Genomic DNA, 57,671 nt, shown 5'->3' on the forward strand with positions numbered 1-57,671 from the left:
TACGATGTGGTGCCCACCGACCCGCGAACTCCCTACGATGTCCGGTCGGTCATCGAGATCCTCTGCGACGGAGGCGAATACTCGGAATTCAAGGCGAACTACGGCACCAGCCTGGTGACCGCGTTCGCGCACCTGCATGGTCATCCGGTGGGGATCATCGCCAACAACGGTGTGCTGTTCAGTGAATCAGCCCTCAAGGGCGCTCATTTCATCGAACTGTGTGACCAGCGCCGAATCCCGTTGCTGTTCCTGCAGAACATCACCGGCTTCATGGTCGGCAGGGCCTACGAGCAGGGCGGCATCGCCAAGAACGGGGCCAAGATGGTCAACGCGGTGGCGTGCGCGCGGGTCCCCAAGTTCACCGTCATGGTCGGCGGGTCCTTCGGAGCGGGCAACTATTCGATGTGCGGGCGCGCATACTCGCCGAGGTTCCTGTGGATGTGGCCCAACGCCCGCATCTCGGTCATGGGCGGACCGCAGGCAGCGGACACGCTCGGAACGGTGCGGCGCAACCAGATCGAGCGGTCGGGTGACGAATGGACGGCCGACGACGAGGAAGCGTTCAAGGCCCCGATCCGCGAGCAGTTCGAACGACAGTCCGATGCCTATTACTCGACGGCGCGGCTGTGGGACGACGGCATCGTCGATCCCGCCCAGACCCGGACCCTGCTCGGCCTCGCGCTCGAGACCGCCCGGTACGCACCGCTCGCCGAACCGCGCTACGGCGTCTTCCGGATGTGACCCGACCGTGCCGAAGCCGCTCCCGCCTACCCCGAGGACCCCGACCGTGAGTACCAGAACCATTCGGCCCGCTCGCTCCGCTCCCGGCGCCAGACCCATTCGCAGTGTCCTGGTGGCCAACCGTGGTGAGATCGCCTACCGCGTGATCGACACCCTGCGCCACATGGGAATTCGCAGCATCGCCGTCTACTCCGACGCCGACGCGCAGGCCCGTCACGTGCGCGAGGCCGACGTCGCGGTCCGCATCGGTCCGGCCGCGGCTGCCCAGAGCTATCTGGACATCGGGGCCGTGGTCGCCGCGGCGCGCGCCACCGGCGCCGACGCCGTCCACCCGGGCTACGGATTCCTCTCGGAGAACCAGAAGTTCGCGGCCGCTCTCGCAGAGGCGGGCATCGTCTTCATCGGGCCGCCCGCCGAGGCGATCGCCACCATGGGCGACAAGATCACGGCCCGCGCCGCGGTCACCGCCCGCGAGGTACCGGTGGTACCGGGTCTGTCGCGGCCCGGGCTCACCGACGACGATCTCATCGCCGCGGCACCCGACATCGGTTTCCCGGTTCTCATCAAGCCCAGCGCGGGTGGCGGCGGCAAGGGTATGCACCGCGTCGGGGAAGCGTCCGAACTGCCTGCGGCACTGCAACGAGCACGACGCGAGGCCGCCGCTGCCTTCGGCGACGACGCGCTGTTCCTCGAGCACTTCGTCGACACCCCGCGCCACATCGAGGTCCAGGTCCTCGCCGATGAGCACGGGAACGTGATCCACCTCGGCGAACGCGAGTGCTCGCTGCAACGGCGGCATCAGAAGGTGATCGAGGAGGCGCCGTCGGCGCTGCTCGATGCCGAGACCCGGGCACGTATCGGGGAGGCGGCCTGCGATGCCGCGCGCAGTGTCGGCTACACCGGCGCGGGGACGGTCGAGTTCATCGTGTCGGCGCACCGGCCGGACGAGTTCTTCTTCATGGAGATGAACACCCGCCTACAGGTCGAGCACCCGGTGACCGAACTCGTCACCGGAGTCGACCTCGTGGAACAGCAGATCCGCGTCGCCCGCGGGGAGGTGCTGGGTCTCACGCAGGACGCGATCACCCTGCGCGGACACGCGATCGAGGCGCGCGTGTACGCCGAGGATCCCGCTCGCGGCTTCCTGCCCACCGGCGGCACGATCGAACATCTCGTCCATCCCGACACCTCGCCCGGCAGTGGGATCCGCGTCGACTCGGCCATGCTCGACGGACTGCGCGTCGGCAGCGACTACGACCCCATGCTGGCGAAGGTCATCGCCGTCGGCGCCGACCGCGAGGAGGCCCTCGAACGCCTCGATCAGGCCTTGGCCCACACCCGGGTCCTGGGCGTCGTCACCAACATCGACTTCTGCCGCTTCGTGTTGCGTCAGCAGTCCGTCGTCGACGCGGACCTCGACACCGAACTGCTCGACCGGCTCGTCGTCGACTACGCCGCGCCGGAGCCCACCCCCGAGGCCCAGGTGCTCGTCGGACTCGCGCGCATCGGGGCCCGCGATGCGGGCGATGTCTGGTCCTCGGCGGTCGGATGGCGTGTCGGACCGATCGCCCCGGTCATCACCCGGCTGGTCGCGGGCGGACGGCACTCGACGGTCTCCATCCAGGTCGACGCCGCCGACGCGCGATCGCTCTCGGGAACCGCCACCGTCGTCGCCGACGACGACACCGAGGCGTCCTGGACCGGACACGTGGTCTATCAACCGGCGCAGCCCGGCGACGGACGCGACTCGGACCGGCTGGTCGTCGACGGCGTGTCGCAGTCGTGGTCGAGTGTCCGTGTCGGCGAGAGTTGGTGGGTGGCAGGGCCGTCGGGCACATGGATCCTCGAACTCGCGAAGCCCCTGCTCGACGAGGCCGCCGACGAACACGCCGGTGAGATCACCAGCCCGATGCCGGGCACCGTGGTCGCCGTGGCCTCCCAGACCGGCGACGACGTGTCCGCGGGCCAGTCGATCGTCGTCGTCGAGGCGATGAAGATGGAACACGCACTGACCGCCCCGGTCGACGGCACCGTGGACATCTCGGTGGCGGTGGGGGACAAGGTCGATGCGGGACAGATCCTCGCTGTCGTCGCCACGCCCGCCGGTCCCCTCGATCCCTGAGGTGCGAGGAGCGTAAGCGACGACCCGCCAACTTGATCCCTGAGGTGCGAGGAGCGTAAGCGACGAGCCACGAAGGGCCCCGAACCACCCGTCGACAACCTTCCCAGGAGAACATTCACATGGAACTCACCCAGGAGTACACCGACCTCATCGCAACGGTCCGCGACTTCGCGCAGACCGTGGTGGCGCCGGTGGCCGCGAAACACGATGCCGAGCACAGTTTTCCGTACGAGGTCGTCGCCCAGATGGGCAAGATGGGCCTGTTCGGTCTCCCGTTCGAGGAAGAATACGGCGGCATGGGCGGCGACTACTTCGCCCTGTCGCTGGCGCTGGAGGAGCTCGGCAAGGTCGACCAGTCCGTCGCCATCACGCTCGAAGCCGGTGTGAGCCTGGGCGCCATGCCGATCTACCGCTTCGGTACCGAGGAGCAGAAGCAGCAGTATCTGCCCGAACTCACCGCCGGCACCGCCCTCGCGGGATTCGGTCTCACCGAACCGGGTGCCGGGTCCGACGCCGGCGCCACCGCGACCACGGCTCGCGACGACGGCGACTCGTGGATCATCAACGGCGGCAAACAGTTCATCACCAACTCCGGTACCGACATCACCTCGCTGGTGACCGTGACCGCGGTGACCGGTGTGCAGGACAACGGCAAGAAGGAGATCTCGACCATCATCGTGCCCTCCGGGACACCGGGTTTCACCGCCGAACCGGCGTACAACAAGGTCGGGTGGAACGCCTCGGACACGCATCCGCTGACCTTCACCGACGTACGCGTCCCCAAGGAGAACCTGCTGGGTGTGCGCGGACGGGGGTACGCCAACTTCCTGTCGATCCTCGACGAGGGGCGCATCGCGATCGCGGCCCTCGCGACCGGCGTCGCGCAGGGATGCGTCGACGAGAGCGTGAAGTACGCCAAGGAACGCCAATCCTTCGGCAAGGCGATCGGCGAATACCAGTCGGTGTCCTTCGCCATCGCCCGGATGGAGGCCCGGGCCCATGTCGCCCGGACCGCGTACTACGACGCGGCGGCGAAGATGCTGGCGGGCAAGCCGTTCAAGAAGGAGGCCTCGATCGCGAAGATGATCGCCAGTGAGGCGGCGATGGACAACGCCCGGATGGCGACCCAGATCCACGGCGGCTACGGCTTCATGAACGACTATCCCGTCGCCCGGCATTACCGCGATTCGAAGATCCTCGAGATCGGCGAGGGCACCACCGAGGTGCAACTCATGCTGATCGCCCGCGAGCTGGGGTTCGCATGAGCGCCACGGCGGCGTCCGGGCCGGACGCAAGCGGTGGCGCCGCGGGTCGTCGAATCGTGCAGCGGGGGCTGTGGTTCGAGGAGTTCGACGAGGGCACTATCTACGAGCACCGTCCCGGGCGCACCGTCACCGAGGCCGACAACGTGTTGTTCACGACACTGACCATGAACACGCAGGCGCTCCATCTCGACGCCGCCTGGTCGGCGGAGCAGCCGGGTTTCGGCGGGCAGCGCCTGATCAATTCGATGTTCACCCTGTCGACGATCGTCGGCTTGTCGGTCTCGCAGCTCACCCAGGGCACCCTCGTGGCGAACCTGGGGTTCAGCGAGGTCGCGTTCCCGGCACCGCTGTTCGCGGGCGACACGCTCTACGCGGAGACCGAGTGCACCGGTAAACGCGAATCGCGGTCGCGCCCGGGCGAGGGCGTGGTGAACTTGACCCACATCGGACGCAACCAGCACGGCGAGGTCGTCGCCCGCGCCGCACGAGCAACGCTGGTGCGCAGGCAACGGACGGAGTGACGACGATGTTCTTCGAGGATCCACCCGGCGGCCCGGTCGCAGGTTCCGGACTGGCGGGGCAACTCACCAACGCGTGGTTGCCGCCCGGGCCGGCCCTGCTGTTCTGCCCGGCCGACCGTCCGGAGCGATACCAGAAGGCCCTCGACCGCGCCGACGTGGTCATCATCGACCTCGAGGACGCGGTGTCGCCGGCCAACCGCGCGGCAGCCCGGGAGGCACTCGTCGCCCATCCCGTGGACCCGGATCGCACCATCGTGCGGATCAACCCGGCCGGCACCGGCGACTACCGGCGCGATCTCGCGGCCGTGGCGGAGACGAACTATCGGGTGGTGATGCAGGCCAAGGCCGAGGACGTCGCCTCGATCCTGGACACCGCGTTCCAGACGATCGCGTTGATCGAGACGCCGCTCGGCGCGACCCGGGCCCGGGACATCGCGGCGACCTCCAACTGCATCGGACTCATGTGGGGGGCAGAGGATCTCGTCGCCGGCCTGGGCGGAACGTCGAGCCGGTTCGGTCCCGGCGAATCCCGCCCCGGCGAGTACCGGGACGTCGCGAGTTGGGTGCGCTCGATGGTCCGCATCGCGGCCGCCGCGCACGGCAAGTTCGCCGTCGATTCGGTGCACCTCGACATCGAGGACGTCGACGGACTCGTGGCCGAGGTCCGCGATGCGGTGGCACTGGGTTACACCGCCACCGCGTGTATCCACCCGTCTCAGGTCGATCACATCCGGGACGGTTACCGACCGTCCGACGAGGCGGTCGAATGGGCGCGCCGGATTCTCGACGGCGCCGCTGACCACGCGGGCGGGGTGTTCAGCCTCGACGGCCAGATGATCGACGGACCGGTTCTCCGCCAGGCCGAGGTCGTCCTCTCCCGCGTCAGCGATACGCGTCCCGATCCCGCCGGCGAGAACTGACCGAACATCCCCACCCCACCAGGGCAACACGCCCGACGACAGACCGGAGCAGAACATGAGCACCGAGGCTCACCCGAAGCCTGCACACACGCGCGGTGAGGAGACACCGGCACTGCTCGCCGAGACCATCGGCGCCACTCTGGCCCGCACCGTCGAGACCTACGGCGACCGAACCGCCCTGATCGATGCCGCGGCGCGACGGGAATGGCGGTATTCCGAGTTCCACCGAGACGTGCGTGCCGTCGCGGCCGGTCTGCTGCGACTGGGTGTGTCGGTCGGCGACCGAGTCGGACTGTGGTCGCCCAACCGGTTCGAATGGGTTCTGACGCAGTACGCCGCCGCCGAGATCGGTGCGATCCTGGTCAATCTCAACCCCGCCTATCGCCAGAACGAGATCGAGTACGCGCTGCAGCAGTCCGGGACGGGCGTCGTGCTGGCCGCCGAGAGTTTCAAGGACTCGGCGTACGCATCGATGCTCGAGCAGGCGCGCTCGCGGTGTCCGGAACTGCGCGAGGTCGTGCTCTTCGACTCCCCGGGGTGGGACGCACTGTGCGCCGACGCGAGTGCCGACGAACTCGAACGTGTCGCCGAGATCGCCGCGTCGCTGTCGCCCGACGATCCGATCAACATCCAGTACACCTCGGGTACAACGGGATTCCCGAAGGGTGCGACACTGTCGCACCGAAACATCGGGAACAACGGGTATCTCGTCGGCGAACTGCTGAACTACACCGCCGACGACCGGATCTGTCTCCCCGTGCCCTTCTACCATTGCTTCGGCATGGTGATGGGCAATCTCGCGGCCACGAGTCACGGTGCGGCGATGGTCATCCCGGCGCCGGCGTTCGACCCGCGCGCCACCCTCGACGCGGTTGCGGAGTACCGCTGCACCAGTCTCTACGGCGTGCCCACCATGTTCATCGCCGAACTCGATCTGCTCGACGACGGGCTCGACATCGACCTGTCGAGCCTGCGTACCGGCATCATGGCGGGGTCGCCGTGCCCGGAGTACGTCATGCGGCAGGTGGTCGACCGCCTGCACATGCGCGAGGTGTCGATCTGTTACGGCATGACCGAGACGTCGCCGGTGTCGACGCAGACGCGGGTCGACGATCCGCTGGAGTTGCGCGTCACCACCGTCGGCCGGGTCGGCCCGCACCTGGAGATCAAGATCGTCGACCCCGGCACCGGTGAGACCTCCGGACGCGGCGTGACGGGCGAATTGTGCACGCGCGGTTACTCGGTGATGACCGGATACTGGAACGAACCCGAGAAGACCGCCGAGGCCATCGACGCCGACGGCTGGATGCACACCGGCGACCTCGCCGACATGGACGACAATGGATATGTCCGGATCACCGGGCGCATCAAGGACATGGTGATCCGCGGCGGGGAGAACATCTACCCGCGCGAGATCGAGGAGTTTCTCTACACCCATCCCGACATCCTCGACGCCCAGGTCATCGGCGTGCCCGACGAGAAGTACGGCGAAGAGCTGATGGCGTGGGTGCGCCTGCGCGACACCGCAACCGAATTCACCGCGGACGACCTGCGGGAGTTCGCCACCGGCAAGATCGCGCGGCACAAGATCCCGCGGTATGTCCATGTGGTCGAGGAGTTCCCGATGACCGTCACCGGAAAGGTCCGCAAGGTGGCGATGCGGGACGAGGCGGTTTCGATTCTCGAGCAGCTGCGATGATCATCACGAGTGAGGCGGTGCGGACCGCGGACACTCAGATGAATCGCTTCGGGCGTTTCGTGCAGGAGCGATTCGGGGTCGACACAAGCGAGTACGACACCCAATGGTCGTGGTCGGTGCGGCAACCGGCACAGTTCTGGCGTGCGGTCTGGGAATTCTTCGACCTCGACGCCCTCGCCGCGGAACCCCTCGATCCCGGGGACGAGGCGGTACTCGCCGACGACCGGATGCCCGGGGCCGTCTGGTTTCCGGACGTCCGCCTGAACTACGTCGATCAGATCCTGCGGCACGCCACTCTGCCCGGTGCCGCGATCGTCGGGATCGACGAGGCGGGGGAGCGTTCGGAGATCGCCTGGTCGGAGTTGCCGTCGCAGGTCGCCGGCCTGGCGTCGACACTCCGTGCGCACGGGGTGGGTCCCGGCGATGTGGTCGCCGCGTACCTGCCCGACATCCCCGAAGCCGTCATCGCCTTCCTCGCCACCGCGTCTCTCGGCGCGGTCTGGTCGGGATGCGGTCAGGACTATGCGCCGCAGGGCGCGGCCGGTCGCCTCGGTCAGCTCGCGCCGAAGGTGCTGTTCACCGCGGCCGGCTATCGCTACAACGGCAAGGTGGTCGACAAGCGCTCCGACAGTGCGGAGCTGGCGGGCCTCTTGCCGAACCTCTTCGCGCACATCACGATCGGAGCCACCGATCCGGGGTCGTCGACCGTCGACTACGCGCAGGCATGCAGCGGCGACCCCGGCGACTTCCGGCCGCTACAGGTGCCCTTCGACCATCCGTTGTGGGTGCTCTTCAGTTCCGGCACCACCGGACGGCCCAAGGGGATCGTCCACGGGCACGGCGGAGTTCTCCTCGAGCATCTGAAAGCCGGTGCCCTGCACGGTGATCTGTCTGCGGACGATGTGTTCTTCTGGCAGACGGCGCTCAGCTGGATGATGTGGAACTATCAGGTCGCCGGACTTCTCTGTGGTTCGCGGATCATCTGCTACAGCGGCTCGCCCCTGTACCCCGACGCCGACCGACTCTGGCAGATCGTCGACGACGAGCGGGTCACCTACTTCGGCACGAGTCCAGGTCAGTTGCAGGCGTCGCGAAAGGCGGGACTGGAGCCCGGGCGTCGGCACGATCTGAGCCGGCTGCGGACGCTCGGGAGCACCGGATCATCCCTCGCGGCAGATCTTTTCACCTGGGTCGACGACCACGTCCGGCCCGGCCTGCCCATCTCGTCGATCAGTGGCGGCACCGACATCGTCTCCGCGTTCGCCGGTGGCTCGACCGGCGAGCCGGTGGTGCCCGGTGAACTGTCGGTCCGTTACCTCGGTGTGGCGCTGGAGAGTTGGTCGCCCGCAGCCCGCCCGCTGGTGGGGGAGGTGGGCGAACTCGTCGTCACCGCCCCGATGCCGTCGATGCCGGTGAGCTTCTGGGACGATCCCGACGGTGCGCGATACCGCGCCGCGTACTTCGCCCACGAATGGGAGGGCGGGGCGTCGAAGCCGGTCTGGCGGCACGGCGACTGGGTGACCGTGACCGAACGCGGGTCGCTCGTGATCCACGGCCGTAGCGACGCGACGTTGAACCGTCACGGGATCCGGATGGGATCGGCCGACATCTACGAGGTCGTCGAAGCGCTCGACGAGATCGCGGAGGCGTTCGTGCTCGGTGTCGACGGACCGGGCGGCGCCTACTGGATGCCGCTGTTCGTCACCCTCGTCCCCGGCGCAACGCTCGACGATGACCTGATCGGCCGGATCGCGGCCTCGGTCCGCGACCGGCTCTCCAAACGCCATGTGCCCGACGAGGTCATCGAGGCCCCCGGAATCCCGCACACCCGGACGGGAAAGAAACTCGAGGTTCCGGTCACCGCGATTCTGGCCGGCCGATCCGAGGTCAACATCGACCCCAAGGCGGTCGACGACTATGCGCTGATCGACTGGTACGCCGAGCAGGGGCGCGCACACCGCTGGTGAGCACGGCCCATGGCCCGATGAGGGGGCCGCGTTGTGCAAGGGTCATGGGACCCGGCGGGCATGTGTACTAGCGTGGGGAACAGTTCTGCGCTCGTGGGGGGCGACGGCCGGACGCCGTCACCTCGACGTGACCCGCTGATCCAGACCGACCGACCCGACCCGACCAGGAGATCGCGATGACCTACCCACCCGGCGGCTACGGGCAACAGCAGCCCGAGTCCGGACAGTCTTACGGCCAGTACGGCAATCAGTCCGGCTACCCGCAATCCGGCGCCCACAACACCGGTCCGCAGGCGAGCCCCGCGCCCGGCTCCGACCAGTACGGCCAGGCGCAGCAATACGGGGGCCAGCAGGGTTACGGCCAGCAGTATGGGCAGGCCGGCCAGTCCTACGGGCAGGGACAGCCCGGTTACGGACAGAGCCCTGCGCAGGGCTATGGCGACCAGGGTTACGGCCAACCCGGGTACGGCCAGCAGGGCCAGCAGGGCTACGGCCAGTACGGGTACTCCCAGCCGCCGGTCAAGCAGCCGAGCCAGGGACTCCCGGCCATCACCCCGGTGCTCCTCGCGGCCGCCATCGGCGCCTTCGGCCTAATCGTGCTCTTCAGCGGATTCCTGTCCGCGGCCGAGACCTATGACTTCGCGCTCAAGTTGTTCCAGACGCAGTACAACGCCCCGTACACGCTGATCAGCGTTGCCGGAATCCTCGCGCTCATCTCACTGATCCCGGGCATCAAGGTGCCGGCGGCTCCGATCGTGGCGTCACTGGCGATCACCTCGTTCCTGATCACCCTGTTCCAGTTCCTCAACATCGACGACAACGGTGCCGGGGCGATCGTCCTGCTGATCTTCACCCTTCTGTCCGCGGTCCTCGCCGTCGTGTGGTTGCTCACCGATGCCGCCGTCATCAAGGTGGCACCCGCGGTGGGCGATGCCACCGCAGCCGTGGCCCCCGGCTCGTCCGCCGCGACGCAGTCCGACACCGGTGCGCATCAGCAGACGGGCGGATACGGCGACGCGCAGACCACTGCCTACGGCACCGGGAGCGCGCAGGCGCAGTACGGCCAGCAGGCATCGGCCAACTACGACCCGTCGGCCTACTCGCAGTCATCGGGTGCGTCGACGACCGGTCAGAGCGGATACTCCGCCGGAACGGGGGAGTCGTCGGCGTCGGCCGCCGGTGCGGCCTCCGGACACGGCGAATCGGGCTACGGCGACTACCGCCCCGGCCAGTACGGGGCCGGCGCCTCGGGTGCATCCCCTTCCGCACCCGGCGCCTCCGCGAGCCCCGCGGGCACCGACACCCCGGCCGGAGACCACTCCACCACGGTCTTCCAGAAGCCGGAGCCGCCCACCGGAAGCGGCAACTGACCCCTCGCACTCGGTGCCCCGTCGACCATCGGTCGGCGGGGCACTGTGTTTCGCCGTCGGCCGAGCCGGCCCCGCCGGTCGGGCCGGTGCGAAGCCGCTCGGTGAGCTGTCTCCCTTTCGCGGCTCACTCGGCGCGTCTACGACGGCGTCGGCCGGGACCGTGTCAGGCTCATGACGATGCCTTCCCTCAAGCCGGACCCGACCACGGACAATCTGGCGTCGCAGCTTCGTAACCTGCGGCGATCGCGTCGTGCGCAGCGCACGGCGGCCGAGGGTTCGGCCCGCCAGCTCGCGGTGGTGGCGTTCACCGTTCCCGCGATCGCGCTGGTGACCCTGATCGTCGTCATGCTTGCGGTGCTGCTCTTGGCCGGCAGCGGCCTGACCGGACTCCCGAGCGCGATCGCCTCGGGTTGGTTGGCCATCCACCAGGTGCCGGTGACGATCAGCGGGGTCACCGTCGGCGTGCTGCCGCTGTTGCCGACACTGATCGTCGCCGCCGGTACGGCCCGGCTGACGGCTCGGGCCGTCTCGATCGGCACGAACTCGGCCGAACGCGATCGGCACGATCTGTTCGACCTGGGGGCCGTCGTCTTCTCGGCGGTGATCGGCCCGGTGCTGATCACCGCGATGTCGTTGGCCGTCGTGATGGACGGTGGATCGGTCCTGCCGATCCAGACGCCCAGCGCGCTCGTCGCGTTCCTGTACACGCTGGGCGTGCATGGTGGCGCCGCCCTGGCCGGGATCGTGTGGAGTCGACGCCGGGACTTCGCGGTCCGTGGGCGCGTCTCCCACGCCGATCGTCGAGGCTTCCGATACGGACTGGTCGCGGCACTGATGCTGCTCGTCGCCGGCGCCGTACTCGTGTGCCTGCGCATGCTGATGCGGCACGGGCAGATCGGTGAGCTGATCGAGACCGGTTACGACTTCGACGGATTCCTGGGACTCTGCCTGCTCTCGGTGCTGTATCTCCCGAACGTGATGGTCGCCGCGATGGCGGTGCTCGTCGGTTCCGACGTGCAGCTCGGCGCGATGACGGTCGATCTGTTCACGGTTCGCGGTGGCGCCGTGCCGCCGGTCCCGGTGCTCGCGGTCCTGCCCGACGGGCCGGGCGCCGGAGCCTGGGGATTCGTCGGTCTGCTCGTGCCGGCCGGCGTCGCGGGCTTCGCCGGCTGGCGATGCCGAGACCTCGATCCCATGGCTCATGTGCGTTCGGTGGGAGTCGCCGCGGCGGTGGCGGCCTCGGCGGTCGCCGTCCTGACCGTCGCGGCGGGCGGCACGCTCGGGGAGTTCGGTGACGTCGCCGTCACCGTGTCGGCGGCCGGGGTCTTCACGCTGGGCTGGATCGCGGTCGTCGGCCTGCTGATCGTGCTGGTGTACGCCTTCCTGCCGTCGACCCGCGCAGCCCGCCTCGCCGTCGGCGACGAGTACTTCGACGACCCGCTCGATCCCGGTTACGAGGACGAGTACGTCATCGTCACCGACCTGGACGAGGACGATGAGTACGCGGAGTACTCCGAGTTCGACGACGGTGACTACGAGGATGCCGATCACGACGGTTACGAGTACGACGACGAGGTTGTCGACGACGAGCCCCGCGACGACGAACCTCTCGACGATGCCGACGCACGCGACGACGGTTCCGTGGTCGCCGACTCTCCGTCCGGTTCCGAACCGGCGGCGAACCGCGTGTACGACGACGATCTCGATGAGACCGATCTCGCCGACAATGCGGACTACGACCTCTATCCCGGCTCGCACGGCACGTCCCGGCAACGCTGAGGCGAACCCCGCCGGCAGGGCGCCCCGGTGCGCGGCCGTCCCGACGGCGTCGCACCCGGCTCGGGTGGCGCAACGTGCGGCGATTAGTCTCGACGACGTGACATCCCCGACGGCACCCGGCCGCACCCCGCTGGTGGTGATGGCGTCGGGCACCGGTTCGCTGTTGGAGTCGCTGATCGCGCGCGGTGGCGCCGAGGATTCCCCGTTTCGGGTTGCGGCGATCGTCGTCGACCGTGTGTGCCGCGCGCAAGAGGTCGCGCAGCGCAACGAGATCCCGCTCATCACCTGCCGTGTCGCCGACCACGCCGACCGCGCGACGTGGGATCGTGCGCTGACCGAGCAGGTCGCCGCGATCGGACCGGAGTGGGTGGTGACCGCCGGGTTCATGAAGATCCTCGGCCCGGCCTTTCTCGGACGGTTCGGTGGACGTGTCGTCAACAGTCACCCGGCGCTGCTGCCCGCCTTCCCGGGCGCCCACGGTGTCGCCGAGGCACTCGACTACGGCGTCAAGGTCACCGGCGCGACGGTCCACCTGGTCGACGAGGGCGTGGACACCGGTCCGATCCTCGCCCAGCAGGTGGTCACCGTCGATGTCGACGACACCGCCGACACCCTGCACGAGCGAATCAAGACGGTCGAGCGCGTGTTGCTCGCCGACGTGGTGGCCGCACTGGTCACCAGAGGAGTAGTCATCGATGGACGAAAGGCCCGCATCCCGTGAACGCACACAGCCCTGACAGTTCTCGTCGACCGATTCGGCGCGCTCTGGTGAGTGTCTACGACAAGAGCGGTCTCACCGATCTCGCGACGGCGCTCCATGCGGCCGGGGTGGAGATCGTGTCCACCGGATCGACCGCGAAGACCATCGCAGGCGCGGGTGTCCCGGTCGTCGAGGTGTCGACGCTGACCGGCTTCCCCGAATGTCTCGACGGGCGCGTCAAGACCTTGCACCCGAAGGTCCACGCGGGCATCCTCGCCGACACCCGAAAGTCCGATCATGTCGCGCAGCTCGACGAGTTGGGCGTCGCCGCATTCGATCTCGTCGTCGTCAACCTCTACCCGTTCACCGCGACGGTGGCCTCGGGCGCGACGCCGGACGAGTGCATCGAGCAGATCGACATCGGCGGTCCGTCGATGGTGCGCGGCGCAGCCAAGAACCATCCGTCGGTCGCCGTCGTGGTCGATCCCGAGGACTATGCACGGGTGACCGAGGCCGTTGCCGCGGAGGGCTTCTCCCTCGCCGACCGGAAGGAGCTCGCGGCAAAGGCGTTCCGGCACACCGCCGACTACGACGTCGCGGTGGCGTCGTGGATGTCGAGCGTCGTTGCGCCCGAGGACGACTCGCAGTTCCTGGCGTGGGCCGGGGCGACCTGGACCCGCTCCGCGGTGCTGCGCTACGGCGAGAACCCGCACCAGGCGGCCGCGCTGTATGTCGGGAACGCCGGCGCCGGCGGGGTCGCGACCGCCGAGCAGCTCCACGGCAAGGAGATGAGCTACAACAACTACACCGACGCCGATGCCGCCTGGCGCGCCGCGTACGACTTCGATGCCCCGGCGGTCGCGATCATCAAACATGCGAACCCGTGCGGGATCGCCATCGGTGCCGACATCGCAGAGGCGCATCGGAAGGCGCATGCCTGCGATCCGATCAGCGCCTACGGCGGTGTCATCGCCGCGAATCGCGAGATCACCGTGGAGATGGCCGAGCAGGTCGCCGAGATCTTCACCGAGGTCATCGTCGCGCCCGGTTTCGCCGACGGCGCGCTCTCGGTCCTGACCCGAAAGAAGAACATCCGAGTCCTGGTGGCCACCCCGCCGGCGGCGACCGGGATCGAGACCAAGCCGGTGTCGGGCGGATTGCTGATGCAGCAGCGTGACGTCCTCGACGCCGACGGTGACAATCCGGCCAACTGGAACCTCGTGGCCGGACCGCCGGCCGACAACCAGACTCTCGCCGACCTCGAATTCGCCTGGCGGGCCTGTCGTTCGGTCAAGTCCAATGCCATTCTGCTCGCCTCCGACGGTGCGTCGGTCGGGGTGGGCATGGGGCAGGTCAACCGCGTCGACTCCGCGCATCTCGCCGTGCAGCGCGCGGGTGACCGAGCGGCAGGCAGCGTCGGGGCGTCGGATGCATTCTTCCCCTTCCCGGACGGACTGCAGGTACTGCTGTCGGCCGGGGTGAAAGCCGTTGCCCAGCCCGGCGGATCGATTCGCGACAACGAGGTGATCGAGGCGGCCGATGAGGCGGGCGTGACGCTCTACCTCACCGGGGCGCGCCATTTCGCTCACTGAGCTCGCTCTACTGGTCGTCGCCGGGTTCGGCGCCGGCCTGATCGGCTACATCACCGGGCTGGCCTCGATCGTCAGCTATCCCGCGCTGCTCGCCGTCGGACTCAGTCCGATCGCCGCCAACGTCACGAACACGGTCGCGCTGGTCGCCGTCGGGGTGGGGAGCACCGCACAGTCGGGACGCTCCCTCCTCGACGGTGACCGGCGGCGTCTGATCATCGGCGCAGTCGCCTCGCTGATCGGCGGCACGGTCGGTGCGGTGCTGCTGCTCTCGACGCCGGCCGAGGCGTTCGAGGCCGTTGTGCCGTTCCTCGTGGCGATCGCCGCGGTCGCGCTACTCGTACAACCCGTCCTGCGACGCTGGGCGACCTCACACGTCGAACGACCCTGGGTGTTCATCCTGGGATTGACGCTGATCTCGGTGTACGGCGGATACTTCGGCGCGGGGGCCGGGATCATGATCCTCGCGCTGATGCTCGTGGTGACCAGCGAACCATTGTGGCGCGCAGCATTGTCCAAATCGTTGTTCCTCGGCATCGCCAACACGGTCGCCGCCGTCGGATTCATGATCTGGGGACCCGTCGAGTGGTGGGCGGCGCTCGCCATGGCCGTCGGCTGCCTGGCCGGTGGATGGTGTGGTCCGCCCGTGGTGAAACGCCTACCGCCCGGACCACTTCGGATCGTGGTCGGAGTCTGCGGACTCGGGCTCGCGGGGTGGCTCGCGTTCAGTTGAGGCGTCGGCCTCGGGGACGACCCCGGCCGACAACCGCTGCTCCGCTGCTGTCTGATCCGGGGGAACCGCGGACTCGCCGGCCCCCGCTGATGCTCCTGGTTGCGAGGACGGAGTAGCGACGAGAATTCGCAGTGCGGCCCGTTCCCGGCCCACGATTCGACCGGGAACGGGCCGCACTGCTGTGTCACTGTGGAGTTGTCAAGGGACGGATGCGGTCCCGAGCAAGGATCGGGTGCGGGAAGGCGCTGCGCGAGGGTTCTGGTCGATGGGAGTGTCAGGCGGCGTTGTCGAGGCGCATGGTGCGTCGGTTGTGGGCGGGTCGTGGTCGGCGTTGTGGGTCGATCGAGGCGGGTGGCACCAGCCAGGGGTGGCGGTCGAAGCCCATGACGATGTCCCACCCGTGGTGGTGGACTTGGGTGTGGCAGCGTTGGCAGAGCAGGCAGCCGTTGTCGAGGTCGGTGGGTCCGCCGTCGGCCCAGTGCTCGATGTGATGCACCTGGGTGTGTGATGGTGGTGCACCGCATTTGATGCAGCATTGGTCTCGCACGATCGTCGCTCGTCGTAGGTGTGGTGGGAACAGGCGGTGGGTGTGGCCCATCTGTAGCGGTACACCTTCGCCGTCGAGGACGATTTCGGTCAGCGACCCGTCGCACGACAGCTGTTTCGCTGTTGCATGGCTGACGGATCCGGTCCAGGGCAGGGCGGCCGGGTCTCCGGTGGCGGGGATCGTGAGCATGAGTTGTGTCCGTGGGGAACCAACGGTGTCGAGGGTGGCTCCGAGTGCGGCTTGGTCCAGAATCAGTTCGAAGGCGTCGGCGCGGCGTTGTTCTGCGGTGCGGCGGTCGTCGGCGCCGTCGGGTTCGGGGCGTGGGCAGGATCGTTCGTCGATCATGGCCATGAACTTCTCGCCAACCACCTGGGTGACGTCGGCGCGGATGTCGACACGGCCGTCGTCAGTGGTGTGCGCGTTGACTGAGTTCAGCGCTGCGTCGTCGGCCGCGGGTACACCGGTGTCGGAAGCGCCGGCAAGGCTGTTGGTGATGACTCGGGCGTGCTTGAGTACTTCTGTTGGCGTCGCACCGGACAGCGCCTGAGTGAGGATCTCCAACTCGTACGAACTCATGTCGTCGTCGGAAAGAGGTTCGCCACAACGCTTCTCGATCTCGTTCAGTCCGCGCACGATCGCGTCGACGATCTCGCTGGTCAGTCGCCCATCAGCGGCGTGACGAGCAAGTGTGGGGAGGGTGGGTAGGGCGTCGACGCTGCGCATGACGCGGTGGGCCGAGCTCGGTGCGTGCCCTGACTCGATCAGCATCCTCTTGGTGGTGCTCCCGACTTTCTGTGCGACGCCGAGTTCGTCGAGTTGTGCTGTGTGGTTGACGATCTGGTGGTCGGCGATATTGCGTATGAGTCGAAGTGTGTTCAGTGCGTCGAATGTTGCTGCGCCGGTGGGGTCGTCGGTGGGCGGGGTGGTCTCGATGAGGTGGTCGAGGAGAATGGCGAGCTCTGGCATGTCTCCACTGTACGGGAACGTTCGTTCGATTTCGAGGAAATTCCACAACCGATATTCGCGAAATCATCTACTGTGCACCGTATTTCGTCGACTGTGCGTCGTTTCCCGTTGACTGTGCGTGGATCGTTCACATGGGTGAACTCCTGTCCCATCCGTCTCGGATTTGGCTCGCTGTCGAACAATTGAGTCCGAGATCTTTGGGCTGAACCCCGTTGCGAACCCTTCGAGGCTCGTCGCTTGCGCTCCTCGCACCTCAGGGGGGCGGGGGAGGTCTCGTCGCTTGCGCTCCTCGCACCTCAGGGGGGCGGGGGAGGTCTCGTCGCTTGCGCTCCTCGCACCTCAGGGGGCGGGGGAGGTCTCGTCGCTTGCGCTCCTCGCGCCTCTTTTTGACCGCTAGGGTAAGTCGTGGTCGCTGCAGTTGCGAGACTGCGGTCGACGATGAACCACTGATGTGGCTGTCGGGGAACCACTGTCGACCCCAAAGTGGCACGAGCACTCGCCGACTGGAACGACGTGTGGAACGCTTGTCCACGGGACGCCGATCTCGACGACGACGAACCCGGCTGGACCGCGACCGGTCTGTTTTTAACGCTCGGGTTCGGTCCGCGCTGACGGGAGTCGCCGAAGTCGCCGTGCGGTCCTGCACCGGCGGGCTTCCTGAACCCTGCGCCTTGAACGCCAGCTCCCTGAAAGCGCCGCCACTGCGAAAAGATCGCGCGACATGCACACGTGGCCGCTTTTGTAGGTATCGGACGGGAGTTTTCCTCTCGACGACGAAAACTCTGTTCGTGGGGGTTTGCGATGTCTAGACATGCACGGTGACCTTGTTTGTGGACATCACCCCGGAAGAAGCGGGTGGTGGGGCGGAGCGCACGTCGCCCGGTGGTTCTTCGCGCGTGCGATCCCTGTTGACCCGGGTGGGACTCCCGCTGCTGTCGGTGGTGGTGTTCGCTGCGGTGTGGCAGCTCGTCGCCGTCAGCGGGATCTGGAGCGAGACCTTCGTGCCGCGTCTCGGCACGGTGTGGCAGGCCTTCGTCGACATGTCCACCACGCACGACGGCGTCCGCGGTTACGCCGACTACTACTGGTGGGAACACCTGTACATGACCCTGCGCCGGGTCTTCGCCGGCGTGGCCATCGGTGTGATCCTCGGAGTCCTGCTCGGACTGGCGATGGGAACGGTGGTGTCCCTCCGGCGACTGCTCGAACCGTGGCTGACGTTCCTGCGCGCACTGCCGCCGCTGGCCTACTTCTTCCTGCTGGTCATCTGGCTCGGCATCGACGAGGCTCCCAAGATCACGCTGCTGGCCCTGGCCGCGCTGCCGCCTGCCGCGGTGGCGACCACCGCCGCGGTCAGTGCCGCGCCGGTGGGTCTCATCGAGGCGGCCCGCGCGCTCGGTGCGTCGCGGTCCGAGGTGATCCGCGACGTCGTCGTACCGTCGGCGCTGCCCGAGACCTTCACCGGTGTACGGCTTTCGGTCGGCATCGCCTACTCCTCGGTGGTCGCGGCCGAGCTGTTCAACGGCATTCCCGGAATCGGTGGCGTGGTCAAGGACGCCAGCAACTACAACAACACACCCGTCGTACTGGTCGGCATCATCGCCATCGGTCTGTCCGGACTGATCATCGACGGGCTCCTTCGAACAATCGAGCATCGAGTGGTGCCGTGGCGCGGAAAGGTCTGAGGGACATGAGCTTCACACACAGGGGGACCGGCTCGAGCCGGCTCGGGCGATCGAACGGACTGCGCCGCTCGCGGTTCGGTGCGGCGCTCGGGGTGATCGCTGCGATCACACTGATACTCGCCGGGTGCTCGGTCGACAACTCCGGCGACGACAGCAAGCCGACGATCCGGCTCGCCTACCAGTCCTTCCCGAGCGGCGACCTCATCGTCAAGAACAACGGCTGGCTCGAAGAGGCCCTGCCGGACTACAACATCAAGTGGACCAAGTTCGACTCCGGTGCCGACATCAACACCGCGTTCGTCGCCAAAGAGGTCGACTTCGCCGCCATCGGCTCCAGTCCGGTGGCCCGCGGACTGTCCGCGCCCTTGAACATCCCGTACCAGGTGGCCTTCGTCCTCGATGTCGCGGGCGACAACGAGGCGCTCGTCGCGCGCAACGGAACCGGGATCAACACCGTCGCCGACCTCAAGGGCAAGCGGGTGGCCACGGCATTCGCCTCCACCGCCCACTACAGCCTGCTCGCCGCGCTCGACCAGGCCGGCGTGAACCCGAAAGACGTGGACCTGATCGACCTGCAACCGCAGGCCTCGCTGGCCGCCTGGCAACGCGGCGACATCGACGCGGTCTACACCTGGCTGCCCACCCTCGACGAATTGCGCCAGGACGGAAAGACTCTCATCGCCAGTCGACAGTTGGCCACCGCCGGCAAGCCCACGCTCGACCTCGGGGTGGTCTCCAGTGACTTCGCCGCGGCGAACCCCGACGTCGTGAACACCTGGCGTCAGGTCCAGGCCCGGGCGCTGACCCTCATCAAGGACGACCCGCAGGCCGCGGCCGACGCCATCGCCGCGCAGCTGGGTACGACCCCGGAGGATGCGGCCAACCAGCTGAAGCAGGGCACCTACCTCACCGTCGCGGAGCTCACGAGTCCGACGTGGCTGGGCACGCAGGGCAACCCGGGCAATCTGTCCGAGAATCTGCACAGCGCAGCGGTGTTCCTCGCCGAGCAGCAGCAGATCCCCGCGGCCCCGCCGATCGAGACCTTCCGAGATGCCATCTACACAGAGGGATTGCCGGGTGTCCTCGAGCAGCAGTAGCCAGATCGTCGACACCGGACGCTCCGCGGGTGAGCGCGGCGCGATCCGCCTGCACAACGTGTCCCAGCGGTATGGGACGGGTGCGGACGCGGTGACCGCGGTCGGCCCGGTCGATCTCGACGTCCCGCCGGGGGAGTTCCTGGTGCTGGTGGGTGCATCCGGATGCGGCAAGTCCACCCTCCTGCGGCTGATCGCCGGGTTCGAGCCCGCGACGTCGGGTGAGGTGGTGGTCTCGGGCGCTGTCCCGGTGCCCGGGGTGTCCTCGGGTGTCGTGTTCCAGCAACCGCGTCTGTTCCCGTGGAAGACCGTGGGCGGCAACGTCGATCTCGCACTCAAGTATGCGAAGGTCCCGAAATCCGAACGGGCGGCGCGCCGGGACGAACTCCTCGAACGGGTCGGATTGGACGACACCGCCCACCGGCGCATCTGGGAGATCTCCGGCGGTCAGCAGCAGCGCGTCGCGATCGCCCGCGCGCTGGCGGCCGAGACCTCCCTGCTCCTGCTCGATGAGCCGTTCGCGGCGCTGGACGCACTGACGCGAGAACGGTTGCAGGAGGATGTGCGTGCGGTGAGTTCCGACAACGGACGCACCAACGTCTTCGTCACGCACAGCGCCGACGAGGCGGCCTTCCTGGGCAGCAGGATCGTCGTGCTCACCAAGCGTCCCGGACGTGTCGCGCTCGATCTCACCTCGCCGTTGCCACGCACCGGCGTCGAACCCGAGGAGCTGCGGGGTTCGCCGGAGTACGCCGCGTTGCGCGCCGAGATCGGAGCCGCCGTGAAGGAAGCCGCAGTGGCCTGAGGCCCGCCCTTTTCCTCACCGTGGGCTCAACCCTGTCCGGCGGCGCGGCGGACGGATAGACAGTACGGGTGTCCACCACCACCGTTCCGCGCGCCACGAGGCCCGGTCGCTCATCGAGCGCTCCGGGGTCACATGGGGGTCCGGTCGGCGGTGGGAAGTGCACTCTCCACTCGATGAACTGGGCGGACGGCTCCCACCACGGTTCGCCGCCGGCGCACCCCGCTCCCACCCTCGCCTTCCTCGACCCGGAGAACGATCCTCATGACCACCACCGCACACCCCGTCGCCACCGCTTCCCGTACTGACGCCGGAACCATCTCCAGCGGAGTCGAATTCGACATCGACGAGTTCGGTCCGAGTTTCGGCGCCGAGATCCGCGGCGTCGACGTCGCATCCGCTTCCGATGCGCAGGTCGCCGCGCTTCGGCAGGCGCTGATCGACTACAAGGTCATCGTCCTGCGCGATCAGGATCTCGACGACGCGGCGCACATCCGATTCGGAAATCGATTGGGCGACCTCACCTTCGGGCACCCGGTGTGGAACAGCGGCGACGTCCCCAATGAGGTCTACTCGCTCGACAGCGCCGACAACGGATTCGCCGACGTCTGGCACACGGACGTCACCTTCATGCCGCGTCCGCCGATGGGCTCGATCCTCCGCCCAGTGGTGTTGCCGCGCAACGGTGGTGACACCAACTGGGCGGACGCCGAGCTCGCGTACCGGTCGCTGTCGGAGCCGATCCGCCGGATGATCGACGGACTCAGTGCCGTGCACGACGGCAACCGCGAGTTCGGTTACTACCTCAAGCAGCGACGCAACGGCCGCGGTAACACGTGGGACGGCGAAGAGGTCACCGAGCTGGTGCCGGTCACCCACCCGGTGGTGCGCATCCACCCCGAGACCGGACGGAAGTCGTTGTTCGTCAATCCCGGCTTCACCTCGCACATCGACGGTGTCTCCGAGGCGGAGAGCCGCGGCATCCTCGACCTGCTCTACGCGCATCTCACCAAGCCCGAGCACATCGTCCGTCACCGCTGGCGTCTGGGCGACCTCGTGCTGTGGGACAACCGGAACACGCTGCACTACGCGAACCGCGACTACGGCGATGCCCGCAGGGTGATGCATCGGATCACCCTGCGTGGCGAGGCGCCCATCGGGCCCGCCTGACCGCACCCACCCTCGACAACTCCCACCCTCGGCCGACCGGCCGGTGGTGGGAGTTGTCGTTTGCGGGGCCCGGGGTTCTCTCCAAGCCGCCCTGGCGGGTATTCAACCAAGGGGTTGACAACGTCCCCGGAGGGGCGCACGATCGTATTCAACCAAACGGTTGAGGAGTTCGGATGGCAGACGAGTTGTCCAAGGTGTTCGCCGCACTCGCGGACCCCACGCGGCGCGACATGGTCGCGCGGCTGGCGGTCTCGGATGCGACGGTCAGCCAGCTCGCCGAGCCGTACGACGTCAGCATCCAGGCCGTCTCCAAGCATCTGAAAGTGCTCGAGGACGCCGGCATGGTGACCCGCACCCGGGAGGCCCAAACCCGTCCGGTCCATCTGGAAGCCGAGGTGTTCGACCTCATGACCAAGTGGATCGAGCGGTATCGGAAGCGGGCGGAGGGGCGCTACCAGCGCCTCGACGCGCTGCTCGCCGAGATGAACGACGGCCCCGAGGCCGAGAATCCGACAGCGCCGGACCTCGAGGTCGAACAACCACTCCACAAGGAAGGAAAGGTGTCATGACCGCAACCCAGACCCGCTATCCCGAGGCCGCCATCGAAGCCGATCAGGAGGTGCCGCTGATCCGGATCACCCGCGACTTCCGCGGGACCCCCGCGCAGCTGATGAAGGCCCACACCGATCCCGAACTCTTCGTCCGGTGGGTCGGACCGGAGGCGATCAGCAGCCGGATCGTCGAGTGGGACGTCCGTGACGGCGGCAGCTGGAGTTATGTCTCCACCCACGAGGGACAGGAGTTCGGATTCCGCGGCTGCTTCCACACCGTCGGCGAGGACAAGATCGTCCAGACGTTCACGTTCCTCGGCATGCCCGACGCGGTGTCGCTGGAGACCCTGTGGTTCGAGGACCTCGGTGACGGCACGACGCGACTCCACGCCCAATCCCTCTGCGACAGTTTCGAAGCCCGTGACGGCTGGCTCGCCTCCGGCATGGAGGTCGGCGTCAACGAGGGCTACGCCGCCCTCGACCGCATGCTGTCCGACGGCACGGTCTGAGTCCCCGGACATGACCATCGCAGACTTGGACGCCGCTGCGCGCCACCGTGACGTCGCCGCCGGTTTCGCGGACGTCATCGCCGGCGTCAACGACTGGAACGCCCCGACGCCGGTCGACGGATGGGTGGCGCGCGACGTCGTCGCCCACCTCGTCGACTGGTTCACCGGGTTCCTCGCCGCCGGCGGCGTCGAGCTCCCGGCCGGCCCGACCGTCGCCGACGACCCGGCCGGGGCGTGGTCGGCGCATGCGTCGGGGGTTCAGGCCCTTCTCGACGGACCGTCGGCCGAGGACACATTCACCCACCCGATGGCAGGCGAACACCGCCTCGCCGACGCGGTCGACCAGTTCTACACCGCCGACGTGTTCATGCACACCTGGGATCTCGCGCGGTCCCAGGGCGCAACTCCCGATCTCGACCCTGCGTTCGCTGCTCGCCTCCTCGGCGGCATGGCGTCCATCGACGAGATGTTGCGCAGCTCGGGCCAGTACGGCCCGAAGGTCGAGGTGCCCGACGATGCCGACGTGGTGAGCCGGCTGATGGGCTTCATCGGACGCGACCCGGCCTGGACGCCCGCACCTGCCGGGTAGGCGACCGCAACGGCGCAGACGCAGATCCCAACTCGGAGTAGCGTGGATCAGGTGCCAGAGGACAACGTCACCACCCATGGTTCTCAATCGACCGAAACCCGCCACCCGTCGCCCCGGACCCTCGGCGAACTCCGTGCCAGCGGCCACGTGCAGCGCAGCATCCGCGACGAGATCCGCAACAACCTGTTGTCGGCGCTCCGCGCGGGCCGCGACCCCTGGCCCGGCATCGTGGGCTTCGAGGCGACCGTCATCCCGCAACTCGAGCGTGCGCTGATCGCAGGCCACGACGTCGTGATGCTCGGCGAGCGCGGCCAGGGCAAAACGCGCATCCTGCGCACGCTCGTCGGCCTCCTCGACGAGTGGACGCCGGTGATCACGGGTTCGGAGCTGGGCGAGCACCCGTATGAGCCGATCACCCCGGGATCGATCCGGAAAGCTGCCAACCTCCTCGACGACCTGCCGATCGAATGGCGGCACCGTTCCCAGCGATACAGCGAGAAGCTGGCGACGCCGGACACCTCGGTCGCCGATCTCGTCGGCGACATCGACCCGATGAAGGTGGCCGAAGGGCGGAGTCTCGGCGACCCGGAGACCATCCACTTCGGGCTCATCCCGCGCGCGCATCGCGGCATCGTCGCCATCAACGAGCTGCCCGACCTCGCCGAACGCATCCAGGTGTCCATGCTCAACGTGATGGAGGAGCGCGACATCCAGGTCCGCGGCTACACGCTGCGCCTGCCGCTCGACGTCCTCGTGATGGCCAGCGCCAACCCGGAGGACTACACCAACCGCGGTCGCATCATCACCCCGCTCAAGGACCGCTTCGGCGCCGAGATCCGCACGCACTACCCGCTCGAGCTCGACGACGAGGTGTCGGTCATCGAGCAGGAAGCCGACCTCACCGCCAGCGTCCCGACGTTCATCACCGAGATCCTGGCGCGGTTCACCCGCTACGCCCGCGACCATCCCTCGATCGACCAGCGCTCGGGGGTCTCGGCGCGATTCTCCATCGCCGGTGCCGAAACCGTTGCCGCGGCAGCACTTCACCGTGCGACCGTCACCGGTGAGGACCAGGCGGTCGCACGGGTCGTCGATCTCGAGTCGGTGATCGAGGTGCTGCGCGGCAAGATCGAGTTCGAGTCCGGTGAAGAGGGTCGTGAACTGGAGATCCTCGAACACCTGATGCGCAAGTCCATCGCCGACGCCGTGCGGGCGCATCTGGGCGGTATCGACATGGCGCCGCTGGTCTCCGCACTCGAGGAAGGCGAACCGGTCGTGACCGGCGATCGTGTGCGGGCGGGCGACCTGCTGGAGTCCATCCCGTCGCCCGACACCACTGCGGCAGTCCTCGACCAGATCGCCGATCGGCTGGAGGCCGACAGCGAGGGGGAGCGGGCCAGCGCCGTCGAATTGGCCCTCGAGGGCCTGTTCCTGGCTCGTCGCATCGGCAAAGAGGCCGACGAGACCGGACAGACGATCTACGGCTGACATTTTCTGTCCCCTGAGGTGCGAGGAGCGAAAGCGACGAGCCACGAAGGGCGCCGCATCGAAAGAATAGGGAGAACACATGGCGCGCAAGAGCTTCCATCGTTCGCGCTACCAGCGGTACACCGGCGGGCCCGATCCGCTGGCGCCACCGGTCGATCTGCGCGAGGCGCTGGAGACGATCGGCGAGGACGTGATGGCCGGCGCCTCGCCGCAGCGTGCCCTGCGGGAGCTGCTGCGTCGCGGGACGCCGGACATGCGCGGACTCGACAAGCTGCGCGAACAGATCAACCGTCGCCGGCAGGAATTGCTGAAGAAGCGGAACCTCGACGGCACCTTCGCCGAGATCCGCGAACTCCTCGACCGCGCGGTTCTCGAAGAACGCAAACAGCTCGCGCGTGATCTCGACGACGACGCCCGGTTCGCCGAGATGCAGATCGGCAGTCTTCCGCCGTCGACGGCGCAGGCCGTCGAAGAACTGTCGGAGTACGACTGGCGCAGTCCACAGGCTCGCGAGGACTACGACAAGATCAAGGACCTGCTCGGCCGGGAACTGCTCGATCAACGTTTCGCGGGCATGAAGGAAGCGCTCGAGGGTGCGAACGAGCAGGATCGGCAACGGATCTCGGAGATGCTCGGGGATCTGAACAAGCTCCTCGAGGCGCACAACCGGGGTGAGGACACCGCGGAGGCGTTCGACGAGTTCATGGGGAAGCACGGCGAGTTCTTCCCGGAGAACCCGCGCAACACCGAAGAACTCATCGATTCGCTCGCCCAGCGGGCGGCCGCGGCGCAACAGTTCTACAACTCGCTGACCCCTGAGCAACGGGCCGAACTCGATCAGCTGGCGCAGCAGGCGTTCGGCTCGCCCGACCTGATGAACCAACTCGCGCAGATGGATTCGCAGCTCCGGGCGGCCCGGCCCGGTCTCGACTGGGACAACGCGCAATCCTTCTCCGGCGATCAGCCGATGGGACTGGGTGAGGGCGCCGCCGCCCTGCGTGACATCTCCGAACTCGAAGCGCTCTCCGAGCAGTTGTCGCAACAGTACGCGGGCGCGCAGATGGACGACATCGACCTGGATGCGCTCGCCCGCCAGCTCGGCGACGATGCGGCGGTCGACGCCCGGATGCTGGCCGAGCTCGAGAAAGCGCTGTCCGAACAGGGATTCTTCGACCGCACCGCCGACGGGCAGCTGCGCCTGAGTCCCAAGGCGATGCGTCAGCTCGGTCAGTCGATCTTCCGGGACATCGCCGAACAGCTGTCGGGCCGCCGCGGCGATCGCCAGACCCGCCAGACCGGGTTGCTGGGTGAGCCGACCGGCGCCTCCCGTGAGTGGGAGTTCGGTGACACCGATCCCTGGGATGTCACCCGCACCGTCTCGAATGCGGTGCTGCGCACCGTCTCCGAGACCACCGAGCCGTCCTTGGCGACTTCGGAGATGGCGCGGTCGGGTGTGCGCATCGATGTCCGCGACGTCGAGGTCTCGGAGACCGAGAGCCGGACACAGGCGGCGGTCGTGCTCCTCGTCGACACATCGTTCTCGATGGAGATGGAGGGCCGGTGGACGCCGATGAAGCGCACCGCGATCGCCCTGAACCACCTGATCTCCACCCGTTTCCGCAGCGACGAGCTGCACCTCATCGCGTTCGGCAGGTATGCGCGCTCGATCGACATCGCGGAGCTGACTGGTCTGCAGCCGCGCATGGAACAGGGCACCAACCTGCACCACGCGTTGCTGCTCGCGCAGCGGCACCTACGACGGTTCCCGAACGCTCAGCCGGTGGTCCTGGTGGTCACCGACGGAGAGCCCACCGCGCATCTCGATCCCAGCGGGGAGCCGTTCTTCTTCTATCCGCCGCACCCGCAGACCATCGCGCTCACGGTCCGCGAACTCGACCATGTCGCCCGAATCGGCGCACAGGTCACGTTCTTCCGGCTCGGCGAGGATCCCGGGCTGGCGCATTTCATGGACCAGATCGCGCGCCGGATCGGCGGACGCGTGGTGGCACCGGATGTCGACGGTCTCGGCGCCGCCGTGGTCGGCGACTACCTACGGGCTCGAAAGGGCCGTCGCCGCGGCTGACTTCGATCAGCCTCCGCCGCCGCCGCGCGACGATGTACGACGGATGGCGTCGTCAAGCCGTCGCCGGCTTTCGGCCGGCGACGATCCAGAGCACGATGCCCACCAGCGCGAGCAGACCACCGAGTCCACCGCCGAAGACCGCCAGCAGCACACCCCCGACGCCGCTGAAGATGCCGGATGCGTCCAGCGATGCGACGACGGCGGGCGAATCGCATCGGAACGAGTAGGTGCCGGATTCGACGACCTCGAAGGAGTCGAACGATTCGACTCCGGAGCCGTCGAAGGTGAACTCGGTTGTCGTGTTCGTCCCCGGTGCCAGCGCGGCGGGACCGGTGATCTCGCAGGCGGGCACGCCATTCGAGGCGCTGGTGCTGAACAACTGGAACTCGTCGCCGGCGTCGTAGTACTGCTCGGCGGTGGGATCGACCTGGAACGCCTTGTCCGCCTGGTCGACCACGTTCCCGATGCCGGCGACCGCGAGGATCACCCCCACCGCGACGGACAGGACCAGGATCACCACACCGACCAGCGTGAGGATCTTTCCCCATCGTCGCATCCCGGCGCGGTCCTTCCGCGGCGGAGGGGGCGGCGGGTAACCACCGTAGGGGCCGGGTTGCCCGAAGCCCCCCGACGATTCGTATCCGCCGCCCGGGAAAGGCGGCTGCTGGGGATATGAGGAGCCGTACGGCGACTGGTGTCCCGAGGGGGTCGGTCCCGGCTGGCCTGCGCCGGGCCGGCCCGGGTCGTGGGGCTGGCTCATCTTCGCCTCCGATGGTCGCCGGCCGGCCGTCCCGCCCGGACCTGATGAATTATGCCGCTCAGCGGGGGCTTTCGTCGGCCGGTTGGGCAGCCGGGTCGTCGTGACGAGAGCGCGGCCCGCTCGGCACTCGGGGTCGACTCCGGGAAAGATCAGGGTGGTCGAGCAGGACTCGGCCCACTAGGGTCTGCAGACGTGACCGAACCCGGCGAACTCCCGATTCCCGACGACCGTCGAGCCCGGCTCCGTGCCGCGGACGCGGACCGCGAACTGGTCCACGAGATCCTCTCCGCCGCCATGGCGCACGGCAGTCTCTCACCTGTCGAGTACGAGGAGCGCGCCGGAAAAGCGGTGCTCGCCAAGACCTTCGGTGATCTCGATGCACTGACCGACGATCTGCCGGTCGCGCAGCTCGGCGTCGCCATGCCCGCGGCCAGCTTGTCACCCGGGCCGCGGGTGACAGGTGGGAGCTCGGATGCAGCCGTCCGTCACCGACTGGCGATCATGTCCGGAAGCGAGTTGTCGGGGACCGCGGTGGTCGCCGATCAGCTCACCGCCACCGCCATCATGGGCGGGGTCGAACTCGACCTGCGGGAGGTGGAGTTCACCGCTCCGGTACTGACGGTGCAGTGCGTGGCGATCATGGGCGGCGTCGAGATCAAGGTGCCCGACGGGGTCACCGTCGAGATCGGGGGACTCGGCGTCATGGGTGCTTTCAGCGGCAGATCGCAGAAGGCGTCTCGCCCCGGTGCACCGGTCGTGCGGGTGACGGGACTCGCGCTGATGGGCGGCGTCGACGTCAAGTACGTGCCCCGCGACGAGCCGGACGCCTGACCGGTCACGCGAGCAGGAGCGCGACCACCATGATGGTCGGAATCGACGCGAGGGTCGTGATCAGCGCCGTGTCCCGGGCGAGGATCTGCCCGCGCCGGTAACGGGTGGCGTACACCAGGACGTTCTGTGCCGTGGGCAACGCCGCGATGACGACCTGGGCGAACAGGGCCTCGCCCTGCTGTCCGAAGCCCCAGCGGGCGACCACATACACGGTGATCGGCATGACGATCATCTTCAGAACACTCGCCAGCGCGATGTCGCGGCGGGGGCTCTGCCCCTTCTTGAACACCGCGACGCCGGTCAGCGACAACCCGAACGCGAGCAGGGCCGCGGGTACCGAGGCGTCGCCCAGCATCTTCAGCGGCGACATGACCGCGGCCGGCGGCGTCCAACCGATCAGCGAGAGAGCCAGTCCGGCGAGTCCGCCGACGACGATCGGATTGGTGATCGGGGCGACCAGGGAGTCCCGCAGGAGTGAGCGCCCCGAGTCGCGGTCGAGTGCGGTGAGATCGAGTGCGAGCAGTGCCACCGGTGAGTAGATCAGGATCTGGAACAGCAGCAACGGCGCGATGAACGACGCGTCGTCGAGCACGAAGATGGCGATCGGCAGTCCGAGGTTCACACTGTTCACGTAGGACGCCGACAGGCCGCCGATCACGAGTTCGGGGACCGCGCGTCGAAGCCAGAGTCTGGCGATCACCACGTAGACGACGCCCATGAGGAATGCGGTGCCACCGGCGATCACGAGCGTCGCCGAGAAGACGACCGACAGGTCGGAGGTGACCATCGAGTGGAACAGGAGTGCCGGGGTGAAGACGAAGAACACCAGGCGGGACAGGACTTCGTGCGCATGGTCGCCGATGACACGCGTGCGCCCGAGGACGTAACCCACCCCGACTACAATGAAGATCACCGTGAAGCCGGAGATGACGCCAGACACCGGTCGAGTCTAGTCGTTAGGCTGGTGAACACATTGTGTCGGATCTACATGGGGGTTGTGCGTGAGTTATCCACCGGGACAGGGTTCGGGCCAGGGCCAGGACGACTGGGGTACGGTGCCGAGTTCGGGGTCCTCGGGCAGTTCCGGCCCCAACCTCAGCAAGGGTGACCAGGGCCAGGGTGCCGCTCCGGAGTACGCGCCGACCGAGTACGGCCAGACCTACCAGCCGGGCCCGTCGTCGGACCCCTACGGCCAGAATGCATACGGCCAGAACCCCTACGGGCAGAACCCGTCCGGCCAGAACGTCTACGGCCAGGACCAGTACGGCCAAAGTGCTTACGGATCGCCGGCCGGCGGCCAGGGGTACGGGACGCCGGGCCAGGATCCCTACACGCAACCGCCCGGCGGGTCCTACGGTCAGTACAACGATCCGTACCAAGCAGGCCAGGCGCCCGCCTACGGGAGTGCGTACGGGTCGCAGAACCCGTACGGCGCAGCGCCCTACGGCGGCGGTTACGGATACGCGCCACCGCAGAAGAGCACCAATGGCAAGGCCATCGGGGCGCTGATCTCGGGAATCGTCGGGCTGGTGATGCTCGCCGCGTGCTTCCTCATCTCGTTCCCGGTCGGCATCGCCGCGGTGGTCCTCGGTGTCATGAGCCGACGCGAGGTCGAGCAGGCGGGGGACACGCAGACCGGATCGGGCATGGCACTCGCCGGGATCATCACCGGCGCTCTCGCCATCGTCGGCGCGATCGTGTGGGTCGCCATCATCATCGTGGCCATCGCGGCCGGGAATTCCACGGACTCCGTCTACTACTACTGAACGAATCTTGGGCCGTTCCGGGATCGTGATCATCGACTTCGGCCCAGTTCGGAGCCCCTTTTCACTAAGCTGTGCAAGATGCACGGCCGGGTGGGCGTGCACGCATCTCCCCGCGTCGTCCTGCTGCGGCGCAGCTTGGTGAAAGGCATCCGATGACCACTCCGACCGAGGGCAGCGATCCGACGGATCCGGCCTCATCACCCAGACCGCCCACGGACTCCTCGGCGACCGACCCGTCGCCGTGGGAACCGACCCAGAAGGCGTCGGTTCCCGACGCCGCGCCGGACTCGGTTCCGGTGACCTCGACACCCGGGGCCGGGCCCGATGACACGGAGATTCCCGAGTCTCACAGTCCGGCCGACGGTGTCACCCAGGTCATCCGTACCGACGGCGTGTCGAATCCGCAGTCTGCGCAGCCGGTTTCGCCGCCACCCACCGCAGGCGGCCCGCCACCCTCCGGCCCGCCCCCGTCCGGTTATGGCTCGACCCGCGTGATCTCGACGCGGCCGCCTTCGGGACCGCCACCGGGACCGCCGCCGCCGCCTCCTCGGCAGGGCCCTGGCCCGGAGCGGGGATTCGGTCCGGAGCAGGGATTCGGCCCGCAGCATGGTCATGTCCAGCAGCCGGGCCACGGTCAGCACCCGGGTCACGACCAGTCCGGCCGGCCGGGCTACGGCCCCCCGCCGGGTTACGGCCAGGCCCCGCAGGGGCCTGCTCCGGGTCGGCACGGGCAACCGTTCCCCCCGCCCGGCGAGGGCCGCTCTGCCGAACAGGGTCCGGCCGAACCGCGCTCCGCCGATCCGTCTCAGGGCGGCGCAGACGGCTCGTCGACCAACACACTGGCCGTCGGCGCCCTCGTGGCCTCGCTGCTGGGTCTGCTGTGCAGCGGGATCGGCGGCATCGTCGGACTGGTGCTCGGGATCGTCGCACGCAAACAGATCGCGGCGTCGGGCGGAAGGCAGACCGGCGACGGTATCGCGCTCACCGCGATCATCATCGGCGCGTTCATCCTGGTCGTGTGGATCGCGTACTGGCTGGTGATCGCACTGACCGACCTGCAGTCGCCGTGGAGTTACTTCTGAGAAGTGCACGATCGGAGGCCGGTGGGTCCGCCATTTTGGAGCTGGACGTCCTCGCCAGGTAGTCTGGTCCAGTTGTGTGCCGCGGCCGCGTCGGGTCGACGGGCGCACTCAGGGGCCGACCAGTGACGCATGGCGTCGCCATCGACCACGCAGACCACAGTAGGAGAAGGGCTCAACCATGGCTGTACCGAAGCGCCGGATGTCGCGGGCGAACACCCGTAGCCGTCGTTCGCAGTGGAAGGCGGAAAACCCCGCACTGCAAGAAGAGAAGGTGAACGGCGTCCCCGTGCGGATTCCGCGTCGTCTGGTCAAGGCGGCTCGCGCCGGCCTCATCGACCTGGACCGTCGCTAGCCGCGTTCGGTCGCCGTTCCGGCACCGCACTGACATACCGATGACCGCCTCCGGTCCCACCGGGGGCGGTCATTCGTGTGCCGGTGGTCGTCCCTGTTCCTGATCCAGAGGTGATCTCGTGCTGCTCGACGTGCTCAACTTCGCGGGTATCGCGGTGTTCGCGGCGTCGGGCGCGATGCTCGGGGTCCGCAAGGACTTCGACATGTGGGGGATCATCACCGTCGGCGTCCTCACCGGTGTCGGCGGCGGGGTCCTGCGTGACGTACTCCTCGGGATCACCCCGCCCGCATCGATCAACGGATGGGGTCCGATCGTCACCGCGACCATCGCCAGCCTCGTCGTCTTCTTCTTCCATCCCGCGTTCACCGCTCTGCACCGGTCGATCCTGGTGCTCGACGCCTTCGGGATGGGGCTCTTCGCCGCGACCGGGGCGAGCATCGCCCTCGACGTCGGGGCGAGCGCCTTCGCCGCGACGACCGTCGGTCTCCTCACCGCGGTCGGCGGCGGGATGCTCCGCGACGTGATCTCCAATGAGATCCCACTCCTCCTCCAGCCGTCCGATCTCTACGCCGTGCCGGCGGTTCTCGGTGCCGCCGTCGTCGCCGTCGGTGCCACGTATACTTCTGCGCCGCACTGGATCTGGCTCGTCGTCGGGTCGGTTCTCGCGACCGGTCTCCGGCTGGTGAGTCTGCGGTTCGCGCTGAAGCTCCCGACTGCGCGACGGTAACGCCCCGCAAACCCACCCCTTTTCCGTGAACCCACCCGGGCCGAGTGCGGTGAGTTTGCGGAAAGAGGGTGGGTCTGCCGGTCACTCGAATCCGCCGAGTCGAAGCGCCTTCGTGATCTGCTCGTAGAAGCGGGCCTTGTCGGCGAGGTCCGGCCAGGTCCACCGGACGACGATGTACCCCTGCGCGCGCAGCTTGTCCTCACGCGCCTTCTCTTTGACCACCGTCTGCCAGGCGGGCTCGTTGCCCACGCCGCCGCTGTAGTTGACCATCCCGTCGAACTCGCCGACCACCGTGTTCGCCAGCAAGAAGTCGACGCGAGCGATGAGCCTGCCGTGGTCGTCGACGATCTCCACCTGTTGCCGGGGTATCGGCAGGTCGGAGACTCGAGCATGATTGCACGACTGAGGGATTCGCCGACACTCTCCGACGACGCGTTCGCGTGCGCCATCGCTCGGCGAAGCATCTCGACCCCCTTGAATCCTCGGCACGAGTCGAGGATCCGTCTCATCCGGTCTGGATCGGCATCGCGTCGAAGGGCGGCATCGAGCACCGCGAGGGCCTGCCGGTTGGTTCCCAGTCGGGCGACATCGCACGCCGTGCGCTCGATGGACGTCACCGTGACCCCGTCGATGACCTCGATGTCCTGGGGGTCGACGACGGCCTGATGTCTGACGATGTTCCTGGCCCGTTTCCCGACTATCGGCGACGTCACATGAACCTGCGACAGGTCGGGCCCGTAGGTCCATTCGTGTCAGACGCACGAACGCCCGTCCGGACCCAACTTCCGACAAACCCACCCAATTTCCGTGAACCCACCAGGTTTAAGCGCGGTGAGTTTGCGGAAAAGGGGTGGGTTTGCGGGGGTGCGGGACTACTGGGCGATGTACTTGTTGACGGTCCGGTTGAGGAAGTTCGGGATGAACTTGGCGGCGTTCTGGAGGACGAGGGTCTGCGTGCCGACGGAGTAGCTGGTGCGATGCAGCAGCTTGTCCTGGCGGGTCGGGTGCACCGACTCCCAGATCTTGTCGGCGACCTGCTCGGGGGTGATACGGATGCCCAGCGTTTTCGTCGACTTCGCGCCGCCGGTCGCGAGCGCGGTCTTGGCCCAGAGCGGCCAGATGCTGACGACGCGGATGTCGTCGTGCTCCCACTCGAGCTCGAGTGCCTCGGTGAGGCCGGCGACGAAGAACTTGGTGGCCGAGTAGACCGCGATGCCGGGCTGGCCGTAGATGGCCGACGCCGATCCGATGTTCACCAGGTGCGCGCCCGGCGTCTTCTTCAGGTACGGGTGCGCGGCCTGAGCGCCGAGCGCGACGCCGAGGGCGTCGATGTCGATCTGACGCTTGATCTGATCCGGCGAGATGTGGTCGATCTGGCCCTCGTGGAGGATGCCGGCGTTGTTGTCGAGGACGTCGAGTGTGCCGCCGGTGTGCGAGGTGAACTCGGCGAGGGCCTCGGCCCACTGCTCCGGTTCCCGGACGTCGATGGTGCCGGTGATGAAGTCGGGATGGTCTGCCTTCACCTTCGCCAGCGCGTCGACGTCGACGTCGTAGACGCCGACGGTCCATCCTTCACGGCCGAAACGTTCCGCGGTGGCGAGACCGATTCCGGCGGCGCCGCCGGTGATGAAGATGGAAGGCATGCGAACTCCTAGTCGGTGAACAGAACAATTGGACGTCGATGACCTGCGACGATCGTGCTCGGTGTCGAACTTACCGGTGAGTATATTCGTCGATTCGTTTACTCGGTCACACGGCGGTGCTATCTTGACAACACGCATTGTCATTACATCGATCATTGTCACGATCGACGACCGGGAAGCGAGTGCTCCATGACCGCCGCGATGGAACGATCCGAGAACGTCATCAGTCTGCGTGACCAGGGAACCGAAGAGGTCTCGGCACGGTTGCTGGCATCGGCCGCCCGGTTGTCACGCAACGCGATGACCGAGATCGACTGGTCCAAGCCGATGGACCCCACCAAGTACGGGTGCAGCCCGGAGTGGTCCTCGCTGTACGGAACCGCGTACTGGGACGAGCTGACCGAGGAGCAGCGCATCTCGGTGACGCGCCACGAGTTCGCGTCGATCATGAACATCGGGATCTGGTTCGAGATGATCCTGCAGGAGATGGTCATCCGCGACCAGTACCTCGGCGACTACCACGGGTCGGAGTTCCAGTTCGCGCTCACCGAGGTCGCCGACGAGTGCCGGCACTCGCTGATGTTCGCCAAGGCGTCGGAGAAGATGGTCGGCGCGTCTTACCACCCGTCGAAGAAGGTCTCGCGCCTCGGCAAGATCTTCATGCAGACCGCGAAGAACGAGGTCGCCTACGCCGGCATCCTGGTCGCCGAAGAGGTCTTGGACGTCTTCCAGCGCGGCTGCATGCGCGACGACCGGGTGCTCGACTTCATCCGCACCGTGAACGAGATCCACGTCCTCGAAGAGTCGCGCCACATGAAGTTCGCGCGCGAAGAGGTCCGTGACTCCCTGGAGGGCGTCAGCTGGGCGCGCCGCCAGTTCAGCGCATTCGCGGTCGCCGTCGGGGCCTACTTCATCGTGACGAGTCTGGTGCAGCCCAAGGCCTTTGCCGACGCCGGACTCGATGTCGACCGTGCTGTCCGGGAGATGCGCAGCAATTCGCACTTCCACTCGATGATCCGCAGCAGCTGCGCCCACCTCATGGAATTCCTCGACGAGGTGGGACTGCTCACCAAGCCGGCCATGCGGTACTACCGGAAAGCGCACATGCTCTGATGTTCGTCATCACCCAATCATGTTGTAGCGACGCGGCATGCGTCGCCGTGTGCCCGGTCAACTGCATCCATCCGACGCCGGAGGAGCGCGGCTTCGGCAGCTCCGACATCCTGCACATCGATCCCGAGGCGTGCATCGACTGCGGCGCCTGCGCCGACGCCTGCCCGGTCGACGCGATCTATCCCGCCGACAAGCTCGGCACCCGGGACAAGGTCTTCATCGACATCAACGCGGACTTCTACAAGAACAACCCGGATGTCCGGTCGGGCTGGGCGCCCATCGGCGAGGACTCGGAGTCGACGGTCACCTATCCGGACGTGCCGAAACTGCCTGCGGGACTCCGCGTCGCGCTGGTCGGCACCGGGCCCTCCGGCGGTTACGCGCTGCGCACGCTGCTCGATCGGACCGAGGCGCGGGTCACCGTGATCGACAAACTCCCGACGCCGGGCGGGCTCGTGCGCGCCGGGGTCGCCCCGGATCACCCGGGCACCAAGGGCGTGCTCCGCGGCTTCGACCTGCTCTACCGCGATCCCCGGGTCACGATGCTCACCAACGTGACCATCGGCGACGGTCGAGACCAGATCACGCCCGCCGAACTGGCCGACCACTTCGACGCCGTCTTCTATGCGGTTGGCGCGAGTGAGTCACGGCGACTGGGCATTCCGGGCGAGGACCTTCCGGGCTCGACCTCGGCCACCGATCTCGTGGCCTGGTACAACGGGGTGCCCGGCGTCGACGCCGGGCCGCCGTTGCGTCGCGGAACCTCCGACGACCCGGCGGTGGGCCGCGCGGTCGTCGTCGGTACCGGCAACGTCGCTCTCGACGTCGCGCGCATCCTGGTGTCGCCGCCGGAGCTGTTGGCCACCACCGACATCGCCGACCGTGCGCTGGACCTGCTGGCCGAGCAGAACGTGCACGAAGTGGTTCTGCTGGGTCGTCGCGATCAGGCCTCGGCGGCCTACACCGCGGCCGAATACCGTGCGCTGTCGGAGATCCCGGGCGTCGAGGTCGAGGTCATCGACGAGGTCGACGGTGCCGACCTCTCCAGGTTCCGTGAGCCGGCCGATCCGAATCGCCGCCGAATCGTGTTCCTGTTCCACAGCAGCCCCGAAGAGATCACCGGTGATTCGCAGGTCGAGTCCGTCACGGTCCGCACCGGCGAGGGACGTCACCACATCGCGACCGATCTCGTCGTGCGCTCGATCGGCTATCGTTCGACCCCGATCCCCGGGCTCACCTTCGACGATGCGCGCGGAGTCTTCAGCAACGTCGACGGCCGCCTCGTCGACGAGACGGGCGCGATCATCCCGGGCGGTTATGTGCTCGGCTGGGCCAAGCGCGGACCCAGCGGTGGGATCGGCGCCAACAAGATGTGTGCCACGCGAACCGTCGAGGACTTCCTCGCCGATGCCGCGGCGGGACGTATTCGACGCACCGATCGCGAACCCGGCGCGTTCGGCGCCCTGGTCCGCAAGCGCGTCGCGACGGTGATCGGCTACCGCGGAATGCGTGCCATCGATCGACGTGAACGTCGTCGGGGCCTCGAGCAGGGGCGACCGCGGGTGAAGTTCACCCAGGTCGCCGAGATGGTCGGCGCCGCCGGGTGGCGCCGGACCTGAGGTCCATCGTCGGCGCGGAATCCCTCCGCGCCGACGCTCGACCGTGGCACGATCGGGGTTCCGGCATGTCGAGGGAGGCGCGATGACGACGACCGATACCGACAAGAAGTGGCGCGAGCGATCGTTGCTCGTGGTCTTCGTGGCTGCGCTGGTGACCCAGAACGCCATCGCGATTCCCTACGTGCGAAGTAACGGTCCCGAGTCGGTGAAGGACTTCTTCGTCGGCGACATCCTGAGGACGACTCCGGGCCGGTTCGCGATGGTGGACCTCACCTTCGTCGTCATCGGCTTTCACCTGTGGGCCTTCGCCGAAGCCCGCCGGCTCCGCATCCTGCCCTGGTGGGCCGCGTCGGTGGCGCTGACCTTCGGGGTGGGTATCGCCACCGCGATCCCGTTCTTCTTCCTCGCGCGGGAGCGTGCGCTCGGCGCGCGATAGTCCCGTTGCCCGCGCTCTCCTCGGCGGGCGGGCCCGGTGAGAACCAGACAACGTCGCCGTAACACCGAGGCAAGTCGCATTTCATGCGCCTCGCGGATAGTGGCGACATGTCGAGCACTCCACGTTTTCTGCAGGGTGTCCATGCGTTCGCCGGCTCGGGTCTGTCCAAGCCGGGGCCGATCGACGCGTCGCTGACCTTCGTCGTGCCGTCGGGAATGACGGCTCAGCCGTTGTACTTTCGCGGCGGTAACAGCTCCGACGAACTCATCTGCGTGACCCTCGTGCGCGACGGCACCCCGATGCGGATGTTCCCCATGGGGGCGAAGTCGTCGGTCAATGTGCCGTTGCGGGTCGTCGAGGACGTGGAACCCGACAGCACACTGGAACTCCTGCTCGCTGCGCCCGAGGGGGCGAGCGGCGAGGTCGTCGTCGACTTCGGGATGGTCGTCTTCTGATGGGCGGCGAGTACGCGACGCCTGACCGGGAGGCGGTCCGCAGGCTGGTGGTGGTCGGCAACGGCATGGCCGGCGCGCGCACCGTGGAAGAGATCATCTCCCGGGGAGGCCGGGATCAGTTCGACATCACCATGATCGGCGACGAGCCGTACGGCAACTACAACCGGATCATGCTCAGTCACGTGCTGGCCGGTGAGGCCGCGGTCGACGACGACGATCTGATGCTCAACCCGATGGCGTGGTACCGGGAGAACGACGTCACTCTCCACTCCGGTGATCGTGCCGAGTCGATCGACCGGTTCGCCAAGACGGTGACCTGCGCGAGCGGACGGATCATCGGATTCGACGTGCTGATCGTCGCCACCGGGTCCCACACGTTCTTCCCGAACATGGACGGACTGCGCGAGTCCGACGGCCGGCTCGCGCGCGGGGTGTTCGGCTTCCGCACCATCGAGGACACCAACGGCATGCTGCAGATGGCGGCGTCTCGTGACGACGTGCGCGCGGTGGTGATCGGCGGTGGGTTGCTGGGACTCGAAGCCGCTTATGGCCTTCGGACGCAGGGGCTGGCCGTCGACGTCGTCCACTCGCCCGGGCATCTGATGAACCAGCAACTCGACGAGCGCGGCGGCAAGGTGCTGCGCAACCAGATCGAAGCGCTCGGGGTCGGTGTCCACACCGGCAAGCGGACCACCGCGGTCCTGCGCAACGACGACGGGACCGTTGCCGGTGTCGGTTTCACCGACGGGGATTCGCTGCCCGCCGACATGATCGTCGTGACCGCCGGCATCCGCCCCAATGTCGAGATCGCCCGCGGCGCGGGCCTGGTCGTCGAACGCGGAATCGTCGTCGACGATCAGATGCGTTGCGAGGACGAGGCGTTCATCTACGCGGTCGGCGAATGCGCGCAGCACCGCAGCGAGGTGTACGGTCTGGTCGCGCCGCTGTGGGAGCAGGCGGTGGTGCTCGCCGACGTGCTGACGGGCGCGAATCCGGCTGCGGAGTACCATGGTTCGCGCCTGACCACCAAGCTCAAGGTCGCCGGCGTCGACGTCGCGGCCATGGGTGTCAAGGGCCCCGAACGCGAGGACGACGAGTTCGTCCAGTTCTACGAACCGCGCAACGGCGTCTACAAGAGTGTGGTGGTCCGCGACAACAAGCTCATCGGAGCGATGCTGCTGGGGGACATCTCGAAGGTCAATTTCCTCACCCAGGCATTCGACGACAAGGTCCCGCTGCCGGACGAGCGCATCTCGATGCTGTTCGACCTGGGCACGCCCAGCGCCGAGACCGGGGCGGCCGAACTCGCCGACGACGTGCAGGTGTGCAACTGCAACGGGGTCACCAAAGGTGACATCGTTGCCTGCGTCGCGTCGGGGTGCACGAGCGTGGGGGATGTGTGTGCGAAGACCCGCGCCGGCAAGGGTTGTGGGTCCTGTAAGGGTCTCGTCGCCGACATCGTCGAACTGGCCGCGGGCGACGCGCTCACCGCCGACGCTTCGGCCGACTGGTACGTACCGGCGATCCCGTTGACGAAACCCGAACTCATCGCCGCCATCCGACGGCAGAACCTTCGGTCGGTCAGCGAGGTGTTCGACAAACTCGCACCCGATGGTGAGGACGCGACGGCCAAGATGCCGCTCGCATCGCTGTTGCGGATCATCTGGGGCTCGGACTGGAAGCGCGAACCCGGTGCACTGTTCGTCAACGACCGTGTGCACGCCAACATCCAGCGCGACGGCACGTTCTCGGTGGTTCCCCAGATGAAGGGCGGGGTGACCTCGCCCGATCAGTTGCGCAAGATCGCCGACGTCGCCGAGAAGTACTCGATCCCGATGATCAAGGCGACCGGTGGACAACGACTGGACCTGCTCGGCGTGAAGAAGGAAGACCTGCCGAAGGTCTGGGAAGATCTCGGCATGCCGTCGGGGTACGCCTACGGCAAGAGTTTCCGAACCGTGAAAACCTGTGTCGGAACCGACTACTGCCGATTCGGACTCGGCGATTCGACGCAACTCGGCATCGACATCGAGACCCGGTACCAGGGGCTGGAGTCGCCGGCGAAGCTCAAGCTGGCGGTGACCGGCTGTCCGCGCAACTGCGCGGAAGCGCTGTGCAAGGACTTCGGTGTGGTCGCGATCGGTGACGGCAAGTGGGAGATCTACGTCGGTGGCGCCGCAGGCGCGCACATCCGCAAGGGTGACCTGCTCGCGACGGTCGACTCGGCCGACGAGGTGATCCGGTTGTGCGGCATCTTCGTCCAGTACTACCGCGAGCAGGGCAAGTGGCTGGAGCGCACATACTCATTCGTGCCGCGCATCGGCATCGACGAACTCCGCGCGATCATCGTCGACGACCGTGACGGACTGGTGGCGGGGTTGCAGGAGGGGATCGACGCCGCAGTCGAGGCCTACGTCGATCCCTGGCTCGATCGCGCCGAGCCGAAATCACCCGCGCAGTTCACGTCGGCGCTGCCGCTGCTTCCGCTGCCCCAGGTGCCGGTCCGATGACCAGCGTGTCGGTGGACGCCGGCGTCGTCGTCGGTCCCATCGCGGATCTGCAGATCGGCGAGAGTCGGGCATATGCGGTGCAGGACAGACAGGTCGCGGTGTTCCGGCTGACCGACGGGACCCTGCGCGCCACCGACGCCGTCTGCCCTCACCGCGGGGGACCGCTCGCCGATGGCCAGTTCGATCTGGGCAGGGTCGTCTGCCCGTTGCACCAGTACGCCTTCGGCCTCGCCGACGGTCGATGTACCACGGACGGAATCGGTTCCGTCGGCGTCTACCGGGTCGAGGAGCGCGACGGGGACATCGTGCTCTGGTTGGATAGCGCTCCCTGAGGAGGCACGGAGCTTGGAGAGCGTCTCATCCTGCTCCCTGACCCCCACTGCTCCCTGAGGTGTGAGGAGCGATAGCGACGAGCCACGAAGGGCTGGTGACGGAACGAAATATCCTCTCACATAATCGAGGTGCATCTTCATTCGGTCGCCTCGCGCGGCCGCCCGCCCCGGCGGCCGGCGCGAGTGCGAAGCAGATCGATGTCACCGTCGATCAATGCCTTCTTCTTTGCTCGAGACCAGCCGTGGATCCGTCGCTCGATCGCGTACGCATCGTCGAGTGACAGTTCGACCGACCAGGCCAACGTCACCGGCCTGCGGCGCGCCGTGAAACCCACCTGTGCGGAGCTGTGCTGGCGTAGCCGATTGTCGAGGTTTCGCGTGCTTCCGACGTAGTACTTCCCGTCCGCGCACTCGAGGATGTACGCCCATGCCATCGCAGCATCGTCGGGGATTCAGGCAGCCCGTAGAACGCATATACGCCTCCCTGTGGAGAGTTCGTAGCAGCTCCCGGCACCTGTGTACTTCGAGTTGCGGTGCCCTTCGTGGCTCGTCGCTTGCGCTCCTCGCACCTCAGGGAGCATGGGGTGGCGTCGCACCTCGGAGCTGCGGCCAGGCGGCCGTCGTGCACGACGAAGGATCTTTGCGAATTTGCGGCTCCCTGAGGTGCTTGCGCTCCTCGCACCTCAGGGAGCATGGGGTGGCGTCGCACCTCGGAGCTGCGGCCAGGCGGCCGTCGTGCACGACGAAGGATCTTTGCGAATTTCCGGCACTCTGAGGTGCTTGCGCTCCTGGCACCTCAGGGAGCATGGGAATCAGTACACGTCCCGCACGTACCGCTTGTCGGCGGCGAGTGCCTTGACGTAGGATTCCGCACTCGCGGGGGATCGGCGACCGTGCTGCGCGACAATGCCTTTCAGTGTTGCGTCGACGTCCTTGGCCATCTTCGTCGCGTCCCCGCAGACGTACACGTGGGCGCCGTCGTGCAACCACTGGTAGAGCTCCTCGCCGTGCTCGCGCATCCGATCCTGCACGTAGATCTTGCGGTCCTGGTCGCGTGAGAAGGCGACGTCGAGGCGGGTCAACACTCCGTCGCCGAGCATCGCCGTCAGCTCGTCGCGGTAGTAGAAGTCGGTGGCCGAGTACTGCTCGCCGAAGAACAACCAGTTCTTTCCGTTGTGCCCCAACGCCTCGCGTTCGCGCAGGAACCCGCGGAACGGGGCGATGCCGGTACCGGGACCGATCATGATCATCGGGGTGTCGGGATCGGCCGGCGGACGGAAGTGACTGGTCGACGTCACGAAGACACCGATCTCGTCGTCGGCGCGGTCGGCGAGGAAGGTCGAGCAGACGCCGCCCCGGGGTGTCCCGAACAGGTTGTAGCGCACCGCCGACACCGTCAGCTGGACTTCGTCGGGACTTTCCACGGGGCTCGAGGAGATCGAATACGAACGCGGCACCATAGGTTTGAGGACCTGCATCCACTCCTCGACGTCGGCGGCGACGGGGTGATCGGCCAGGATGTCCACCGACTGACGTCCCCACGCCCACTCGGTGAACTGCTGCTTGTTCCCGGCGGCGATCAGGGTCTTGAGGTCGGCGGAGCCGGCGCGATCGGCGACGAAGCGGACGAGATCGGGTGTCACACGGGCGAACTCGATCCGCTCCCGCAAGGCGTCGTGCAGGGGCAGGTTCTCGCCGGCCACGGTCACCGACGCTTCGGCGTCGAGACCGGTGCGCTCGAGGAATTCCCCGACGAGTGCGGGATCGTTGCGTGGCCACACCCCCAGCGCGTCACCGGCCTGATAGGACAGGGTGTCGGCGGGGAGATGAAAACCGAAGTTCCGCACGTCTTTCCGTGACCCGTCGGAGTTGAGTCTGACGTTCCGGACGAGCGAGGTGAGCAGGGGCTTCTTGCGCGAGTAGGCCGGCGCGGATCGCACCGACGGTGCCGCCGCGGAGTCGGCCGGTTCGCTGACCACGGTCACCCGGTCGTCGTCGACCCCGGAGGTGGGCGCCCGGTTCGACATGCTGATCGCCCGGATGACCTCGGTCAACCAGCCGCCGGCCGTCTCCTCGAAGTCGGGTTCGCAGTCGACACGATCGAGCAGGCGGCGTCCACCCAGTTCGCCGATGCGGGTGTCGAGATTGCGTCCGTGTCCGCAGAAGTCGTCGTAATTGGAGTCGCCGAGCGCCAGCACCGCGTAGTCGACCCCGGTCAGGTCGGGAGCGTCGTCGGAGTTCAGGGCATCCCAGAAGGATGTGCCGTTGTCCGGTGGGTCGCCGTCTCCGGTGGTCGAGGTGACGAACAGGGCGGTGCCCTTCAATTCGCCGACCTCGACGTCGTCCATGGATCGGGCATCCACTCGCAGACCACTGGCCTTCACCCGTTCGGCCGTTTCCACGGCGAGTTCCTCGGCGTTGCCCATCTGCGATGCCCACAGCACGGTCACGGTGTCGGTGTCCGGCTCCGTCGACGACGAATCTCCCTGGGCTGCACCCGTATCAGGCGCCACGGTGCCCCGGGAGTACAGGCCCGCGAGCACGCCCGACACCCAGACGCGCAGCTCGGCACCCAGTGGTGCATCGGCCGGAAGGACCGGACTGCCCGCGGGAGATGCACCCACCCCGGCCGCCAATCCGGCCAGATAGAGGCGTTCGGCCGGCGTCATCGAGGGCGGCGCCACCTCGGACACCCCCAGTGCTTCGGTCAGTCTCGTCGACCCGGCGGCGACGACCGGCGTGTCGTCGGCGTCTCCACGCGCAGCCGGCACCCGGATCAAGGTCACCGCGCACACCTTCAGCTCCGGCTGCTGCGAGAGCGGGTCCACCGCGTCGGACGTGACCGCGTTGATCGCGAGGTGCTCGCCGAAGACGTCGTTCCAATGGAACGGCACGAAGCAGTTGCCGGGCCGGACGCGGTCGGAGATCCGCGCGGGCAACACCGCCCGGCCCCGCCGGGACGCGACCTCGACCTTGTCCGCGGCTGTGATGCTCAGCCGGTCGGCATCGTCCGGGTGGATCTCGACGAAGGGCTCCGGATTCAGTTTGTTCAGCTTGGCCACCCGTCCGGTCTTGGTCATGGTGTGCCACTGATGCGGCAACCGGCCCGTGTTGAGCAGGAACGGATAGTCGTCGTCGGGCATCTCGGCCGCGTCGAGGTGCGGGCGGGCGAAGAACTGCGCGCGGCGGGTCGGGGTGGCAAAGGCCAGCCGCGGCGTCGACCCGTCGTCGAGGCGGTGCAGGGTTTGGCTGCGACCGTCGTTGAGATACCGGATCGGGTTGCGGGCACCGCTGTCGGCCGGGTCGGCGGCGTCGTCGGAGACCGGTGGACACGGCCACTGCATCGGAGTCCGGCGGAGTCGGTCGTAGGTCACCCCACGCAGGTCGTACCCGGTGTTCGGGTTCGCGAACCGCGTGATCTCCGCGAACACCTCCTCGGCGCTCGAGTAGTCGAAGGCGTCGGCGAAGCCCATCTCCGAGGCGATCCGCGCGATCATCTGCCAGTCCGGGATCGCCTGTCCGGGTGCGGCGAGCGCGGGTTCGAACAGGGTGAGGTTGCGTTCGGAGTTGACCATGACACCGGTCGACTCCGACCACAGGGTCGCGGGCAGGACGACGTCGGCGTACTGGTTGGTCTCGGTCTCGACGAAGGTGTCCTGGGCGATCACGAGTTCGGCGCGTTCGAGTCCCTCGATGACGGTCTTGCGATTGGCCACCGAGGCAACGGGATTGGTGCAGATGATCCAGCACGCCTTGATCTCACCGTCGGCCATGCGCTGGAACATGTCGATGGTGCCACCACCGACGTCGGTGCGTAGCGTCCCGGCCGGGACACCCCAGATGTCCTCGACGAAGTCGCGATCCGCCGCGGACACCACCGAGCGCTGGCCGGGCAGGCCCGGACCCATGTAACCCATCTCGCGGCCGCCCATGGCATTCGGCTGCCCGGTCAGCGAGAACGGTCCGCTGCCGAGTCGGCAGATCGCACCGCTGGCGAGGTGGAGGTTGATGAGCGCGTTGGTGTTCCACGTCCCGTGGGTGGACTGGTTGAGACCCATGGTCCAACAGCTCATCCAGTTGGCTGCGTTCCCGATGAGGTCGGCGGCCGCCCGCAGGTCGGCTGCCGGTATCCCGGTGATCGATTCGACGACCTCTGGCGGGTACTGGGCGGCGAACTCGGGGATCTGGTGGAAGCCGTCGGTGAAGGACTCGATGAACTCCGAGTCGGTGTGGCCGTTCTCGATGAGCAGATGGAGCAGACCGTTGAGGAAGGCGAGGTCGGTCCCGGACCGGATCTGCAGGAACAGATCGGCTTTGTCGGCGGTCGCCGTGCGTCGCGGGTCGACGACGATCAGCTTGGCTCCGGCTTTGACGCGGTCCATCATGCGCAGGAACAGGATCGGGTGACAGTCGGCCATGTTGGCGCCGATGACGAGGAAGACGTCGGCGTGGTCGAAGTCCTGATACGACCCGGGCGGCCCGTCCGAGCCGAGTGACAACTTGTACCCGGTCCCGGCGCTGGCCATGCAGAGCCGCGAGTTCGACTCGATCTGGTTGGTGCGCAAGAACCCCTTGGCCAGTTTGTTCGCCAGGTACTGCGCCTCGAGCGACATCTGGCCCGAGACGTACAGCGCCACCGCGTCGGGTCCGTGCTCGTCGATCACGGTGCGAAGCCGGCGAGCCGTGTCGGTGATGACGTCGTCGAGTTCGGCGGGCCGGAGCTGACCGCCGCGATCGTCCCGCACGAGGGGAGTCGACAGGCGTCCGCCGGCCGAGAGCATGTCCGCGGTCGTCGACCCCTTGGTGCACAGGCGGCCGAAATTGGTCGGATGATCGGATCGTCCGATCGTCTTGGTGACCCGGTCGGAGTCGTCGTCGAGCTTCATCTCCATGCCGCAGCCGACGCCGCAGTAGGCGCACAGCGACATCACCGATCGGGACACGACAGAACGAGTCGGGGCAGGGACGGTCACGGGTTCCAGCGTCGGAGGTCGATGTTTCGCGACCCGAAGCCCGGCGTTACGCATCCATCAACTTGACCTCACAGGACTCGGTCCCGGATGTGAAAGGGTGCGAGAACCGCAGGTGAGCGACGAGACCGTCACTCGAACGAGCGGGTTTCGGCGTTGCTCAGCCGGATCTCAGCCGGGGTGGATAAGACTGTATCCATGCGCATCCTCGTGGTCGATGACGATCGGGCCGTCCGGGAGTCGTTGCGACGGTCGCTCACCTTCAACGGCTACAGCGTCGAGACCGCCGGTGACGGCATCGAGGCACTCGAGAAGATCCTGGCCGACCGGCCCGACGTGGTCATCCTCGATGTCATGATGCCCCGTCTCGACGGTCTCGAGGTGTGTCGCCGACTCCGTTCCGCCGGTGACGACCTCCCCATCCTGGTCCTGACCGCCCGTGACTCGGTGTCCGAGCGGGTGTCGGGCCTCGACGCCGGAGCCGATGACTACCTGCCGAAACCGTTCGCGCTCGAAGAACTCCTCGCCCGGTTGCGGGCGTTGCTGCGTCGTGCGTCACCCGACGACGACGCGGACTCGGAAACCCTCACCTTCGCCGATCTCTCGCTCGACCCCGTCACCCGCGACGTCACCCGCGGCGAGCGTCCGATCAGCCTGACCCGCACCGAGTTCGCCCTGCTCGAGATGCTGATGGCCAACCCGCGCCGGGTGTTGTCGCGCAGCCGCATCCTCGAAGAGGTGTGGGGATACGACTTCCCGACGTCGGGCAACGCCCTCGAGGTCTATGTCGGGTATCTGCGGCGCAAGACCGAGGCTGACGGTGAGCCACGACTGATCCACACCGTGCGCGGCGTCGGATATGTACTCCGGGAGACGCCGCCCTAGTGATGGGGAAGTCGTCGAACCCCGCGTCACGTCCGAGGACGCGGGATCTCCTCCGCGACCGGGTCACCCGGGCGATCACGGGGCACAGCGCCGGTGACGGATCCGACGAGAAGGAGATGCGCGCGCCGATGCCGCTGATGCGCGCGGTGTCACTGCGGACCCGGGTGACGATCCTGTCGGCGACCGTCGTCCTGGTCTCGGTGAGCCTGATGGCGGCCGCCGCGTACTTCGTCGTCTACCGCGCGATGTACAACGACGTCGACCAGCAGCTCGAGAGTCGCGCCGACGGGATGGCCGCGCTCGCCCGAGCGGGGGTGCTGCGCACGCAGCCCGAACAACTGGTGGCGGGCACGGTGTTCTCCACCAACATCTCGATCGCGCTGGTGACGCCCGGCGGTGAGACGTATCTGATCGGCCAGGTGCCCTTCGACGACGTCGAGCGTGGCATCGTCCGATCGCCGTCGGTGCCCGGCTCGACGCAGCAGAGCCTGCGCACCACGCGAAACCAGCGAGTCCTGACGCGCAAACTCGACGACGGCAACACCCTCGTGCTCGCGCAGAGCCTGATCCAGACCGACCGGGTACTCAAACGTCTGGCCTGGGTGCTGTTCGTGGTCGGCTGCGGCGGCGTCGCGCTGGCCGCCCTGGCCGGGACGACGGTGGCGCGCGCCGGACTCCGGCCGGTGGCCCGGCTCAACCGGGCTGTGGAGCGCGTCGCCCGAACCAACGACCTCACACCCATCCCGGTCACGGGCAACGACGAATTGGCCAAGCTCACCGCGAGTTTCAATGCGATGCTGCGCGCCCTCGACGAATCACGGGACCGGCAGGCGCGTCTCGTCGCCGACGCCGGCCACGAACTGCGAACCCCCCTGACCTCCTTGCGGACCAACCTGGAGCTGTTGATCGCGGCGAGCCGACCGGGCGCCCGAGCCGTACCCGAGGACGACATGATCGACCTGCGGGCCGACGTGGTGGCGCAGATCGAGGAGTTGTCCACGCTGGTGGGCGATCTCGTCGATCTCGCACGCGAGGACGCCCCCGAGGTGGTGTACGAGGAGGTCGACGTCGCCGAGATCGTCGAACAGGCCCTCGAGCGAGTTCGACGGCGCCGCAACGACGTCGAATTCGAGGTCGATCTCTCGCCGTGGTTCGTCTTCGGCGAGGCGCACGGCCTCTCGCGCGCAGTGCTCAACGTTCTCGACAACGCGGCCAAGTGGAGCCCGCCGGGTCGGACGGTGAGTGTCGGTCTCACCCAGGTCGGGATGTCGAGTGCGCAGCTCACCGTCGCCGACGCCGGCCCCGGAATCCCCGAGGAGGACCGCGGTCTCGTGTTCGAGCGGTTCTATCGGTCCACCCAGTCGCGGTCGATGCCGGGATCGGGCCTGGGACTGGCGATCGTGCGTCAGGTGGTCGAACGACACGGCGGCACCGTCGTCGCCGACACGTCGCCGCTGGGGGGAGCGCTGATCCGGATGACCCTGCCGGGCCGGGCAACTGCCGCGGAACCATCCCCGCAGGTGATTCGTCAGTAGAGGAGAAGCGGTGACATCGGCGCCGACGACTCAGCTGCCGGCGACGGCGAACGGCTCCGTACGCACCCGGTGTGACCTGGTCATCGATAGGGTTGACTGGAGGCGCAGTTCGGGTACACGGCCGAGGAATCGGTCCCGGCCCGTCCATCGGAACAGATCAGCACCGGCTGCACAGACGAGCACGAGCACACGGCCGGACCGACGAGGAAGAGACGAAGATGACGACTGGCGGTTCGCACGGTGACGGTTCCTACGGGGGCGGTCAGCACGGGGATGGTCAACCCGGTGGCGATCAGCACGGTGGCGGTCAACCCGGTGGCGGCCGGCCTGCCGGGGCCCACCACGCGGCGCCCGGGAACGAAGCGTCATCGCCGGGTGGTTCGTTCGGCCCGCCGTCCGGGTCCTTCCCCGCACCGGGCGGCCGGCCCGGTTACCCCAGCAGCAATGCGCCGACGTCGTCGTACGGCCGACCCGGCACGAGTCCGTTCCCGCCTCAGGGCCCCTACGGTCCGGGTCCCGCGTACGGACAGTCGGGGCCGGCGCCCTACGGCGCGCAGCTCGGCTCGCAGCCCGGCATGCCGGGCCAGGGCGCGGACGGCTCGTCGGCCGCGCCCACCAAGAAGAAGGGGGGCGGCGGACGCCTCGTCGCCCTGGGAGTGGGTGCCCTCGTGCTCGCGTTGGTCGCGGGCGGTGCGGGCGGTGTCGCCGGATACAACCTGGCCGATTCCGACGGCGGTTCCAGCACCAGCAGCGGCCCGCTGGGCGGCGATCCCGGCAACGGCAACACGGCCCCGGTGGCCGCGCCGGCCGGTTCCGTCCAAGAGGTCGCGGCCCGGGTCACCCCGTCGGTGGTCTCCATCGAGGTCGCCTCCGGCGGGGCGATGGGCTCCGGCTCGGGGGTGGTGCTCAGCGACGACGGCGTCATCATGACGAACAATCACGTCGTCAGTGCCGGCGGCGACGGCCCGGCATCGCGCGTCGCGGTCAACTTCGCCGACGGTTCGCGATCGCAGGCCCGTGTCCTCGGCGCCGACCCCATCTCCGACATCGCGGTCATCAAGGTCGACCGCGACGACCTGACACCGATCACCGTCGGCAACTCGAACAATCTCGCCGTCGGGCAGGACGTGATCGCGATCGGCTCGCCCCTCGGACTCGCGGGGACGGTCACGACCGGGATCATCAGCGCACTCAATCGGCCGGTGCTGACGTCGCGTGACCCCGGAACCAACACCACCTCGGTCATCGACGCCATCCAGACCGACGCCGCGATCAACCCCGGCAACTCCGGCGGCGCACTCGTGAACGCTCGCGGCGCGCTGATCGGGATCAACACCGCCATCGCCACCCTCGGTGGGGGCGAGGAGCAGGCCGGTGGCAGCATCGGACTCGGGTTCGCGATCCCGATCGACCAGGCCATCCGGGTGGCCCGGGAACTCGAATCGACCGGCAAGGCCACCCACGCCAACATCGGGGTGTCGGTACGGCCGAGTGGAGCGTCCGACGCACCGGGTGCCGTGGTCACCGCGGTGACGCCCGGCGGCCCGGCCGCAAGCGCGGGCATCCCCGACGACGCGGTCATCACCAAGGTCGACGACCGCGTCATCTCCTCCGGGGACGCGCTCGTGGCCGCGGTCCGGTCGCACGCCCCGGGCGACACGGTCAGCGTCACCTACGTGGACAACGGTGCGACCAAGACCGCCCAGGTGAAGCTGGGGACGCTCGAGGTCGGCTGACGCGGTGATCGTCGGCGGGACCGTCCCCGCCGGCGAGGACAACTGCATCGAGGAGGCTGCATCGACGCCCGCCCAGGGCGGCGGCGCAGCGCAGCACGAAAGACCGTTTCGACGGTCCTACCCATAGAAAGGGCCTGTCATGTCCGACGCTGCTTCGCGCAAGCCGGGTAACACCGTCGTCTCCGCCGAGAACGACATCGACGAGAACTCGCTGGACGTCCGCCTCGCGGGCGGGCCGGGACCGGTCGATCCCGCGGACGTGGTCGCCGCCGACGCCGCGGCGCGTGAATTCGTCGCCCGCCACGAACAGGCCACCCATCGTCCCCAGGGCGAGGAGATCGGCCGCGCGCTGGTCGTCGTGGTCGACGACGAAGCGGCCCACGGTGAGGATCAACGACTTCTCGGCCCGCTCGTGAGCGAGTTGCTCGCCGAGGCCGGGTTCCACGTGGACGCCGCTGTCGTGGTCTCGGGCGACGAGGTGGAGATCCGCAACGCGCTCAACACCGCGGTGATCGGCGGTGTGGACCTCGTGGTGTCGGTGGGCGGGGTGGGTGTCGGCGCGCGCGATGTGACGCCGGAGGCCACCGAACCGCTCCTGGATCGACGTCTGCGCGGCATCGAAGAGGCCGTTCGCAGCTCGGGCCTCGCCGCAGGAGCCACCGACGGCGGACTTTCGCGCGGCCTGGTCGGAATCAGCGGCCAGACACTCGTGGTGAATCTGGCCAACTCGCGCGCGGCCGTCCGTGACGGGATGGCGACCGCGGCGCCCCTCGCCAAGTACGTGATCGAGTCGATCAGCGAGTTCTGACCGGTTCGCTCTTCGGGCCGTTTCTGGGCTGCGAAATCTGTTCAGCAATGCTAAGAAAACACCTGGTTAACAGGGTGATGACCGCCTCTCGATTGGACGTCTGACCCGGTGGCACACGATCCCACAGACCCGGAGAAATCCGCGATGAGCAGCGATGATGACGCCGCGCAGCACCGAGCTGCGCGGCGTCGTCGCCTCGACTCGGTGTTCGGGGACGACCTCCCTGAACTGACTTCAGACGAGAGTGACCAACATCACACAGGGCATTCTAAGGATTGGTTCGAGGCGCAACGACCGCCTCATCACGGGTGAGCGGTGCGCGCTCGCACGCGGGCACAGCAGGGTGTTTTCCTGTCGTTAACTTTCGACTTTCGATCGCTGGCGAATTCGGTATTCACGATGGTGCGTGGCCTGTTCGTGACACGCTCGAGTCCTCCTGTTGCCCCACTTGAGACCCCTCCGATAACGTTCGGCTCGACGACACGCCGGTCCCCAGAGTCGGGGACCGGGGGTAGTCCTGCGATCTGTCGCGAGTGACAACGCAGCAGTGACCAGGAATTCGATGGATTCTTAACGACAGCTAAGACATGCGTAAGAGCTGGCTTGGTGGTAACTGTGTGGAAGCCCATCGAACGTCGTGGGTCATGACTTGCGGGTGTGAGTGCATTCCGCGGGGTAACAGCCGAATCCTGTGAGAGGGAACGAATGAGCAAGTTCAGCAAGCTTGGGCTGCGCCGCGCCGCGGGCGCGGTCGCGATCGCCTCGGCCGCGGTCGTGGGCCTGGCCGGCATGGGTGCCGGTGAAGCTGCGGCAGTGAAGCTGCCGAATGGTTACAAGAACGCGACCGGCATCGACGGCGAGTCGATCCAGACCTGGCGTACCGCCGAGAGCGCGTACCCGATCCCGACCGTCGCGAACAACCCCGCATCGCGCGGATTCGTGATCTCCGGTACCTACTCCGGCAAGGCGTCGGCGGGCGTCGGCGGCAACCTGGCCGTGAAGTACATCGTCGGCTGCCAGGTCGACGTCAGCGGCATCACGCTGGACCTCGGTGGCGCGATCAGCCTCTCCGCCACCACCCTGTCGGGCGAGCTCGGCCTCCCGCTGAAGCCCGGCCAGGTCGCGGTCGTCGACATCACCGACAAGGACTACTCCGATTCCGGTGTGGCCGCCATCCAGCTGTCGCAGCTCTCCTTCAACCTGAACCAGTGCGGTGGCTACGCCTCGGCCCGCTCGGCTGTCAAGACCATCGGCGCCAAGGGTTACAGCACCGACGACGGCAAGGTCAGCGGCGAGGGCACCCTCATCCAGTCCACCCTGTACGGCCAGCCCTTCACCATCGGCTGATCAGCTCAGATAAACCAGCTCCACCTGACTTGTCTGCCCTGAGCAGATCGATATTCCACGAAGGGGAATCATGAAGAAGAACATCACGCGTCGCGTGGTTGCGGCGGCCGGTATCACCGGTGCCGTCGCGATGGGCCTTACCAGCCTGGGCGCCGGCGGCGCCGCCGCCGGCCCGCTGCCGGGTGGCACCATCACCAAGACCCTGGTCGACGGCACCCCCGTCACCGTCCAGCTGTTCGACGAGTACGTCAACGTCCAGCGTCCGATCAGCAACGTCCCCACCACCCGTGAGGTCTGGCTGTCGGGCAAGGTCCGCGTGACCGTCGGCGGCAAGGCCGAGGGCGGCTCGATCAAGGTCGGCTACGACGTCGGTTGCCAGGTCAACTTCGGCGGCGGCGATGTCGAGGTGCCGGGTGTCGAAGGCGGAATCGACTACAGCAATCCGTCGAACGTCACCGCCGGTGGCGGCCTCAGCGGCGACTCGGTCGGTGCCGGCTTCTCGCTCGGCCCGGGCGAGGTCAAGCGTCAGTGGCTCGTCAACGAGACCTCAGGCGACGACAAGTCGTACAAGAACTACGAGGTGAACGCATACACCTTCGCCGGCCAGAAGGGCGGCGTCGCGTTCAGCCAGGAGCAGTTCAAGGTCGAGGGTTGCGCCGGCTACGCCGCGGCCCGTGCCTTCGTGCAGGTCACCGTCAGCACCGACGCCGTCAAGGGTGTCGTGGTGCTGAACGGCAAGCACTTCAGCATCGGCTGATCGACTCTTTCTCTCCACGCCGCGGGGCGGGAATCCGAACGGATTCCCGCCCCGCGGTTTTTGGTTGGCGGCTCGCTGCGGTGTCGCTGTGAGTCTCCTGTAACCGGCCTTCTCGCATGGTTTTTCGACGGTAATCGGTCGTAGTGTCGGTCGCGGCGGTCCCGTCCCGCCGGCGAGGAGCGAGAAGACAAGTGTGCACTGCAACCGAATCGAGAGCGGCCGACGACGGTCGAGGAGTGGCGGAGTCGGCGCCACCGGTGCCGGGTCGTGACACCGGGCCGGCGGCGTTGTCCGTGCCGGCCACCGTCCGTCGGTTCGCTCCGCTGCTCGCCGGTCTGCGGTGGCAACTCGCGATCGCGGTGTTCTGCCACCTCGTGCAGGTGGGCACCACGGTCGTCACCGTCGCCCTGTTCGGCCACATCGTCGACGAGGTGCTCGTGTCCGGGGACCTCGGTGCGCTCTGGACACCGATGACGATCTGGGTCGGGGTGTCGGTGCTCGGCGCGGGGACGTCGTACGCGGGCGCGATGCTCACCGGAAACGTCACCGAGACAGTCCTGCTGCGCCTCCGCGATCAGTTGTATGCGCACACCCAGCGGCTCGCACCGCATGCGCGGAGCCGATTCGGAGGTGGAGACCTGGTGTCGCGCAACACCGGTGACGTCGAGGCGGTCGACAGTCTGTTGTCGTCGGGAGTGGTCGCCGGCGTCGTCGCGGCGGTGAGCGTGCTCGTCTACGGGCTCGCGGCGTTCGTGACGAACTGGCAGCTGGCGCTGATCGCGGCGATCCTCGCGCCGCTGCTCTGGCTGATCGCCCGTCGATTCGGGACCGCGGTGAAACGCGCCTCGCGCCGGGAGCGGGAGGCGGCCGGGCAGATCAGTTCGCTTGTCGCCGAGGGCATCGGCTCCACGGTGGCCTTGCAGGCCGACAATCAGACGGCGCGTCACCGGCGTCGGGTCGCCGACCAGAGCCGGCGGTGGCGGGATGCCCGGATGTCGGAGCTGCGGGCCGACGCCGCCTTCACCGAGGCCGTGACGGTCGTCGAGGTGCTGTGCATGGTCGCCGTCATCGCGTTCGGGGCGTGGCAGATCTCCCGGGGCGAGGCGCAGTTGGGCACACTCATCGCCCTCACCGGCTATCTCGGCTACCTCTATCCGCAGATCCAGACGCTGAGCGGTCTGGTCGTCGAGGTCACGTCCGCGACCGCGAGTGCCGAACGGGTGGCCCAGGTCCTCGATGCGCCGATGGGGGCTGCCGACGAGCACCTCGTCCATCCCGGCCCCACCGCACCGAGTGTCGCCGCCCGGGCCCCTGCCGGCTCCGTGGTCGCGGACTCCGGCCCCGCGGCCTTGTCACTGACCGGCGTGTCGTTCGCGTACCCGGACAGCAGGTCTCAGGTTCTCGAGGACGCCCACCTGGAGATCCGCGCGGGTGAGACGCTGGCGATCACGGGTCCGAGCGGCGCGGGCAAGAGCACCCTGACCTATCTGCTGTTGCGCCTGTATGACCCCGATGCGGGCACGATCCGGTTGAACGGCACCGACATTCGCGACCTCGACGCGGCCGGGTTACGGGCGCACCTGTCGGTGCTGCACCAGCAACCGGCCCTGATGCGCGGCACGATCGCCGAGAACATCCGCTTCGGTCTCGAGACCGCCACAGCGGCCGACATCAGCGCGGCCGCGAAGACCGCGGGTGCAGCCGAGTTCATCTCGAGAATGAGTGGCGGCTTCGACGCCGAGGTCGTCGAGCGAGGGGAGAACCTGTCCGGCGGTCAGCGACAGCGAATCGCGCTGGCGCGCACGGTCCTGCGGAACCGGCCGGTGCTCGTCCTCGACGAACCGACCACCGGTCTCGACGACGAGAGCGTCGGCGAGATCCTCCGGCCACTCGCGGAGATCGCGTCCACCCGGACCACGCTTCTCATCAGCCATGACCCGCGCGTTCTCGAGCTCGCCGACCGGCGAGTCGAGTTGCGCGACGGACGTTTCCTCGCTGCCGGACCGATGGGGCCGCGGCGAGCGAGGCGGGGGCTATCCGAGGGCGCGTTCGTAGAACGACCAGGAACGGTGCAGCTGGTCCTGCCAGTACAGCCATGAGTGGGTGCCGGTCGGCGGGAGATCCACGGTCGCCGGGATGTTCAGCTCACCGAGACGGTTGAGGAGCTGGACGGTGCATCCGAGGGTGGCGCCCTCGATCACGCCACCGACGACGACCTGGTCGGCGAGGGTGTCCAGATCCTTCACGTACCGAGGATTGTCGTACTGCCCGGGCAGACCACCGGCATTGCTGATGTAGAGCTTCTGGCCGCGGAGTTTGGCGGCGTTGACCACCGGATCGTGGGCGCGCCAACCGGAACCGCCGTAGGGGCCCCACATGTTGGTGGCGTCGCCGTCGCCGCGTGTCTCCACGACGAGGCGGATGTACTCCTGTCCGAACGGATCCGACGTCGTCGGGCAGCCGCTGTAGGAGCCGACGGCCTCGTAAAGGTCAGGGTGCTCGATGGCGAGGTTCAGCACCGACGTCGCCGACGACGAGATCCCACCGATGGCGTTGCGGCCCGAGGTGTTGTACGTGGCGTCGACGACCGTGGGCAGCTCCTTGCCCAGGAAGGTCGACCACTTGTGCACGCCGAGAACCGGATCGGGCTTCTGCCAGTCGGTGTAGTAGCTGTACTGTCCGGCGTTCGGGATCACCACGTACAGATTCTTGTTGCGGGTGAACTCGACGATGTCGGTTTTCTCCAGCCAGTTGGCGCGGTCCTCGCCGCCGCCCGCACCGTTGAGCAGGTAGAGCACCCCGCGCGGCTTCGACTCGTCGGCCGGCTTGATCACCGTGAGCGGGACATCGCGATTCATCGCGTCGGAATGCACCACGATGTCGGTGACACGGCCGGGTGAACCGGCGTCGACCAGTCGTGGTGCCGCGCTCGCCCCACCGGTCAGCGGGGCGACGAGCGAGACGCTGAGGGCGACGACTGCCGCCAACCCGAGCCTGCGCAGACTGCTGTACACGTTTCCTCCTGATCGGGAGACGACGGACCGGTGACCCGACCCGCGCTGGCTCCTGCCTTCTGTCACGGGTTCGACCCCGTGTCCGGACCGTTCGGACTGCTGCCGTTCACCCGCTCGTCGTCCGGAGTGGCCTCACCCGGACCGCCCGGCGCCAGTCCGCACCGCCGGGCGTAGATGCCGCCCGCGGCGATCAGTTCCTGGTGGGTCCCGGCCTCGGCAATCACCCTATCGTCGAGCACGACGATCGTGTCGGCCAACGCGGCGGTCGCCATGCGGTGGGTGATCAGCAAGGTGGTGGTCCCCGCCCGCAGACGGTGCAGGGCGCGTTGGACGAGCAGCTCGGTACGGGGGTCGGCAGCGCTCGTCGCCTCGTCGAGGATCAGGATCTTCGGCGACGACGCGATCGCCCGCGCAACGGTGACCAGCTGTTTCTCGCCTGCGCTGAGGTTCTCGGATTCTTGGCCGATGACGGTGTCGATGCCGTTCGGCAGGGCGGCGACGATCTGCGCGACGTGGCTGTCATCGAGTGCGGCGTCCACCGCCCGCCCGTCGTCGATGCCGAAGGCGATGTTCTCGCGGACGGTTCCGGTGAACAGCCACGGCTCCTGGGTGACGACGGCCATGTCGGCGCGAACCTGCTGCGGTCCGAGTTCGGTGAGGTCGACGCCGTCGATGGTGATCGATCCGCGGCTCGGTGTGTAGAACGCCTGCAGGAGGTTCGTGAGGGTGGTCTTGCCCGACCCGGTGGTCCCGACCACGGCGGTGGTCGTGCCGGGCGCCATCCGGAAACTCACCGACCCGAGGACGGGGTTGTCCTCGTCGTAGGCGAAACCCACGTCGTCGAAGACGATCTCGGGTGGGAGCTGGTGCCGGCCGGACGAGGCGGGTACCGGCACGCCGGTGTCGACCCCGACGTCCTCGGGGGCCTCGAGCACCTCGCGGACCTTGCCCGCCGACACCGTTCCGGACTGGACCTTGGTGACGAAGCCGGCGAGCTCGCGGACCGCACTGGTCAGCTGTTGCGCGAACACGACCACGACCTGGGCCGCGCCGAGACTCAGCTGGCCGTCGACCACCATGATCCCGCCGAGGACGGCCAGGACGAGGAACACCAGGGCATTGACCGCGGTCAGCACCGAGGGCAGTGAACCGCCGATCCACTGGGCGGAACGGACCGAGGAGAAGAGGCTGTCGTTGAGGTCGCGGAAACGGCGTGCCGCAGTCGGTTCGGCGTTGTAGGCCTGCAGCATCCGGCGCGCGCTGAGCTCCTCCTCGACGTGACCGGTCAGGGCGGCGGTGGTCGTCCACCGGGACTCGAGGTGCGGCCGCGCCCGGCGGGCGAGCAGGACCGCGGCCAGCGCCGACACGGGCGCGGCGACGAGAGCGACTCCTGCCAGGACCGGGGAGATGACGAACAGCACGGCGGTGACGACGACGAGCGTCAGGGCATTCGTCGGGACGGTCACCAGCACCGGGGCGATCACGGTGGCGGCGTTGTCGGTGTGCGCCGTCAACTTGCTCACCAGCGCACCGCGTTTGGTGTTCTCGAAGTAGCGCAGCGGCAGCCGGTGGATCTTGTCCTCGATCCGGGCGCGGAGTCCGGCCACCGACCGCTGCACGGCGACGGTCAGCAGCTGGCCCTGGGCGAGGCTGCAGGCCGCGGCGGCCACGAACACCACGATCTGGACGCCGAGCAGGGTCCAGAGCAGCCTCCAGTCCATCGTCGCCTCGCCGACCGTGCCGTCGACGATGACGTTGGTGATCGCGCCGAACAGGATCGGTGCGACCACGCCTGCGACGGCCGCCAGGATGGCGAAGAGGGAGATCGCGGCACCACGACCCCGGCTCAGGTCGAGTTGCCGCACGATCCAACGCAGCGATCCGTCCGGCCCGGTCGTCTTCGGCGACGGGGTCGGTCGCCGGCCCTCGGTGGGTGCGCCCGGCCGGGCCTGCGACCTCTGGTCAAGCATTGGTCACCGCCTGTGCGTAGGCGATCTCCCGGTAGATCTCGCTGCGGTCCCGCAGCACGGAGTCGGTGCCCAGGTCGACGATTCGTCCGGCGTCGAGCACGGCGATGACGTCGGCTCGCTGCACCGATGACAC

Annotated in this window: 48 protein-coding genes and 1 pseudogene (2 of these 49 running past the window's edge); 39 read left to right on the forward strand and 10 right to left on the reverse strand. The window is 67.8% G+C overall.

Annotated elements, in window-relative coordinates; genetic code table 11:
• The 12 genes from BCM27_RS07315 to BCM27_RS07370 all read left to right on the forward strand — a co-directional run.
• Positions 1 to 741, forward strand: partial view of a carboxyl transferase domain-containing protein gene (locus BCM27_RS07315; protein WP_004020089.1) — the 3' portion only. It extends 837 nt beyond the left edge of the window; 741 of the gene's 1,578 nt are visible here — the last part of the coding sequence; its start codon lies off the left edge, out of view; its stop codon occupies positions 739 to 741.
• Between the two features lie 46 nt (positions 742 to 787).
• Positions 788 to 2,863, forward strand: coding sequence for an acetyl/propionyl/methylcrotonyl-CoA carboxylase subunit alpha (locus tag BCM27_RS07320; RefSeq protein ID WP_172622047.1), 2,076 nt, complete (start codon positions 788 to 790; stop codon positions 2,861 to 2,863).
• 119 nt (positions 2,864 to 2,982) lie between these two features.
• Entirely contained in the window at positions 2,983 to 4,128 is a 1,146-nt protein-coding gene (locus BCM27_RS07325; protein ID WP_004020087.1) for an acyl-CoA dehydrogenase family protein, read from the forward strand.
• A complete protein-coding gene (locus tag BCM27_RS07330) occupies positions 4,125 to 4,649 on the forward strand; it encodes a MaoC family dehydratase (protein WP_004020086.1) in 525 nt (174 codons plus the stop codon). Before BCM27_RS07325 ends, BCM27_RS07330 begins: the two co-directional genes overlap by 4 nt.
• Positions 4,650 to 4,654: 5 nt before the next feature.
• Entirely contained in the window at positions 4,655 to 5,569 is a 915-nt protein-coding gene (locus tag BCM27_RS07335) for an HpcH/HpaI aldolase/citrate lyase family protein (RefSeq protein ID WP_004020085.1), read from the forward strand.
• Between the two features lie 55 nt (positions 5,570 to 5,624).
• A complete protein-coding gene (locus BCM27_RS07340) occupies positions 5,625 to 7,268 on the forward strand; it encodes an AMP-binding protein (protein WP_004020084.1) in 1,644 nt (547 codons plus the stop codon).
• Positions 7,265 to 9,235, forward strand: a complete 1,971-nt coding sequence (locus BCM27_RS07345) for an acetoacetate--CoA ligase (protein ID WP_004020083.1) — start codon at positions 7,265 to 7,267, stop codon at positions 9,233 to 9,235. Before BCM27_RS07340 ends, BCM27_RS07345 begins: the two co-directional genes overlap by 4 nt.
• A gap of 176 nt (positions 9,236 to 9,411) precedes the next feature.
• Positions 9,412 to 10,605, forward strand: coding sequence for a DUF5336 domain-containing protein (locus BCM27_RS07350; RefSeq protein WP_004020082.1), 1,194 nt, complete (start codon positions 9,412 to 9,414; stop codon positions 10,603 to 10,605).
• Between the two features lie 177 nt (positions 10,606 to 10,782).
• Positions 10,783 to 12,384: a cell division protein PerM gene (locus tag BCM27_RS07355; protein WP_004020081.1), complete on the forward strand. Its 1,602-nt coding sequence runs from the start codon at positions 10,783 to 10,785 to the stop codon at positions 12,382 to 12,384.
• 97 nt (positions 12,385 to 12,481) lie between these two features.
• On the forward strand, positions 12,482 to 13,105 hold the full coding sequence (gene purN / locus BCM27_RS07360) for a phosphoribosylglycinamide formyltransferase (protein ID WP_004020080.1): 624 nt from the start codon (positions 12,482 to 12,484) through the stop codon (positions 13,103 to 13,105).
• Entirely contained in the window at positions 13,102 to 14,676 is a 1,575-nt protein-coding gene (purH, locus tag BCM27_RS07365) for a bifunctional phosphoribosylaminoimidazolecarboxamide formyltransferase/IMP cyclohydrolase (RefSeq protein WP_033203692.1), read from the forward strand. Before purN ends, purH begins: the two co-directional genes overlap by 4 nt.
• A complete protein-coding gene (locus BCM27_RS07370; protein ID WP_081486988.1) occupies positions 14,663 to 15,406 on the forward strand; it encodes a sulfite exporter TauE/SafE family protein in 744 nt (247 codons plus the stop codon). The genes purH and BCM27_RS07370 overlap by 14 nt, the downstream gene beginning before the upstream one ends.
• Before the next feature lie 274 nt (positions 15,407 to 15,680).
• Here the strand turns inward: BCM27_RS07370 and BCM27_RS07375 are convergent, their stop codons facing one another.
• Complete coding sequence (locus BCM27_RS07375; RefSeq protein WP_039865874.1) at positions 15,681 to 16,919, reverse strand: HNH endonuclease; 1,239 nt, start codon at positions 16,917 to 16,919, stop codon at positions 15,681 to 15,683.
• An 818-nt stretch (positions 16,920 to 17,737) separates the two neighbouring features.
• Here BCM27_RS07375 and BCM27_RS07380 point away from each other — a divergent pair.
• From BCM27_RS07380 to BCM27_RS07420, 9 genes are all read left to right on the forward strand, one after another.
• Positions 17,738 to 18,604 carry an ABC transporter permease gene (locus tag BCM27_RS07380; protein ID WP_033203691.1) on the forward strand — a complete coding sequence of 289 codons (867 nt, stop codon included), beginning with the start codon at positions 17,738 to 17,740 and terminating at the stop codon, positions 18,602 to 18,604.
• Between the two features lie 5 nt (positions 18,605 to 18,609).
• Positions 18,610 to 19,701, forward strand: a complete 1,092-nt coding sequence (locus tag BCM27_RS07385; RefSeq protein WP_004020074.1) for a taurine ABC transporter substrate-binding protein — start codon at positions 18,610 to 18,612, stop codon at positions 19,699 to 19,701.
• Entirely contained in the window at positions 19,682 to 20,503 is an 822-nt protein-coding gene (locus BCM27_RS07390) for an ABC transporter ATP-binding protein (RefSeq protein ID WP_004020073.1), read from the forward strand. The genes BCM27_RS07385 and BCM27_RS07390 overlap by 20 nt, the downstream gene beginning before the upstream one ends.
• A 261-nt stretch (positions 20,504 to 20,764) precedes the next feature.
• Complete coding sequence (locus BCM27_RS07395; RefSeq protein WP_004020072.1) at positions 20,765 to 21,670, forward strand: TauD/TfdA dioxygenase family protein; 906 nt, start codon at positions 20,765 to 20,767, stop codon at positions 21,668 to 21,670.
• A gap of 173 nt (positions 21,671 to 21,843) precedes the next feature.
• Positions 21,844 to 22,239, forward strand: coding sequence for an ArsR/SmtB family transcription factor (locus BCM27_RS07400; protein WP_004020071.1), 396 nt, complete (start codon positions 21,844 to 21,846; stop codon positions 22,237 to 22,239).
• Positions 22,236 to 22,730, forward strand: coding sequence for an SRPBCC domain-containing protein (locus BCM27_RS07405; protein ID WP_004020069.1), 495 nt, complete (start codon positions 22,236 to 22,238; stop codon positions 22,728 to 22,730). Before BCM27_RS07400 ends, BCM27_RS07405 begins: the two co-directional genes overlap by 4 nt.
• A gap of 10 nt (positions 22,731 to 22,740) precedes the next feature.
• Positions 22,741 to 23,319 carry a maleylpyruvate isomerase family mycothiol-dependent enzyme gene (locus BCM27_RS07410; RefSeq protein ID WP_004020068.1) on the forward strand — a complete coding sequence of 193 codons (579 nt, stop codon included), beginning with the start codon at positions 22,741 to 22,743 and terminating at the stop codon, positions 23,317 to 23,319.
• A gap of 42 nt (positions 23,320 to 23,361) precedes the next feature.
• Entirely contained in the window at positions 23,362 to 24,807 is a 1,446-nt protein-coding gene (locus BCM27_RS07415; RefSeq protein WP_004020067.1) for a sigma 54-interacting transcriptional regulator, read from the forward strand.
• A gap of 79 nt (positions 24,808 to 24,886) precedes the next feature.
• Entirely contained in the window at positions 24,887 to 26,890 is a 2,004-nt protein-coding gene (locus tag BCM27_RS07420) for a vWA domain-containing protein (RefSeq protein WP_004020066.1), read from the forward strand.
• Between the two features lie 52 nt (positions 26,891 to 26,942).
• Here BCM27_RS07420 and BCM27_RS07425 read toward each other — a convergent pair whose 3' ends face one another.
• Positions 26,943 to 27,446: a hypothetical protein gene (locus tag BCM27_RS07425; RefSeq protein WP_110117406.1), complete on the reverse strand. Its 504-nt coding sequence runs from the start codon at positions 27,444 to 27,446 to the stop codon at positions 26,943 to 26,945.
• Between the two features lie 396 nt (positions 27,447 to 27,842).
• On the opposite strand from BCM27_RS07425, the gene BCM27_RS07430 reads away from it, so the two are divergent.
• Positions 27,843 to 28,481, forward strand: coding sequence for a DUF1707 SHOCT-like domain-containing protein (locus BCM27_RS07430; RefSeq protein WP_004020064.1), 639 nt, complete (start codon positions 27,843 to 27,845; stop codon positions 28,479 to 28,481).
• A 4-nt stretch (positions 28,482 to 28,485) separates the two neighbouring features.
• Here the strand turns inward: BCM27_RS07430 and BCM27_RS07435 are convergent, their stop codons facing one another.
• Positions 28,486 to 29,421, reverse strand: a complete 936-nt coding sequence (locus tag BCM27_RS07435; RefSeq protein WP_033203689.1) for an AEC family transporter — start codon at positions 29,419 to 29,421, stop codon at positions 28,486 to 28,488.
• 61 nt (positions 29,422 to 29,482) lie between these two features.
• On the opposite strand from BCM27_RS07435, the gene BCM27_RS07440 reads away from it, so the two are divergent.
• From BCM27_RS07440 to BCM27_RS07455, 4 genes are all read left to right on the forward strand, one after another.
• Positions 29,483 to 30,247, forward strand: coding sequence for a DUF4190 domain-containing protein (locus BCM27_RS07440; protein ID WP_004020062.1), 765 nt, complete (start codon positions 29,483 to 29,485; stop codon positions 30,245 to 30,247).
• Positions 30,248 to 30,399: 152 nt separating this feature from the next.
• Positions 30,400 to 31,329, forward strand: a complete 930-nt coding sequence (locus BCM27_RS25855; RefSeq protein WP_004020061.1) for a DUF4190 domain-containing protein — start codon at positions 30,400 to 30,402, stop codon at positions 31,327 to 31,329.
• A gap of 178 nt (positions 31,330 to 31,507) precedes the next feature.
• A complete protein-coding gene (rpmF, locus tag BCM27_RS07450) occupies positions 31,508 to 31,681 on the forward strand; it encodes a 50S ribosomal protein L32 (protein WP_004020060.1) in 174 nt (57 codons plus the stop codon).
• A 118-nt stretch (positions 31,682 to 31,799) separates the two neighbouring features.
• Positions 31,800 to 32,408, forward strand: coding sequence for a trimeric intracellular cation channel family protein (locus BCM27_RS07455; protein WP_004020059.1), 609 nt, complete (start codon positions 31,800 to 31,802; stop codon positions 32,406 to 32,408).
• Between the two features lie 81 nt (positions 32,409 to 32,489).
• Here the strand turns inward: BCM27_RS07455 and BCM27_RS07460 are convergent.
• Positions 32,490 to 33,142, reverse strand: a pseudogene (locus tag BCM27_RS07460) (hypothetical protein); the annotation flags it as partial.
• Positions 33,143 to 33,280: 138 nt separating this feature from the next.
• Positions 33,281 to 34,051: an SDR family oxidoreductase gene (locus tag BCM27_RS07465; RefSeq protein WP_004020057.1), complete on the reverse strand. Its 771-nt coding sequence runs from the start codon at positions 34,049 to 34,051 to the stop codon at positions 33,281 to 33,283.
• A 189-nt stretch (positions 34,052 to 34,240) separates the two neighbouring features.
• Between BCM27_RS07465 and BCM27_RS07470 the strand changes: the two genes are divergently transcribed.
• The 6 genes from BCM27_RS07470 (at position 34,241) to BCM27_RS07495 (ending at position 40,516) form a co-directional block, all read left to right on the forward strand.
• Positions 34,241 to 35,164, forward strand: a complete 924-nt coding sequence (locus BCM27_RS07470; protein WP_004020056.1) for an AurF N-oxygenase family protein — start codon at positions 34,241 to 34,243, stop codon at positions 35,162 to 35,164.
• Positions 35,164 to 36,783, forward strand: coding sequence for an FAD-dependent oxidoreductase (locus BCM27_RS07475; protein WP_004020055.1), 1,620 nt, complete (start codon positions 35,164 to 35,166; stop codon positions 36,781 to 36,783). Before BCM27_RS07470 ends, BCM27_RS07475 begins: the two co-directional genes overlap by 1 nt.
• An 82-nt stretch (positions 36,784 to 36,865) precedes the next feature.
• Positions 36,866 to 37,219: a DUF2834 domain-containing protein gene (locus BCM27_RS07480; RefSeq protein ID WP_004020054.1), complete on the forward strand. Its 354-nt coding sequence runs from the start codon at positions 36,866 to 36,868 to the stop codon at positions 37,217 to 37,219.
• Between the two features lie 107 nt (positions 37,220 to 37,326).
• The gene (locus tag BCM27_RS07485; protein WP_033203836.1) at positions 37,327 to 37,674 is read left to right on the forward strand and encodes a hypothetical protein; all 348 of its coding nucleotides are present in this window, start codon (positions 37,327 to 37,329) and stop codon (positions 37,672 to 37,674) included.
• Positions 37,674 to 40,184, forward strand: a complete 2,511-nt coding sequence (nirB, locus tag BCM27_RS07490; RefSeq protein WP_004020052.1) for a nitrite reductase large subunit NirB — start codon at positions 37,674 to 37,676, stop codon at positions 40,182 to 40,184. The genes BCM27_RS07485 and nirB overlap by 1 nt, the downstream gene beginning before the upstream one ends.
• Positions 40,181 to 40,516: a Rieske (2Fe-2S) protein gene (locus BCM27_RS07495; RefSeq protein ID WP_004020051.1), complete on the forward strand. Its 336-nt coding sequence runs from the start codon at positions 40,181 to 40,183 to the stop codon at positions 40,514 to 40,516. Before nirB ends, BCM27_RS07495 begins: the two co-directional genes overlap by 4 nt.
• A gap of 137 nt (positions 40,517 to 40,653) precedes the next feature.
• Here BCM27_RS07495 and BCM27_RS07500 read toward each other — a convergent pair whose 3' ends face one another.
• Together BCM27_RS07500 and BCM27_RS07505 are read right to left on the reverse strand one after the other, a co-directional pair.
• On the reverse strand, positions 40,654 to 40,950 hold the full coding sequence (locus BCM27_RS07500; protein ID WP_004020050.1) for a GIY-YIG nuclease family protein: 297 nt from the start codon (positions 40,948 to 40,950) through the stop codon (positions 40,654 to 40,656).
• 378 nt (positions 40,951 to 41,328) lie between these two features.
• Positions 41,329 to 45,444 (reverse strand): bifunctional nitrate reductase/sulfite reductase flavoprotein subunit alpha, encoded by a 4,116-nt coding sequence (locus BCM27_RS07505; protein ID WP_004020049.1) that lies wholly within the window; start codon positions 45,442 to 45,444, stop codon positions 41,329 to 41,331.
• A 240-nt stretch (positions 45,445 to 45,684) separates the two neighbouring features.
• Here BCM27_RS07505 and BCM27_RS07510 point away from each other — a divergent pair, with 240 nt between their 5' ends.
• The 7 genes from BCM27_RS07510 to BCM27_RS07540 all read left to right on the forward strand — a co-directional run bounded on the left by BCM27_RS07510 (position 45,685) and on the right by BCM27_RS07540 (position 54,653).
• Entirely contained in the window at positions 45,685 to 46,371 is a 687-nt protein-coding gene (locus BCM27_RS07510) for a response regulator transcription factor (RefSeq protein WP_004020048.1), read from the forward strand.
• Positions 46,371 to 47,906 (forward strand): sensor histidine kinase, encoded by a 1,536-nt coding sequence (locus tag BCM27_RS07515; RefSeq protein ID WP_033203686.1) that lies wholly within the window; start codon positions 46,371 to 46,373, stop codon positions 47,904 to 47,906. Before BCM27_RS07510 ends, BCM27_RS07515 begins: the two co-directional genes overlap by 1 nt.
• 218 nt (positions 47,907 to 48,124) lie before the next feature.
• Positions 48,125 to 49,642 carry a trypsin-like peptidase domain-containing protein gene (locus BCM27_RS07520; RefSeq protein ID WP_004020046.1) on the forward strand — a complete coding sequence of 506 codons (1,518 nt, stop codon included), beginning with the start codon at positions 48,125 to 48,127 and terminating at the stop codon, positions 49,640 to 49,642.
• Positions 49,643 to 49,781: 139 nt separating this feature from the next.
• Positions 49,782 to 50,450, forward strand: coding sequence for a MogA/MoaB family molybdenum cofactor biosynthesis protein (locus tag BCM27_RS07525; RefSeq protein ID WP_004020045.1), 669 nt, complete (start codon positions 49,782 to 49,784; stop codon positions 50,448 to 50,450).
• Between the two features lie 705 nt (positions 50,451 to 51,155).
• Complete coding sequence (locus BCM27_RS07530) at positions 51,156 to 51,797, forward strand: MspA family porin (protein ID WP_004020044.1); 642 nt, start codon at positions 51,156 to 51,158, stop codon at positions 51,795 to 51,797.
• Positions 51,798 to 51,867: 70 nt separating this feature from the next.
• Complete coding sequence (locus tag BCM27_RS07535) at positions 51,868 to 52,554, forward strand: MspA family porin (protein WP_004020043.1); 687 nt, start codon at positions 51,868 to 51,870, stop codon at positions 52,552 to 52,554.
• 191 nt (positions 52,555 to 52,745) lie between these two features.
• Positions 52,746 to 54,653 carry an ABC transporter ATP-binding protein gene (locus BCM27_RS07540; protein ID WP_081486986.1) on the forward strand — a complete coding sequence of 636 codons (1,908 nt, stop codon included), beginning with the start codon at positions 52,746 to 52,748 and terminating at the stop codon, positions 54,651 to 54,653.
• On the opposite strand, the gene BCM27_RS07545 is transcribed toward BCM27_RS07540, so the two are convergent.
• The 3 genes from BCM27_RS07545 to BCM27_RS07555 form a co-directional block, all read right to left on the reverse strand.
• The gene (locus BCM27_RS07545) at positions 54,588 to 55,568 is read right to left on the reverse strand and encodes an alpha/beta hydrolase (protein ID WP_004020040.1); all 981 of its coding nucleotides are present in this window, start codon (positions 55,566 to 55,568) and stop codon (positions 54,588 to 54,590) included. The genes BCM27_RS07540 and BCM27_RS07545 overlap by 66 nt on opposite strands.
• A gap of 62 nt (positions 55,569 to 55,630) precedes the next feature.
• On the reverse strand, positions 55,631 to 57,538 hold the full coding sequence (locus BCM27_RS07550) for an ABC transporter ATP-binding protein (protein WP_004020039.1): 1,908 nt from the start codon (positions 57,536 to 57,538) through the stop codon (positions 55,631 to 55,633).
• Positions 57,531 to 57,671 carry the final stretch of an ABC transporter ATP-binding protein gene (locus BCM27_RS07555; RefSeq protein ID WP_004020038.1) on the reverse strand. It continues 1,623 nt past the right edge of the window, so only the last 141 of its 1,764 coding nucleotides appear in the window; its start codon lies off the right edge, out of view — the gene reads right to left on this strand; the stop codon is at positions 57,531 to 57,533. The genes BCM27_RS07550 and BCM27_RS07555 overlap by 8 nt, the downstream gene beginning before the upstream one ends.

It is taken from the genome of Gordonia terrae (assembly GCF_001698225.1).
Taxonomy (GTDB): Bacteria; Actinomycetota; Actinomycetes; order Mycobacteriales; family Mycobacteriaceae; genus Gordonia; species Gordonia terrae.

Coding starts and splice junctions, on each gene's coding strand:
- BCM27_RS07325 (WP_004020087.1), top strand. CDS start 2,983: ATGGAACTCACCCAGGAGTACACCGACCTCATCGCAACGGTCCGCGAC.
- BCM27_RS07330 (WP_004020086.1), top strand. CDS start 4,125: ATGAGCGCCACGGCGGCGTCCGGGCCGGACGCAAGCGGTGGCGCCGCG.
- BCM27_RS07335 (WP_004020085.1), top strand. CDS start 4,655: ATGTTCTTCGAGGATCCACCCGGCGGCCCGGTCGCAGGTTCCGGACTG.
- BCM27_RS07340 (WP_004020084.1), top strand. CDS start 5,625: ATGAGCACCGAGGCTCACCCGAAGCCTGCACACACGCGCGGTGAGGAG.
- BCM27_RS07345 (WP_004020083.1), top strand. CDS start 7,265: ATGATCATCACGAGTGAGGCGGTGCGGACCGCGGACACTCAGATGAAT.
- BCM27_RS07350 (WP_004020082.1), top strand. CDS start 9,412: ATGACCTACCCACCCGGCGGCTACGGGCAACAGCAGCCCGAGTCCGGA.
- BCM27_RS07355 (WP_004020081.1), top strand. CDS start 10,783: ATGCCTTCCCTCAAGCCGGACCCGACCACGGACAATCTGGCGTCGCAG.
- BCM27_RS07375 (WP_039865874.1), bottom strand. CDS start 16,919: ATGCCAGAGCTCGCCATTCTCCTCGACCACCTCATCGAGACCACCCCG.
- BCM27_RS07385 (WP_004020074.1), top strand. CDS start 18,610: ATGAGCTTCACACACAGGGGGACCGGCTCGAGCCGGCTCGGGCGATCG.
- BCM27_RS07395 (WP_004020072.1), top strand. CDS start 20,765: ATGACCACCACCGCACACCCCGTCGCCACCGCTTCCCGTACTGACGCC.
- BCM27_RS07400 (WP_004020071.1), top strand. CDS start 21,844: ATGGCAGACGAGTTGTCCAAGGTGTTCGCCGCACTCGCGGACCCCACG.
- BCM27_RS07405 (WP_004020069.1), top strand. CDS start 22,236: ATGACCGCAACCCAGACCCGCTATCCCGAGGCCGCCATCGAAGCCGAT.
- BCM27_RS07410 (WP_004020068.1), top strand. CDS start 22,741: ATGACCATCGCAGACTTGGACGCCGCTGCGCGCCACCGTGACGTCGCC.
- BCM27_RS07420 (WP_004020066.1), top strand. CDS start 24,887: ATGGCGCGCAAGAGCTTCCATCGTTCGCGCTACCAGCGGTACACCGGC.
- BCM27_RS07425 (WP_110117406.1), bottom strand. CDS start 27,446: ATGCGACGATGGGGAAAGATCCTCACGCTGGTCGGTGTGGTGATCCTG.
- BCM27_RS25855 (WP_004020061.1), top strand. CDS start 30,400: ATGACCACTCCGACCGAGGGCAGCGATCCGACGGATCCGGCCTCATCA.
- rpmF (WP_004020060.1), top strand. CDS start 31,508: ATGGCTGTACCGAAGCGCCGGATGTCGCGGGCGAACACCCGTAGCCGT.
- BCM27_RS07465 (WP_004020057.1), bottom strand. CDS start 34,051: ATGCCTTCCATCTTCATCACCGGCGGCGCCGCCGGAATCGGTCTCGCC.
- BCM27_RS07470 (WP_004020056.1), top strand. CDS start 34,241: ATGACCGCCGCGATGGAACGATCCGAGAACGTCATCAGTCTGCGTGAC.
- BCM27_RS07475 (WP_004020055.1), top strand. CDS start 35,164: ATGTTCGTCATCACCCAATCATGTTGTAGCGACGCGGCATGCGTCGCC.
- BCM27_RS07480 (WP_004020054.1), top strand. CDS start 36,866: ATGACGACGACCGATACCGACAAGAAGTGGCGCGAGCGATCGTTGCTC.
- BCM27_RS07485 (WP_033203836.1), top strand. CDS start 37,327: ATGTCGAGCACTCCACGTTTTCTGCAGGGTGTCCATGCGTTCGCCGGC.
- nirB (WP_004020052.1), top strand. CDS start 37,674: ATGGGCGGCGAGTACGCGACGCCTGACCGGGAGGCGGTCCGCAGGCTG.
- BCM27_RS07495 (WP_004020051.1), top strand. CDS start 40,181: ATGACCAGCGTGTCGGTGGACGCCGGCGTCGTCGTCGGTCCCATCGCG.
- BCM27_RS07500 (WP_004020050.1), bottom strand. CDS start 40,950: ATGGCATGGGCGTACATCCTCGAGTGCGCGGACGGGAAGTACTACGTC.
- BCM27_RS07505 (WP_004020049.1), bottom strand. CDS start 45,444: ATGTCGCTGTGCGCCTACTGCGGCGTCGGCTGCGGCATGGAGATGAAG.
- BCM27_RS07510 (WP_004020048.1), top strand. CDS start 45,685: ATGCGCATCCTCGTGGTCGATGACGATCGGGCCGTCCGGGAGTCGTTG.
- BCM27_RS07520 (WP_004020046.1), top strand. CDS start 48,125: ATGACGACTGGCGGTTCGCACGGTGACGGTTCCTACGGGGGCGGTCAG.
- BCM27_RS07525 (WP_004020045.1), top strand. CDS start 49,782: ATGTCCGACGCTGCTTCGCGCAAGCCGGGTAACACCGTCGTCTCCGCC.
- BCM27_RS07530 (WP_004020044.1), top strand. CDS start 51,156: ATGAGCAAGTTCAGCAAGCTTGGGCTGCGCCGCGCCGCGGGCGCGGTC.
- BCM27_RS07535 (WP_004020043.1), top strand. CDS start 51,868: ATGAAGAAGAACATCACGCGTCGCGTGGTTGCGGCGGCCGGTATCACC.
- BCM27_RS07550 (WP_004020039.1), bottom strand. CDS start 57,538: ATGCTTGACCAGAGGTCGCAGGCCCGGCCGGGCGCACCCACCGAGGGC.